The organism is Sphaerothrix gracilis Ecp01 (assembly GCF_030405905.1).
Lineage (GTDB): Bacteria > Cyanobacteriota > Cyanobacteriia > Phormidesmidales > Phormidesmidaceae > Sphaerothrix > Sphaerothrix gracilis.
The window spans coordinates 114,400-170,128 of sequence record NZ_JASATW010000007.1; the positions used below are offsets into that span (position 1 = coordinate 114,400).

Annotated in this window: 58 protein-coding genes (2 of these 58 running past the window's edge); 30 read left to right on the forward strand and 28 right to left on the reverse strand. The window is 51.1% G+C overall.

What is annotated here, in order from left to right:
• Together QJQ48_RS09635 and QJQ48_RS09640 are read right to left on the reverse strand one after the other, a co-directional pair.
• A protein-coding gene (locus QJQ48_RS09635) for an FAD-dependent oxidoreductase (RefSeq protein WP_346291008.1) crosses the window boundary here: on the reverse strand, positions 1–1,153 show its 5' portion. 803 nt of this gene lie to the left of the window's left edge; 1,153 of the gene's 1,956 nt are visible here — the first part of the coding sequence; the start codon lies at positions 1,151–1,153; its stop codon lies beyond the left edge, outside the window.
• Positions 1,154–1,455: 302 nt separating this feature from the next.
• Positions 1,456–1,716 (reverse strand): hypothetical protein, encoded by a 261-nt coding sequence (locus tag QJQ48_RS09640; RefSeq protein WP_346291009.1) that lies wholly within the window; start codon positions 1,714–1,716, stop codon positions 1,456–1,458.
• A gap of 581 nt (positions 1,717–2,297) precedes the next feature.
• Here QJQ48_RS09640 and QJQ48_RS09645 point away from each other — a divergent pair.
• The 3 genes from QJQ48_RS09645 to QJQ48_RS09655 all read left to right on the forward strand — a co-directional run bounded on the left by QJQ48_RS09645 (position 2,298) and on the right by QJQ48_RS09655 (position 4,185).
• Positions 2,298–2,558: a DUF2281 domain-containing protein gene (locus QJQ48_RS09645; RefSeq protein WP_346291010.1), complete on the forward strand. Its 261-nt coding sequence runs from the start codon at positions 2,298–2,300 to the stop codon at positions 2,556–2,558.
• Positions 2,555–2,971, forward strand: a complete 417-nt coding sequence (locus QJQ48_RS09650; RefSeq protein WP_346291011.1) for a type II toxin-antitoxin system VapC family toxin — start codon at positions 2,555–2,557, stop codon at positions 2,969–2,971. Before QJQ48_RS09645 ends, QJQ48_RS09650 begins: the two co-directional genes overlap by 4 nt.
• A 143-nt stretch (positions 2,972–3,114) precedes the next feature.
• The gene (locus QJQ48_RS09655; protein ID WP_346291012.1) at positions 3,115–4,185 is read left to right on the forward strand and encodes a TerB family tellurite resistance protein; all 1,071 of its coding nucleotides are present in this window, start codon (positions 3,115–3,117) and stop codon (positions 4,183–4,185) included.
• 118 nt (positions 4,186–4,303) lie between these two features.
• On the opposite strand, the gene QJQ48_RS09660 is transcribed toward QJQ48_RS09655, so the two are convergent.
• The 9 genes from QJQ48_RS09660 to QJQ48_RS09700 form a co-directional block, all read right to left on the reverse strand.
• Positions 4,304–4,642 (reverse strand): HepT-like ribonuclease domain-containing protein, encoded by a 339-nt coding sequence (locus QJQ48_RS09660; protein ID WP_346291013.1) that lies wholly within the window; start codon positions 4,640–4,642, stop codon positions 4,304–4,306.
• Positions 4,629–4,934: a nucleotidyltransferase family protein gene (locus QJQ48_RS09665; protein WP_346291014.1), complete on the reverse strand. Its 306-nt coding sequence runs from the start codon at positions 4,932–4,934 to the stop codon at positions 4,629–4,631. The genes QJQ48_RS09660 and QJQ48_RS09665 overlap by 14 nt, the downstream gene beginning before the upstream one ends.
• A gap of 188 nt (positions 4,935–5,122) precedes the next feature.
• Entirely contained in the window at positions 5,123–5,284 is a 162-nt protein-coding gene (locus QJQ48_RS09670) for a hypothetical protein (protein WP_346291015.1), read from the reverse strand.
• Positions 5,285–5,398: 114 nt separating this feature from the next.
• On the reverse strand, positions 5,399–5,629 hold the full coding sequence (locus QJQ48_RS09675; protein ID WP_346291016.1) for a hypothetical protein: 231 nt from the start codon (positions 5,627–5,629) through the stop codon (positions 5,399–5,401).
• 4 nt (positions 5,630–5,633) lie between these two features.
• Complete coding sequence (locus QJQ48_RS09680) at positions 5,634–6,425, reverse strand: YdcF family protein (RefSeq protein WP_346291017.1); 792 nt, start codon at positions 6,423–6,425, stop codon at positions 5,634–5,636.
• On the reverse strand, positions 6,425–6,727 hold the full coding sequence (locus tag QJQ48_RS09685) for a hypothetical protein (RefSeq protein ID WP_346291018.1): 303 nt from the start codon (positions 6,725–6,727) through the stop codon (positions 6,425–6,427). Before QJQ48_RS09685 ends, QJQ48_RS09680 begins: the two co-directional genes overlap by 1 nt.
• Before the next feature lie 66 nt (positions 6,728–6,793).
• Positions 6,794–8,329: a bifunctional aminoglycoside phosphotransferase/ATP-binding protein gene (locus tag QJQ48_RS09690; protein ID WP_346291019.1), complete on the reverse strand. Its 1,536-nt coding sequence runs from the start codon at positions 8,327–8,329 to the stop codon at positions 6,794–6,796.
• A 142-nt stretch (positions 8,330–8,471) separates the two neighbouring features.
• Entirely contained in the window at positions 8,472–9,146 is a 675-nt protein-coding gene (locus QJQ48_RS09695; protein WP_346291020.1) for a 50S ribosomal protein L25/general stress protein Ctc, read from the reverse strand.
• Between the two features lie 70 nt (positions 9,147–9,216).
• Complete coding sequence (locus QJQ48_RS09700) at positions 9,217–10,551, reverse strand: adenylosuccinate synthase (RefSeq protein ID WP_346291021.1); 1,335 nt, start codon at positions 10,549–10,551, stop codon at positions 9,217–9,219.
• Positions 10,552–10,770: 219 nt separating this feature from the next.
• Here QJQ48_RS09700 and QJQ48_RS09705 point away from each other — a divergent pair, with 219 nt between their 5' ends.
• Positions 10,771–11,850 carry an adenosine deaminase gene (locus QJQ48_RS09705; protein WP_346291022.1) on the forward strand — a complete coding sequence of 360 codons (1,080 nt, stop codon included), beginning with the start codon at positions 10,771–10,773 and terminating at the stop codon, positions 11,848–11,850.
• Here QJQ48_RS09705 and QJQ48_RS09710 read toward each other — a convergent pair.
• Entirely contained in the window at positions 11,828–11,950 is a 123-nt protein-coding gene (locus QJQ48_RS09710) for a hypothetical protein (protein WP_346291023.1), read from the reverse strand. The two genes, QJQ48_RS09705 and QJQ48_RS09710, sit on opposite strands and share 23 nt — an antisense overlap.
• Positions 11,951–12,040: 90 nt before the next feature.
• On the opposite strand from QJQ48_RS09710, the gene aspS reads away from it, so the two are divergent.
• The 4 genes from aspS (at position 12,041) to QJQ48_RS09730 (ending at position 16,906) form a co-directional block, all read left to right on the forward strand.
• Positions 12,041–13,834 carry an aspartate--tRNA ligase gene (gene aspS / locus QJQ48_RS09715; RefSeq protein ID WP_346291024.1) on the forward strand — a complete coding sequence of 598 codons (1,794 nt, stop codon included), beginning with the start codon at positions 12,041–12,043 and terminating at the stop codon, positions 13,832–13,834.
• Positions 13,835–14,033: 199 nt separating this feature from the next.
• A complete protein-coding gene (locus QJQ48_RS09720) occupies positions 14,034–14,882 on the forward strand; it encodes a response regulator (protein WP_346291025.1) in 849 nt (282 codons plus the stop codon).
• Positions 14,883–14,948: 66 nt separating this feature from the next.
• A complete protein-coding gene (gene ubiE, locus QJQ48_RS09725; RefSeq protein WP_346291026.1) occupies positions 14,949–15,671 on the forward strand; it encodes a bifunctional demethylmenaquinone methyltransferase/2-methoxy-6-polyprenyl-1,4-benzoquinol methylase UbiE in 723 nt (240 codons plus the stop codon).
• Positions 15,668–16,906, forward strand: a complete 1,239-nt coding sequence (locus QJQ48_RS09730) for a DUF445 domain-containing protein (RefSeq protein ID WP_346291027.1) — start codon at positions 15,668–15,670, stop codon at positions 16,904–16,906. The genes ubiE and QJQ48_RS09730 overlap by 4 nt, the downstream gene beginning before the upstream one ends.
• A 122-nt stretch (positions 16,907–17,028) precedes the next feature.
• Here QJQ48_RS09730 and pstB read toward each other — a convergent pair whose 3' ends face one another.
• The 4 genes from pstB to QJQ48_RS09750 form a co-directional block, all read right to left on the reverse strand.
• A complete protein-coding gene (gene pstB / locus QJQ48_RS09735; protein ID WP_346291028.1) occupies positions 17,029–17,844 on the reverse strand; it encodes a phosphate ABC transporter ATP-binding protein PstB in 816 nt (271 codons plus the stop codon).
• Between the two features lie 63 nt (positions 17,845–17,907).
• Positions 17,908–18,843, reverse strand: coding sequence for a phosphate ABC transporter permease PstA (gene pstA / locus QJQ48_RS09740; protein ID WP_346291029.1), 936 nt, complete (start codon positions 18,841–18,843; stop codon positions 17,908–17,910).
• Entirely contained in the window at positions 18,843–19,793 is a 951-nt protein-coding gene (gene pstC / locus QJQ48_RS09745; RefSeq protein ID WP_346291030.1) for a phosphate ABC transporter permease subunit PstC, read from the reverse strand. The genes pstA and pstC overlap by 1 nt, the downstream gene beginning before the upstream one ends.
• A 139-nt stretch (positions 19,794–19,932) precedes the next feature.
• A complete protein-coding gene (locus QJQ48_RS09750; RefSeq protein WP_346291031.1) occupies positions 19,933–20,925 on the reverse strand; it encodes a PstS family phosphate ABC transporter substrate-binding protein in 993 nt (330 codons plus the stop codon).
• A 220-nt stretch (positions 20,926–21,145) separates the two neighbouring features.
• On the opposite strand from QJQ48_RS09750, the gene QJQ48_RS09755 reads away from it, so the two are divergent.
• Positions 21,146–21,571, forward strand: coding sequence for a thiol-disulfide oxidoreductase DCC family protein (locus QJQ48_RS09755; RefSeq protein WP_346291032.1), 426 nt, complete (start codon positions 21,146–21,148; stop codon positions 21,569–21,571).
• A gap of 164 nt (positions 21,572–21,735) precedes the next feature.
• Here the strand turns inward: QJQ48_RS09755 and QJQ48_RS09760 are convergent, their stop codons facing one another.
• Both QJQ48_RS09760 and QJQ48_RS09765 read right to left on the reverse strand, forming a co-directional pair.
• Complete coding sequence (locus QJQ48_RS09760; protein ID WP_346291033.1) at positions 21,736–22,260, reverse strand: peroxiredoxin-like family protein; 525 nt, start codon at positions 22,258–22,260, stop codon at positions 21,736–21,738.
• Between the two features lie 206 nt (positions 22,261–22,466).
• A complete protein-coding gene (locus QJQ48_RS09765; protein WP_346291034.1) occupies positions 22,467–23,084 on the reverse strand; it encodes a hypothetical protein in 618 nt (205 codons plus the stop codon).
• A gap of 68 nt (positions 23,085–23,152) precedes the next feature.
• Between QJQ48_RS09765 and QJQ48_RS09770 the strand changes: the two genes are divergently transcribed.
• Complete coding sequence (locus QJQ48_RS09770; RefSeq protein WP_346291035.1) at positions 23,153–23,842, forward strand: glutathione S-transferase N-terminal domain-containing protein; 690 nt, start codon at positions 23,153–23,155, stop codon at positions 23,840–23,842.
• The gene (gene glsA / locus QJQ48_RS09775; RefSeq protein WP_346291036.1) at positions 23,842–24,804 is read left to right on the forward strand and encodes a glutaminase A; all 963 of its coding nucleotides are present in this window, start codon (positions 23,842–23,844) and stop codon (positions 24,802–24,804) included. The genes QJQ48_RS09770 and glsA overlap by 1 nt, the downstream gene beginning before the upstream one ends.
• Positions 24,805–24,947: 143 nt before the next feature.
• Here the strand turns inward: glsA and QJQ48_RS09780 are convergent, their stop codons facing one another.
• The 6 genes from QJQ48_RS09780 to QJQ48_RS09805 form a co-directional block, all read right to left on the reverse strand.
• Complete coding sequence (locus QJQ48_RS09780; RefSeq protein WP_346291037.1) at positions 24,948–25,142, reverse strand: NblA/ycf18 family protein; 195 nt, start codon at positions 25,140–25,142, stop codon at positions 24,948–24,950.
• An 881-nt stretch (positions 25,143–26,023) separates the two neighbouring features.
• Complete coding sequence (locus tag QJQ48_RS09785) at positions 26,024–26,521, reverse strand: GNAT family N-acetyltransferase (RefSeq protein WP_346291038.1); 498 nt, start codon at positions 26,519–26,521, stop codon at positions 26,024–26,026.
• Positions 26,522–26,548: 27 nt separating this feature from the next.
• On the reverse strand, positions 26,549–27,229 hold the full coding sequence (locus QJQ48_RS09790) for an NADPH-dependent F420 reductase (RefSeq protein WP_346291039.1): 681 nt from the start codon (positions 27,227–27,229) through the stop codon (positions 26,549–26,551).
• 199 nt (positions 27,230–27,428) lie between these two features.
• Entirely contained in the window at positions 27,429–27,896 is a 468-nt protein-coding gene (locus tag QJQ48_RS09795) for a hypothetical protein (RefSeq protein WP_346291040.1), read from the reverse strand.
• Positions 27,896–29,203, reverse strand: a complete 1,308-nt coding sequence (locus QJQ48_RS09800) for an AAA family ATPase (protein ID WP_346291041.1) — start codon at positions 29,201–29,203, stop codon at positions 27,896–27,898. Before QJQ48_RS09800 ends, QJQ48_RS09795 begins: the two co-directional genes overlap by 1 nt.
• Complete coding sequence (locus QJQ48_RS09805) at positions 29,203–29,712, reverse strand: hypothetical protein (RefSeq protein ID WP_346291042.1); 510 nt, start codon at positions 29,710–29,712, stop codon at positions 29,203–29,205. The genes QJQ48_RS09800 and QJQ48_RS09805 overlap by 1 nt, the downstream gene beginning before the upstream one ends.
• Positions 29,713–29,954: 242 nt before the next feature.
• Between QJQ48_RS09805 and QJQ48_RS09810 the strand changes: the two genes are divergently transcribed.
• The 3 genes from QJQ48_RS09810 to QJQ48_RS09820 all read left to right on the forward strand — a co-directional run bounded on the left by QJQ48_RS09810 (position 29,955) and on the right by QJQ48_RS09820 (position 32,046).
• Positions 29,955–30,530: a hemerythrin HHE cation-binding protein gene (locus QJQ48_RS09810; RefSeq protein ID WP_346291043.1), complete on the forward strand. Its 576-nt coding sequence runs from the start codon at positions 29,955–29,957 to the stop codon at positions 30,528–30,530.
• A 256-nt stretch (positions 30,531–30,786) separates the two neighbouring features.
• Positions 30,787–31,107 carry a cupin domain-containing protein gene (locus QJQ48_RS09815; RefSeq protein ID WP_346291044.1) on the forward strand — a complete coding sequence of 107 codons (321 nt, stop codon included), beginning with the start codon at positions 30,787–30,789 and terminating at the stop codon, positions 31,105–31,107.
• A 117-nt stretch (positions 31,108–31,224) separates the two neighbouring features.
• The gene (locus QJQ48_RS09820; RefSeq protein ID WP_428843038.1) at positions 31,225–32,046 is read left to right on the forward strand and encodes a PhzF family phenazine biosynthesis protein; all 822 of its coding nucleotides are present in this window, start codon (positions 31,225–31,227) and stop codon (positions 32,044–32,046) included.
• A 130-nt stretch (positions 32,047–32,176) separates the two neighbouring features.
• Here the strand turns inward: QJQ48_RS09820 and QJQ48_RS09825 are convergent, their stop codons facing one another.
• Positions 32,177–32,380 (reverse strand): hypothetical protein, encoded by a 204-nt coding sequence (locus QJQ48_RS09825; RefSeq protein ID WP_346291046.1) that lies wholly within the window; start codon positions 32,378–32,380, stop codon positions 32,177–32,179.
• A 337-nt stretch (positions 32,381–32,717) separates the two neighbouring features.
• On the opposite strand from QJQ48_RS09825, the gene bchL reads away from it, so the two are divergent.
• The 5 genes from bchL (at position 32,718) to QJQ48_RS09850 (ending at position 38,645) form a co-directional block, all read left to right on the forward strand.
• A complete protein-coding gene (bchL, locus tag QJQ48_RS09830) occupies positions 32,718–33,581 on the forward strand; it encodes a ferredoxin:protochlorophyllide reductase (ATP-dependent) iron-sulfur ATP-binding protein (RefSeq protein WP_346291047.1) in 864 nt (287 codons plus the stop codon).
• A 123-nt stretch (positions 33,582–33,704) separates the two neighbouring features.
• A complete protein-coding gene (locus QJQ48_RS09835) occupies positions 33,705–34,064 on the forward strand; it encodes a DUF5331 domain-containing protein (protein WP_346291048.1) in 360 nt (119 codons plus the stop codon).
• A gap of 70 nt (positions 34,065–34,134) precedes the next feature.
• A complete protein-coding gene (locus tag QJQ48_RS09840) occupies positions 34,135–34,542 on the forward strand; it encodes a DUF5331 domain-containing protein (protein WP_346291049.1) in 408 nt (135 codons plus the stop codon).
• 51 nt (positions 34,543–34,593) lie between these two features.
• Positions 34,594–36,006: a ferredoxin:protochlorophyllide reductase (ATP-dependent) subunit N gene (locus tag QJQ48_RS09845; protein WP_346291050.1), complete on the forward strand. Its 1,413-nt coding sequence runs from the start codon at positions 34,594–34,596 to the stop codon at positions 36,004–36,006.
• Positions 36,007–36,200: 194 nt separating this feature from the next.
• A complete protein-coding gene (locus tag QJQ48_RS09850) occupies positions 36,201–38,645 on the forward strand; it encodes a PAS domain S-box protein (RefSeq protein ID WP_346291051.1) in 2,445 nt (814 codons plus the stop codon).
• Between the two features lie 3 nt (positions 38,646–38,648).
• Here QJQ48_RS09850 and QJQ48_RS09855 read toward each other — a convergent pair whose 3' ends face one another.
• The gene (locus QJQ48_RS09855; protein ID WP_346291052.1) at positions 38,649–39,602 is read right to left on the reverse strand and encodes a phosphoribulokinase; all 954 of its coding nucleotides are present in this window, start codon (positions 39,600–39,602) and stop codon (positions 38,649–38,651) included.
• Between the two features lie 347 nt (positions 39,603–39,949).
• Here QJQ48_RS09855 and QJQ48_RS09860 point away from each other — a divergent pair, with 347 nt between their 5' ends.
• Positions 39,950–41,008: a ParM/StbA family protein gene (locus tag QJQ48_RS09860; protein WP_346291053.1), complete on the forward strand. Its 1,059-nt coding sequence runs from the start codon at positions 39,950–39,952 to the stop codon at positions 41,006–41,008.
• Complete coding sequence (locus tag QJQ48_RS09865; RefSeq protein ID WP_346291054.1) at positions 40,990–41,244, forward strand: hypothetical protein; 255 nt, start codon at positions 40,990–40,992, stop codon at positions 41,242–41,244. The genes QJQ48_RS09860 and QJQ48_RS09865 overlap by 19 nt, the downstream gene beginning before the upstream one ends.
• On the opposite strand, the gene QJQ48_RS09870 is transcribed toward QJQ48_RS09865, so the two are convergent.
• Positions 41,241–41,366 (reverse strand): hypothetical protein, encoded by a 126-nt coding sequence (locus tag QJQ48_RS09870; protein ID WP_346291055.1) that lies wholly within the window; start codon positions 41,364–41,366, stop codon positions 41,241–41,243. The genes QJQ48_RS09865 and QJQ48_RS09870 overlap by 4 nt on opposite strands.
• A 60-nt stretch (positions 41,367–41,426) precedes the next feature.
• Entirely contained in the window at positions 41,427–46,106 is a 4,680-nt protein-coding gene (gene gltB / locus QJQ48_RS09875) for a glutamate synthase large subunit (protein ID WP_346291056.1), read from the reverse strand.
• Between the two features lie 622 nt (positions 46,107–46,728).
• Here gltB and QJQ48_RS09880 point away from each other — a divergent pair.
• The 9 genes from QJQ48_RS09880 to QJQ48_RS09920 all read left to right on the forward strand — a co-directional run.
• The gene (locus QJQ48_RS09880) at positions 46,729–48,582 is read left to right on the forward strand and encodes a phosphodiester glycosidase family protein (protein WP_346291057.1); all 1,854 of its coding nucleotides are present in this window, start codon (positions 46,729–46,731) and stop codon (positions 48,580–48,582) included.
• A 333-nt stretch (positions 48,583–48,915) separates the two neighbouring features.
• On the forward strand, positions 48,916–49,341 hold the full coding sequence (locus QJQ48_RS09885; RefSeq protein ID WP_346291058.1) for a cupin domain-containing protein: 426 nt from the start codon (positions 48,916–48,918) through the stop codon (positions 49,339–49,341).
• A gap of 233 nt (positions 49,342–49,574) precedes the next feature.
• Entirely contained in the window at positions 49,575–49,907 is a 333-nt protein-coding gene (locus tag QJQ48_RS09890; protein WP_346291059.1) for a HesB/IscA family protein, read from the forward strand.
• 125 nt (positions 49,908–50,032) lie between these two features.
• On the forward strand, positions 50,033–50,404 hold the full coding sequence (gene rpsL, locus QJQ48_RS09895) for a 30S ribosomal protein S12 (protein ID WP_346291060.1): 372 nt from the start codon (positions 50,033–50,035) through the stop codon (positions 50,402–50,404).
• Positions 50,405–50,640: 236 nt separating this feature from the next.
• The gene (gene rpsG, locus QJQ48_RS09900) at positions 50,641–51,111 is read left to right on the forward strand and encodes a 30S ribosomal protein S7 (RefSeq protein WP_346291061.1); all 471 of its coding nucleotides are present in this window, start codon (positions 50,641–50,643) and stop codon (positions 51,109–51,111) included.
• A gap of 95 nt (positions 51,112–51,206) precedes the next feature.
• Entirely contained in the window at positions 51,207–53,282 is a 2,076-nt protein-coding gene (fusA, locus tag QJQ48_RS09905; protein ID WP_346291062.1) for an elongation factor G, read from the forward strand.
• A 22-nt stretch (positions 53,283–53,304) separates the two neighbouring features.
• On the forward strand, positions 53,305–54,534 hold the full coding sequence (gene tuf / locus QJQ48_RS09910) for an elongation factor Tu (RefSeq protein ID WP_346291063.1): 1,230 nt from the start codon (positions 53,305–53,307) through the stop codon (positions 54,532–54,534).
• A gap of 146 nt (positions 54,535–54,680) precedes the next feature.
• A complete protein-coding gene (gene rpsJ / locus QJQ48_RS09915; protein WP_346291064.1) occupies positions 54,681–54,998 on the forward strand; it encodes a 30S ribosomal protein S10 in 318 nt (105 codons plus the stop codon).
• Positions 54,999–55,269: 271 nt separating this feature from the next.
• Positions 55,270–55,729: the 5' portion of an LON peptidase substrate-binding domain-containing protein gene (locus tag QJQ48_RS09920; protein WP_346291065.1), read on the forward strand. Its footprint extends 182 nt past the window's final position; the window shows 460 of its 642 coding nt (coding positions 1–460); it begins with the start codon at positions 55,270–55,272; its stop codon lies beyond the right edge, outside the window.

Here is a 55,729-nt window from a genome sequence, read left to right on the forward strand (position 1 = left end):
AGGGGCAGTAGAACCCGGTGTCTGTTTCTGCAACCTCCTGATGCACGCTACAGCCCTGATGCGTGCAGGTGAGAGACAGGGCGCGATCGCTGCCGGGTTTGCGCGCAAATAGGCGATCGCCCGCGCCGTAGTATTCCATCTGCTCACTGCTGAGCAGCGGATTGCGCTCGACCCAAAACGGTACACTGCTGCTGTTGCGATCGCCCTGCTGAAAGGTCAACCCCGTCAGCGCTCCGTCCTGCCAGCTCAGCCGACTGACAGTTGCCTCTGTGACAATACGCCCACCGTTGGCCTGAATTGATGCAGCGATTGGCTCTACTAGGCTGCGGCCCATGTCCTGGCAGGTGCCGTTAAAAGCCAGCCCTTCCGGATTGCCAAAAAAGTAAAAGTGGAAGAACTGCATTAGCTCACCCGCACTCATGGCGTCTGGCGCATTCAGGCTAGATTTGGCGAAGGGCAGGAAATACAGATCGTACAGCCCGCGCGGAAAATCCTTGTCTACCCATTCGGCTACGGAAATATCGTCAAGACGATTGAAGCTCTGCGGTACCCGAAACCCGGTAATTTCTCGAAAAACCTCTAAGTGTTTGATTTTGGCCAGATTAATGCCCCATTTGAGTCGGTTGGGCGAAGAGACGGCCAAATCGACAATATTCCAAGGAAAAGCGGAATGGCTGGGGCGGAAAACTTCTGGCTGATAGCGTTCTTTATAGACGACTGAATAGAAATTGAGGGACTTAAAATTCTGCGGAATGCTCAGCTCATCTACGAGACTAAACAGGTTGTAATACTGGGGAAAAAAGCCGTGAAAGCCGTGCTCCATCATCAGCGGCTCACCGTCTACTTCGATGGCCCAACTAGCAATCTTGCCGCCCAACTGGGGCGATCGCTCTAGCAGCGTCACCGCCACGCCGCGCTGGCTCAGCTCGTAAGCCGCCGCCAGTCCGGCCAGTCCGCCGCCGACCACCACCGCTTTTACGGGCCGATCCACCTGATGCGGCAGGGAGAGGGCATCTTTTTGATGAACGGTCGGTTGGGGCTTGGCTAGGCGGGTGTATCCTAATGCACTTCCAGCAGCCCCGACACCAAAGAGCTTGAGCACCGTTCGACGAGATAGGGGCTGAAGCAAGTTTGAATCGAACAACCGACCCATATAGAAAAACGCCTATCGTTGACAACTTGGGAAAGGATGAATTGTTTGTAATATAGACCAGCTTTAGAGTTGCCACAATCTAAACTGCGCAAATCCACCGGAATATTCAGACAATTCTTTGCCTTACGGCGGCGATTTACCGAAATTAGCGCTTTGCTTGAGAATTGACTAGAAATTGGAGATGAAGTTCTAGAGAAAACCGTTCTAACCTGAGTTTGCAGGTGTTTATCTGGGCGATCGCCTGGGGCATGTCCCCATCGGGGTTCCCCAATGAGCGCTTGGGGAACCTGAGTTGGCGACGGCTATTCCAGGCGCACTAGCTTGACGAGCAGGCTCATCACTTCGTCGGGTTCAGTGGTGAGGATAGCGCGGTTGTCGGGAATATCAATTGGGTGCGTCCAGCGGAAGGTTTCAGCGTAGCGGGCCTGGTGGAGCTGATGGATGGTGCGCTTGACTAGGGGCGGCGGGCCGATGAGGATATGGCGAATGGGCCGGGGTTTGGCGCTGGCGGCCAGCGTTGACTCAGTAAGAGCGGTCTGAATGCTAGCAGACTGTTGCAGCATGAGTTTTCCTATTTTTTGGGTGGGCAGAAATTGCCCGCTGCGATCGCCCCAACGAGAAAAAATCTGTCTAGAGCGCCGCAGCGAGCTAACAAACCCAAAAACAAGCCGCCCCAAACCAGCGCAAAGCGAGTCAGGGCGGCTAAGGAAACTGCTAAAATGCCTCTCAGCCTGCCGACTGGTCTGTTCAGTCTGGTGGGTTAGCGGTTCGGAGTTGTGTCACCAACTTCGGGCCGCGCAGCTAGTTTTTGGACAAGTCATGCAGAAGCTACGAAAGATGCGCATTTCTGCATTAGCTAGAGACATTACCGTATTTGGGCGATCGCGTCAACACAGTGGCAATCAGATTTTGAATTAAGAGAGAAAGCAATCATTTCAAGTTTCAAGACTTATGCAAACGACGCGATCGTGGACTTGGCATAACAACTTGACTTCAATCAAATCACCAACTTTGACAGAAATGGCTGAGAAAAACTGCAGTTTGATATCTGTTAAAATTCAGATCTGAACTGTTAAAAAAAATAAGATTTCGCAACCAGGTGTAAAAGATAAGAAGTAGTCTTTATTGTAGGCACTACAGAATTATGACAATTCGAGAAACGGCGATCGCTAAATTGCAGCGGCTACCTGAGTCACTATTACAACAGGTCAGTGACTTTATTGATTTTTTAGTCTCTCGACAGCAACCTAATACTGTTATTGATGAGCCAACAGATGACTTGACTGGCACATGGACGAGATGGTTTGAGTCGGTTGATTGCATAGAGGCTGCGTCAACTAGCTCGACCACTAACTATCAGCAGCATTTATTAGTCAAGTATCAACAGCAGGGTCTTGAGCTGTGATTCTTTGCGATGCTGGCGTCCTGCTTTGCTTAGTGGATCGTACTCAGCCTCAACATAAAGTATACCGAGGTAAAGTGATTCAGCTTTCCTCTCCTTTGTTAACAACCTGGTCTTGTTTCACAGAAGCAATGTATTTAGCTCTTCATCGCGGCGGATGGATGATGCAAAAGCAGCTAGGGCAGCTACTTTTAGACAAGCTGCTATTTATTTATGAGATTCAGCAGCAGGATTATCGTCGTTTGTTGGCGCTGATGGAGCAGTATAAAGATCGACCAATGGACTTGGCTGATGCTTCATTGGTTTTAGTGGCTGAAAGAACAAATTTTCGTAAAATCCTTACGCTTGACTCAGATTTTCTGTTCTACCGCATTGGGAATCGTGATTCATTTGATATTGTTCAGGTGCAGAAGTAGTACAAACTTGCTGATTTCATACAATTAGCAAGTATAAGTAGCAGCTACTTCATACAGTCTTTATACTCTAGCTTAGAGAAAATGCTGATTAAGCTTCCGTACTGGGAAATATAGGTGAAATTTATAGATCTGTTGAGGCTAGCATGAGCATTTTTTCCCGCCAAAGCAATAAAGAGAGTTCAATCAATGCAAAGACTGAAGCTATTCAAGAGCAGCTAGCAGAAAAGATGATGGGATTCTTCGATTCAGTGATTGAGGATCGAAGCAAGTATTATGCAGAACATCAAGATAAAATTCCTAATCAAGATAGTATTAAAGCAATCATTCAAACTTACGCTAGTAAAAATGCTCTAATTTCAGGAGGAGCAGGCTTAGTACCAGGTCCGTTAGGTATGCTGGCTGCTGTTCCTGAAATTGGCTTCGTGATTCGCAATCAGATTGAAATGATTTACGATATCGGCACAGCATATGGAAAAAAGCAAGTTTTAACTAAAGAACTACTCGCAGGTGTATTCAGCACAGCTATTGGCTCAGGTGCTTTAGGCTTGCTCACGGTTCAAGGTAGCAAAGTCCTTGTAAAAAGAGCATCTCTTAGATTTTTGCAGAAAGCTGTTCAGCTTTTAGCTGGAAAAGTGACGCAGCGTATGCTCCGGTCAATGGTGAGTAAATATGTGCCAGTCGCGGGTGCTGCTGCAATGGCGGCTTGGTCAAACTTATCTACACGAACTATTGGCAAACAAGCCACAATCATTTTTGAAAAAGAAATCACGATATCCTCGGAAGATCCTGAGGAGTTTTTGGAAACTGAAGCTTCAAAGCTACAAGATACATCCCAAATAATTGAAGATGCCGAGCAAAGTCTTGAAGAAAAACTAGATATTCTAAAAATTCAGTCTCTAATTAATCTGATGATGATTGATGGTCAGATTGAATCAGAAGAGCAAGAATACATCGGCTTAATTGTCGAAGGTGCTGAAATCAATGATCACATCAAAATGGACTTGATTGAGGCTATCACAGGTAAAACCAAATTCAAAATTGATTATTCTGAATTTACAAATTCGCCAGATGAGAAAATAAGTCTTTTGGTTGATATGGTAGCCCTCGCTAAACGAGACGGAGAATTTCACATTGCTGAAAAGCTTCTTATCAAGCAAGTTGGCAAAATTTTTGATTTTTCAACAGATGAGATTGAAGAAGTAATGGCGAGCTAAAAAAATAGCGCGATCGCTAATTTTGCAGCACAATCGCCTATTTTATAAGAGCCATCATGATGCATCGTTTTTTCTGTTGAGAATAGCAATTGCTTTGGTTGACTTGCAGCCCGCGATTCTAATTAGTTAGATATTTTTTAAGAATAGGGATAAGTTCGTGTAAATCATAGGTTATCGTATCCCACAAAATGTCTAAATCGATTTCAAAATAAGCATGAACAATGCGATTGCGCATACCTATCATTTTCCTCCAAGGTATCTCTGGAATTTGCTTTTGCCGTTCTTGAGAGACTTTGGAAGCCGCTTCGCCTATAATCTCTAACAATCTAACCAATGCTAAAGACAATATTCGATCTGAATCCAAATCTTGTCTAGTTTTGCCCTGGGAAAATTCGTTGGCTTCTTGTGCAGCCTCCAGCATGTGGCGTAGCCAAGTTGTATCATCAACTTTGGACATACTGAACCATAGCGATATCTAAAACATCTTGCCGGAAATATCGACTCAGCTCTGCTGGCGTTCTCAAGTCAACTGTACGTCCCACGATCGCTGCCAACTCCTCTTCCATTCCAGCTATATCCAAATAGCTAACCTTTGTCTGAGGCTGAAACTCTACCAGGAAATCAATATCACTCTCTGGACTAAAGTCTTCACGTAGGACTGAGCCAAAAATAGATAGCTTAGCAATTCGGTGCCGCTGGCAAAAATTAGCTATTTCCGTTTTTGAAATCTCGACTGGTAAAAGGCTCATAAGGCTCTTAATTAGAACGATTGTTAGGCGAATTTAGCGCAATCGCCGATCTTGTAAGGTGGTCACGACGCATTATTGCTTCAACATTTTTTTTGCAACAACAATTTTGGGAGCATTAGCTTCGAAATTCTAAATCAATTTCAAAATAAGCATGAACAATGCGATTGCGCATACCTGAATAGGCCCAATCACCAAATCTTCGCCAGCAGCAAACTAAAGCCAGATAGTTCCGGTTCACCGCTGACCTGCTCAGGATTTTCCAGCGCTTGAGGCGGTTGACCCGGTCGATAAATATGTACAGTCCGAATTAGAGGGGTTGTTTCGGTTTGGATGCGTAGCGTGGTGGTCATTTCTGACTTGCCTCATAGCCAAGGAGGTCGATCTGGCAACGGATAGCGATCGCCGCTCAGGACTCTTCCATTTCGTTCAATGGCATAAAGTCATTCTATCGCTAGGCCCAACTATCACTTGCTACCCCGGCGCCGCCAAAAGAGGCCAAAAAAGTCAACATCTCGCTGCATGGACGCCAGCTCGCGCTGATGTGCAGCCGCCGTTTCGTAATACCACTGGCAGTAAGCTTCTAGAGCTTCCCGGTGGGCCACCTCATAGCGAAACTCCTGCGCCACTTGCTGTAGCTCAAAGGTCTTATCAAATCGGACTTCTGCTGAATTGGGCGTAGAAACAGGATCGAGCATGAGATTAGAGCCAACCTTTAAGCCAATAGACGCCAATACCGATATATTCTTTCAAAGCGCGGGTGAAATGTTCAAGCTGCCCAGCATCAGGAATAAGGCCGAGAACTTTGCCCTGGGGCGTGGCGTTGGCTTCCTGCAGGGTTCGCTCTGTCACCCGAAAATCCACCGGCGCTGGAATTACCGCAATCCCCTGCTTTTGAAAAATCAGCAGCGATCGCGGCATATGAATTGCCGACGTCACCAGCAGAATCTGCTTAATCTGCTGGGCCTGCAAAATCCGTTTCACATTCACCGCATTTTCATAGGTGTTGAGCGAAGTAGGGTCTTCAAAAATGGCCTCATTCGGGACCCCTAGCGCTCTAGCCAACTGCGCCATATCCGCTGACTCTGGTGGGCCGCCGTCTTTCCAGTCAATCCGCCCACCGCTGAGAATTAGCACCGGCGCTTTGCCCGCTAAAAAAAGTCTAGCGCCATAGATCACCCGGTCGCCCGCCTCTGACACCTCCACCCAGGGGCGCGGCGGCGTGGCCGGATAGACGCTGCCCCCCAGCACCACAATTGCCTGAGCTACCGGCAGCTCTGCCACTGGCAAATAGCGCCACTCCAGCGATCGCACCAAGCTATCTGTCACCCAGCGATTGCCGCCTAGCAGCAGCAAGAGCAGAGCAACAGCGATCGCCCCTGCCGCCCAGCGGGGACGCCGCCAAATGACAACCAAAGCCGCTAACAGCAGCAGACAGGCCAGTCCCAGCGGATAGACAAACAGCGGCAGCAGCTTGGAGAGAAAGATAAACATTAGCGAGTGCGGCGGGCCCGGCGACGAGGACGCTGGCTGCGCTGCAGGTCTTGCTGCCCAAAGGGTAGACGTAAGCGACTAGATCGCTCCTTGAGCCGTCGCTGCACTCGTCGCAGCGGATTCTCGCTATCGGGAGCGGGGACGCCGCCAGGGGTTTGCCACCAGGCAGACAGAATGCCGCCCGCCACGCCACCGACCGCCCCAAACAAAATACTGGGGATGACGTCATACCCCACGACCAGCAGCGCCAGCAGAAAAGCTAGCCAGATTTTCAGTCCCGCTGGAATGGCCTTATCAACCATGGCACGCTCCGAAACCTAAGACCTCGACAGGCATGATTAAACATCAGTGCCGCTCTTTTGCCTAGTCTAGGCGATCGCTCGGAGCTGAGGCGTCAGATCCTGAGTGGTGTCAATAGTCTTCACATAGGGCTGCTCGGCGGGGCCAAAAGGCTCCATTGACTGCTGAGCCAAAATATCAGAGGTAGCATCGGCAATGTCATTTGTGCGCTGCTGTAGGCGCTGCTGCATTATGGCTTTGGGAGTATCGCAGTACAGAATTTGCAGCGGTATCTGCTTGGCCTCAGCCTGAGCAATCACGCTTTGTCGCCGCTCTTGCCGGTCGTATTTAGCATCCAAAATGACCGGGTAGCCCCGCTGGGCTAAGCGTATTCCCAGATCTAGCAGGCGATTGTAGGTTTTCTGGCTCATTTCGGCAGTGTATATTTCGTCACCGCCTCGCTCTGTCAGGGGAACACCCGCTAAGTGCTTGCGCACCGCGTCTGAGCGCAGATGCACCGCTCCGGTTTGCTGGGCTAGCTGTCGCGCCGCTGTGGTTTTGCCGGAGCCAGAGAGTCCTGACATCACGAAGATCCGCCCCTGCTGGGGCTGGGCATACTGCCAGGCTAAGCGATAGTAAGGAGCCGCTTTTTGACTGGCTTTGGTTTTCTCAGCCGCTGAGACGGAAGGATCGTTCAGCAAAAACGACGTGACTTTAGCCCGCACATAAGACTGACGGCTGACGTAGAGTGGCAAAATCTCCAGCCCTGCCCAGTCTCCCGTCTGCTCGGCGTAGTGATTAAGGAAAGCAGTGCGCAAATCTGGGCGATCGCCCGCTTCTAAGTCCATGACGATGTAGGCAATGTCGAACATGACATCGACAAAGCGAAATGGCTCATTGAACTCAATGCAGTCAAACAGATAGAGCTGGTCTTGCCAGAGACAAATATTGTTCAAATGCAAATCGCCGTGGCAGGCGCGGATACGATCCTGCTCAATTCGCTGCTGAAATAGGGCCTGCTCTTGCGCAAAAAAGCGATCGGTGTAGGCTTTAGTTTGTTCAAACTGGGTCTGCGTCTGCGGCCCGCCGATGAAGCCTTGGGTCTGCGCGTAGTTCTCGTCGATGGAGGCGCGAATCTGAGCAATTTCACCAAAGCTGCGGATATGCGCATCGGTTTTGGCCTCAGCGTGAAATTCAGCGATTGTCTCTGCTAGCCGCTGCAGCAGCTCTACCGTCAGCTCCCCCTGCTCAAACAGATGGCTGAGCAGCGCCGATTGAGGAAACTGCCGCATCTTGACGGCGTATTCAACCGCCGCGTCTTCCCCCTCAGCCAAGTAAAAGCGATCGCCCGCCTGCGCAATTGCCATCACTTCTAAATAAATAGGCGCAGCCGCCCGTCGATTCAGCCGCAGTTCTTCGTGACAAAAATGCTGACGTTTTTCCAGGGTTGAATAGTCTAAAAAGCCAAAGTCAACGGGCTTTTTCAGCTTGTAGGCAAACTCCCCCGTCAGCAGCACGTAGGAAACATGGGTCTGAATCAGCTCAATCGTCTCTGACACCGGATGAGAATAGAACTCCGGCTGCATCATTTGCTGAATCAGCGGCGGCAAGGCAGCATCAACCATAAAAATTTAGGGGCGCGTGTCTAAGCGTCTAATACAAACTCAATCGTCCTCCTTGGAGGACAGAAACTCGAATAGGAAGCTAAACAAAAAGCCAGGGATACGTCCCTGGCCTAGCTCGTTAGCCTAGCAGAGAAGCTAGCGCCTACGCTTCGGGGCTGGCAGCTTCATCCTCGGCTTCACTCTCAGCATCGGCTGTAGCAGCCTCAGGGTTGAGAGCCAAATCAACCAAATCAGGTTCTTCGGCGGGTTCTTCGCTCACGGTCGGCGCTAGCACCGTGACGACTGATTTTTCTGGATCAGCGACCGCCGTTACGCCCTTGGGCAGAACCAGATCGCCCACCCGGAGAATATCGCCCACATTTAGACCAGAAACGTCAATCTCAATGGTTTCAGGAATTGAGTCAGGCGGGCACTTGATGGCCAGATCGTTGATTAGGGTATCTAGGGTACCGCCATCTTGGATCACACCTGCGGCTTCACCCGTGTAGCTGAGGGGCACCACAACTTCTACTTCATCCTGGGCCGCGATCGAGAAGAAGCTGATGTGATTAACGATATTTTTCCAAGGATGAGTCTGCACCTCGCGCAGCAGGGCTTTGCCACTCCAGGAAATATCGGGTACCTTGACCGTTACCAACGTGTTATTGACAGCGGCGTAGCGCAGCAGCGTCTCTGCTTCTTTAGCATCTACGGTGAGGGCTACAGATTCAGCCCCCTTGTGACCATAGAGGACGGCAGGTAAACGGCCTTCCCGCCGAATCGCCTTAGGCTTTTGCGAAAAGTCGCGCTGTTGGCATTGAATTGACAGATCATCCATGAGAATTACTCGCGTTTTTTAGAGAAGTGGTAAACAAAGTTGAATCGGTTGGCGAATCAAAGGCGATCGCCTAAGCCACCTGGGGCGTACCATTTTCAAACAGCAGCGCTCGTTTGGGGCCGTGAATCGGATCTTCCACAATAATGGTCTGATCGCGGCTAGCTCCCAAAGACACAATGGCAATAGGCACTTCCATAAGCTCTGCCAAAAACTTGAGATAGGCCAGTGCCTGCTGGGGCAAATCCTCTAAAGAGCGGCAGTTGGCTGTTGACTGCTTCCATCCCGGTAGGGTTTTGTAAACGGGCTGGGACTGGGCGAGCTGACGGGCACTGACCGGAAAATCGCGGCGCTGCTGTCCGTCAATCTCATAGGCGACGCAGACCTGAATTTCGTCTAGCTCATCTAGCACATCAAGCTTGGTAATCGCCAGACAGTCTAGGCCATTAATCCGCACTGCGTAGCGACCAATTACGGCATCAAACCAACCGCAGCGCCGCTTGCGCCCGGTGGTGGTGCCAAACTCCGCGCCGCGATCGCAGAGGATCTGTCCCATCTCGCCGTGCAGCTCCGTAGGAAAAGGCCCTTCTCCCACCCGTGTTGTGTAGGCTTTAGCGACGCCAATAACGCGATCGATCATGGTTGGCCCCACGCCGGAACCAATGCAGGCTCCACCCGCCACCGGATTAGAGGAAGTCACGTAGGGATAAGTGCCGTGATCGAGATCCAGCAGCGTTCCCTGCGCCCCTTCAAACAAGATGTTCTTGCGCTTTTGAATGGCGTTGTAAATCAGCAGAGAGCTATCAACCACATGAGGTCGCAGCCGCTCAGCATACTGGACATATTCGTCAAAAACGGCCTGTGGATCTAAAGGCGGCAAATTGTAGAGCTTTTCTAAAACAATGTTTTTATAGTTGATCGTCCACTCTAGCTGCTCCCGAAAAGAAGCAGCATCCATCAGATCAATCACGCGCAGGCCCGTGCGCTCAGACTTGTCGGCATAGGTAGGGCCGATGCCCCGCTTAGTAGTGCCAATTTTCTGATTTCCCCGGCTCTCTTCCGCCGCCTGATCTAACAGCCGATGGTACGGCATCGTGACGTGGGCAGTTTCAGAAATAAATAGGTTTTTCGTCGAGATGCCAAGCTGCTCTAGCTTGTCCAGCTCGGCAATCAGCGCCTTAGGATCAATGACGGTGCCACTGCCAATCACGCACTGAGTTTCTGGATACAGAATGCCAGAGGGCGTCAGGTGTAGCTTAAAGGTCTGATCTTTAACTACAACGGTATGGCCGGCGTTGACGCCGCCCTGGTAGCGCACCACGACATCCGCCGAATTGCTGAGTAGGTCAGTAATTTTGCCTTTGCCCTCATCGCCCCACTGGGCGCCGATCACGATAACGTTTGCCAAGAGATTTTAAGGAGCTAGCGTTCACACAAATCACCATTATCGGTAGTGGAAGTGATCTTCGTCAACTTATTTTTTTGACGTTGCCAGGCGATCGCAGCTGAAGTCTGAGGCTTAAGAAATTAGGCCAGATCTGCCGCCAAGCAGCCAGATTTACGCTACAACAGATAAATTACTCTTTATATTTTTTAACTTTATTCTGACTTTTACCGAGGTGATCTTATGACACTTTATGCTGAGCTACACCGTCACCTGGGCGGTTCGGTGGTACCCCGCATTCTCTGGCGCTATTTCCAGCGCAATCGGCCTGATATTTCGGGGCGCTTTGGCGGGTACGACGAGTTTGAGCACTTTTACACCCGTCCCCGTAAGACCTTAGAAGAATATTTGGAGCTGCACACGCTGGTGGAAAGCGTTCAGACTCAAGAGGCGCTGCCCTACTTTATTTATCGGCTGATTCGCGGGGCCTATATTTTTGAGAATTTAGCCTATTTGGAGCTGCGCTATACGCCCTATCTGCGGACGCCGGAGCATCTACCTCAGTCTCAGCGGATTGAAAAGATGGCGGAGATTGTGGAAACCGTGGGCCGCGCTAGCCAGCAGACGGAGTATCCGGTGGTGACGCGGCAGATTCTCTGTATGCACTCCAAGCTGCCCTATGAGGTGAACCGCGCCATTGTCGATTTGGCAGCCCAATATCCTGACTACATTTGTGCCGTTGACCTAGCCGGCGGAGACGCTCAATACCGCGATCGCCTAGAGGAAATCATCGGTCTTTATGCCCATGCGCAGTCTTTAGGCATTAAGACGACCGGCCATCTCTATGAAACCGCCGATGGCTGCTACCCGGAGCTGCTGCCCTACCTGATGCGGATTGGCCACGGCATTCAGATTCCGCTACGGCACCCGGAGCTACTGCCGGAAGTAGCGGCACGGGGACAATGTTTGGAAATTTGCCCCACGACTTATTTAAAGACAGGCACCCTGCAAGAGATTCGCCAGCTCAAGCCCGTATTTGATCGCTGCTTTGATGCCGGGGTAGACATTGCCATCTGCACAGACAACGCCGGTTTACACAACGTGCGGCTGCCTTTTGAGTACGAAACCCTTTTAACCCAGGACGTGATTGGCTTTGACGGCCTGCAGGCTTGTCAAGAAGCCGCCTTCCGCCATGCCTTCGCTTGGCCCCACAACCGCCAGCCCGCCTCTATGCTCTCAGAACTGCTAGAGCGTCCCTGCCTGCCCCATCCCCAAGACGAAACTGCTGAGCCGGGACTGCTTAGCCAAACTTGGTTTCAGTAGCGATCGCGGGTTCTAGCAGGGCTTTGCCTGTTGTTATGTCGCAGGCAAATAGCTCCGTCGCGGCTGAATCTAGGCAATAAATTGCTAAGGGTGTTGCCACCTGGCAGACACCCTAAAAAACATTTTGAACGGTTAAGCAATGCTGCCATAATGAAAAAGTTTTGATATTTTAGCGAAGCCAGTCAGCGCCATGCGAACCCACTATTGCGGTCATCTGCGAGCAGAACACATAGGAGAAACCGTCACTCTGTTCGGTTGGGTCGATCGTCGCCGCGATCATGGGGGCGTCATTTTTCTAGACCTGCGCGATCGCAGCGGCATTGTGCAGATTGTCAGCGATCCGGAGCGTACGCCTGACTCCTATTCCTTAGCCGATCAGCTTCGCAATGAGTATGTAGTCAAGGTGGTGGGCCGGGTAAGCCAGCGACCGCCAGAGTCCCTCAACCCCAAGCTCCCCACCGGACAGGTTGAGATCTACGCCGATCAAATTGAGCTGCTGAACGAAGTGCGCAAGCAGATGCCCTTCCAGGTTTCCACCACCGATCAGGAGCCTGTGCGGGAAGAACTGCGGCTGCGCTATCGCTATCTCGATTTGCGGCGAGAGCGCATGAGCCAAAACCTACAGCTGCGCCATCAGGTGAACCAGGCAATTCGCCGCTTTTTGGAAGATCAGGAAGGCTTCATTGAAGTTGAGACGCCGATTCTGACGCGATCGACGCCGGAGGGAGCACGGGATTACCTAGTTCCCTCACGGGTCAACCCTAGCGAGTGGTACGCCCTGCCCCAGTCACCTCAGCTCTTTAAGCAACTGCTGATGGTTTCAGGGGTCGATCGCTACTATCAAATTGCCCGCTGCTTCCGAGACGAAGACCTGCGGGCCGATCGCCAGCCGGAGTTCACCCAGCTTGACATGGAGATGAGCTTCATGAGTCAGGCAGAAATTCTAGAGCTGAATGAGCGGTTAGTCTGCCACATTCTCAAAACGGTCAAAGGCATTGAAGTGTCTCAGCCTTTTCCGCGCCTCGCCTACGCCGAGGCGATGGATCGCTATGGGACGGATAAGCCCGATACCCGCTACGGGTTAGAGCTGGTTGACGTCTCTGATTTGGTGGCTGATTCCGGGTTTAAAGTCTTCTCTGGCGCAGTGAAAAACGGCGGCTTGGTGAAAGTGCTGCCCATTCCCAACGGCAATGACACGATTTCCAACGTGCGGATCAAGCCGGGGGGCGACCTGTTTAAGATTGCGGCTGAGGCTGGGGCTAAGGGATTGGCCTACATTCGCGTGCGCGGTGGCGATATTGACACCATTGGCGCAATCAAAGACAATCTCACGGCTGAGCGCAAGCAGCAGATTCTAGAGCGCACCGGCGCTCAGGACGGACACCTGCTGCTGTTCTGTGCTGATGCGGTAGAGGTGGTAAATCCAACGCTGGACCGGCTGCGACAGGCGATCGCGCAGGAAATGCAGCTTATCCCCGCTGACCAGATTAATCTGCTGTGGGTGACGGAGTTTCCCATGTTTGAGTGGAACGCCGATGAAAAGCGCTTAGAGGCGCTGCACCACCCCTTCACTGCTCCCTACCCGGAAGATGCAGCCGATTTAAAAACGGCGCGGGCACAGGCTTACGATTTGGTCTACAACGGCTATGAGGTGGGCGGCGGTAGCCTGCGAATCTACCAGCCGGATCTGCAGCAGCAGGTGTTTGAGGCAATTGGCCTGTCGGAAGCGGAAACATACGATAAGTTTGGCTTCCTGCTAGAGGCGTTTGAGTACGGTACACCGCCCCACGGCGGCATTGCCTACGGTCTCGATCGCCTCGTGATGCTGCTGGCTGGAGAAGACTCGATTCGCGACGCGATCGCCTTTCCTAAGACCCAGCAGGCCCGCTGCCTACTCACAGATGCTCCGTCCAAGGTGGATAACCAGCAGCTCAAAGAGTTGCAGGTCGCCTCGACCTATAAGCCAAAACCGAAAGAGTCATAGCAGCCAGCAAAAATGGGGGCATTGTCGCCGCGATCTTGGCTTAGTGCTGCTGGTGGCAGCGCTTTGTTTGGACGTAATCCCAGAGCAAGGTGGTGGAGCTGAGTCAGGTTTAAATCTTTTACCAAAAACTGTTGTTCGCTGGGCGCAGATTGGGAAAACTGAAGGACAAATGCTTCTTGGCTTACCCCAAGGTCAAAAAATGATGATTGCAGAGACTTCCGCAACCCAGCCACGCTCAGCGTCAAAGCCCCGAATGCTGGTAGTTGATGACGAGCCTGACAACCTAGATCTGCTTTATCGCACCTTTCGTCGCAGCTTTCAGGTGCTGAGGGCAGAAAGCGGCCAGGAGGCCCTCGGATTGCTCTCAGACTGTGGTGAAGTTGCTGTGATCATTTCCGATCAGCGGATGCCGGAGATGAAGGGAACCGAGTTTCTCAGCAAAACCGTCTCTAACTTTCCCGATACGATGCGCATCATCCTCACCGGGTTTACCGATGTGGAGGATTTGGTGGAAGCCATCAACGCCGGACAGGTTTATCGCTACATCACGAAGCCTTGGGATCCCGAAGAGCTGAAAGATGTCGTGTACCGGGCGGCTGAAACCTATGAGCTAATGCGGCAGCGCAATCAAGAGCTGCTAGAGTCTCGCCAGCAAACTCAGCTCATGCTGAATATTTTGGAACTGGTGAATAAAATTGAAACCTCGGCGGCAATCCTCAAGCCCCTGGCTCAGTCCCTACGGCAGGCTCTAGAGGCAAATGGCTGTCAGGTAATGCTGCTAGCAGCCCAGTCTATCGGTCAGCAGGAGAGCGACGGGGCAATCAACCTCTCTGAAACGCTGATCCAAACGGCGATCGCCGAAAAGGCGCTACAGCAGCAGACCTCAGAAACTCAGACTCAGGTGGTGCTGCCTGCCCTCTACCAGAAAGAACTCGTTGCTCTGATTGGCTTAGAGTGGTCGCCTTCGCAGATTTCTTCAATCGAGGCGATCGCCTGGCTGGAGGCGGTAGCCCGTCAGGTAGGACTGGCGCTGAAAAGTTTAGCCTAGTCGAGTTATTTCCTTCGGTCAGGGAGTATGTCAGGATGATCTTCACAGCCCCGCCTACCTCGCCCTATGGATCATCCTGCTGCCTCTGACTATCTTGGCAATGCTGCTCAGATTCGCGACTTGTTCAATCGCATTGCTCCTGTTTATGACGCTTTCAACCAGCAGCTCAGTCTAGGGCTGCACCGGGTTTGGAAACAGATGGCAGTAGACTGGAGCCGTGTCCAGCCGGGAGACACCTGTTTAGACCTGTGCTGCGGCAGTGGCGACTTGGCCCTGCTTTTAGGACGGCGGACTGGCCCCAGCGGACAGGTTTATGGGGTTGACTTTGCTGCCGCTCAGTTGGCAGTGGCTCAACAGCGATCGCAAAAAGCTTGGCCGCTGCTGTCGATTGAATGGGTCGAAGCAGATGCACTAGCGCTACCGTTTGCCGACGCCTATTTTGATGGGGCTACAATGGGCTACGGGCTACGCAATGTCGTCGATATCCCAGCGAGCCTAGCGGAGCTAAAGCGTGTCCTCAAACCGGGGGCCACAGCGGCTATTTTAGACTTTCATCAACCCAGCAGCGGCTGGATGCAGCAGTTTCAGCAATGGTATCTCAGCACGATTGTTGTTCCCACTGCTGAGGAATATGGCTTAGCATCAGAGTATGCTTACATTAGTCCTAGCCTTGATCGCTTCTTGAGCGGTGCTGAGCAAGTCGAAGCGGCACTGCAGGCGGAATTTAGCCATGCTGTCCACTATCCCATTGTTGGCGGCATGATGGGAGTTTTAGTCGCAGATCGATGACGCTCACCTGGTCAGATTTATTTTTACTTATTGGACCGCCCTTAGTCGGGGGGATCATTGGTTACTTTACCAATGACATCGCTATCAAGATGCTGTTTCGGCCCTATCGACCGCTTTACCTGTTTGGTCGCCAGCTCCCTTTCACCCCTGGCTTAATTCCCAGCAATCAGGAACGTCTCGCCAAGCGCATTGCCGATACCATTATGGGATCGCTGCTAACTCCGGACGCGCTGCAAACCCTAGCCAAGCGACTGCTGCAGACAGAGCGGATTCAAAGCGCTATCGACTGGCTCTTGCGCATGGCCCTCGACCAGGTACAGGCCGAAACTCAGGATAAAACAGCGCGGATTCTAGGCAATATTCTCAAAGACCTCTTCGGCCAGTCTCTACCCCGTTTACTCAAAGTTTGGGCTAGACAGGAAAATTTTTTAGAAGCCCAGCTTAACCAAATTTTTGATCAGGTACTGCTAGAATTTCAGCTCACTGACGAGCAGGCTAATCAGCTTTCCCAGTGGGGTCTGCAGGGCGTTTTGCCGCCCGATGCGATTCGGCAACTGATTGTGGATTTTCTCACCGATCGCAATATTCAAGTCATTGACGAAACTTTCCGCGAGAAAACCAGCGGTACCTACTGGGTCGTTGCCAACCTGTTTGGCCTGCGGAACTCGCTGGTACGGCTGCGCACGTTTTGTCTAGATGAGCGGGAGTCAAGTAATAAGCGAATTGCTGAATTGACTGAATCCCTAGGAGTCCAGGGACGCCTCAAGGAATGGCTGCAAAATTTCTCGCTGCAAAACCTGCCCGTTTCTACCGTACGGCAGCTACGCGACACTCTAAGAGAAACGGTGCGCGACTACGCCCAGACCCACGGGGCGGAGCTATTACAGGGCCTGAGCGAGTCGATTAACTGGCAGGAACTGGCGATTCAGCTGCTGGGCCGTCTGCAAAAGTCACCCATTGTCGGCAACTCTCTGGGGCTGGTTAGCGAAGAACTCACCATCATTTTGGAGCGATACCTGGAGCGCGATTTAGAAAAAATCGTCACCCAGGCAATTCCCATTCTAGATATAGACCAGGTAATTATTGAACGGGTGATGGCCACTTCACCGCGAGAATTAGAAGCCAATATTCAGGGCATTGTCCGCAACGAGCTGCAGGCGATTGTCAATCTAGGCGGCATTTTAGGCTTTACAATCGGCTGCTTCCAAGGTGTTTTCCTCTTTTTGCAGCGATAAGGCAGGCAATGTCCCTAAGCCTCATACAGCCTATGCCGTCGTTGCTTGAGAACAGAAGTGCCCCGTTAGGGTAGGGCGGGCATTGCCCGCCTCTATAGGTTGTTACACGCCTTTGAGTAAATCTAGCCGAAGCGACCGGATACGTAATCGCGGGTCTGCTCCTGCTGGGGATTGCTGAAGATTTTCTGGGTATCGTCAAACTCAACTAGGTAGCCCACTTTGCCGCCTTGATCAGTCGCTTCAGCGTTGAAGAAGGCTGTCTTATCAGAGACGCGAGACGCCTGCTGCATGTTGTGGGTGACGATGATGATGGTGTAGTTTTCCTTCAGCTCATGCATCAGCTCCTCTATTTTGAGCGTGGAGATGGGGTCTAAAGCTGAACAAGGTTCGTCCATCAAAATGACTTCTGGCTCAATGGCGATCGCCCGGGCAATACAGAGCCGCTGTTGCTGCCCGCCGGAAAGCGATAGGCCGCTATCCTGCAGCTTATCTTTCACTTCCTCCCACAGGGCGGCTCCTTTGAGCGATCGCTCAATCAGCTCATCCATGTCGCCCTGGTAGCCATTGATCCGGGCACCAAAGGCAATGTTGTCATAGATAGATTTGGGGAAAGGATTGGGCTTTTGAAATACCATGCCGATGCGACGGCGCAGCTCAATCGGATCGATACGCTTATCGTAAATATCCACGCCGCGATAGGTGATGCGGCCTTTAATATGGGCGCTAGGAATCAGATCGTTTAAGCGATTGAAGCAGCGTAGCACCGTACTCTTACCACAGCCAGACGGGCCGATAAACGCCGTAATTTTTTTGCCCGGAACCTCTAGATTGACGCCGCGAACCGCCAGGTTAGAGCCGTAGTAGTAGCCCGTATCTTGCACGTGGAAGATACGTTCTGTTTCCACAGCGGTAGAAGATGGAGATTGCTGAGATTGCATAAGGGAACAGCCTCTTACTGAACAAATGAATGGCAGGATTTTGGAAGATGCGATCGCACTGAACTAAAGGGATCTTTGAAACTTGTTGCGCAGCCAGATAGCCGTTCCATTCATGACGAACAGCAAAAGCATCAGCACGATAATGGCTGAGGCCGCAATGGCATGAAACCCATCTTGAGGCCGTCCAACCCAGCTAAAAATTTGAATGGGCATAGCGGTAAAGCTAGATCTCAGTCCGTCCAGGGAGAACTCCGGGGCAAAGGGCACAAAGGTAGCGGCACCCACTACGATTAGGGGCGCGGTTTCGCCAATGGCGCGGGATAGAGCCAAAATAGTGCCGGTCATAATGCCGGGGATAGCCTGGGGCAGCACATGACTGCGTACAGTCTGCCACCGCGTCGATCCCAAAGCCATCCCGGCCAAGCGCAAACTGTCTGGAACGGCCCTTAGTGCCTCTCGCGTAGCCACGATGATCACAGGCAAAATCAAAAGGGCCAGCGTCAGCGCGCCTGAGATGATGCTGCGGCCTCCGGTAAGCGGTTCAAAGATACGAGCAAAGACGAACAATCCCAGCATCCCGTAGATGATTGAGGGAACAGCGGCTAAGTTGCTGATATTAATTTCAACAATCTTGGTAAATAGATTGTCACTGGCAAATTCTTCCAAGAAAATGCCTGAACCTACACCAATCGGAAAACAAACGAGCGCTGTAATAATGAGCAAATAAACTGTACCGATAAGGGCAGGCCAAATGCCTGCTTCTTCTGGTCTGCGAGAAGGCGGACTGGTGATGAACTCAAAATCCAAACTGGATAAGCCACTGACTAAAATACCAATCAATAGCACCGCTAGCACCACAATGCCTGAAAAAGTAGCAACCCAGCTCACCACCTTGAAAAACTTGTCAACACGGTAGCGACTCTGAAGATCGGGATTAAAATTCGTTTCCCTAGGCTCATGCAGTATCTCTCTGGGATCTTGCTCAGAAGCAGCAGACATTATTCGTATTTCTCCTGGAACCGACGAACGAACCAAAAGCTGAAAACATTCAGCAGTAGCGTAATCACAAAGAGGGTCATGCCGACCGCAAAGAGAGTCTTAAACTCAATTGAGCCGTAGGGCGCATCTCCCTTAGTAACCTGGACAATAAAGGCCGTCATTGTCTGGACGGCGCTGCGAGGATCAAGGGTTAGAGTCGGACTCTGACCCGCCGCGAGAGTCACAATCATTGTCTCACCCACGGCTCTAGAAACACCTAGGACGATAGACGCCACAATTCCCGACAGGGCGGCTGGCAACACTACACCTGTGACTGTTTCCCGCTTAGTAGCTCCCAAGGCGTAAGATCCTTGCCTCAGGCTAGCAGGAACCGCAAAAATGGCATCTTCGCTCAGAGAAGCGACGGTCGGCAGAATTGCAAACCCTAGGACAATGCCTGCACTCAGGGAATTGAAGGTCGATAACCCTGGCACAAATGTTTTTAGAAAGGGGGTCACCATCAGTAGGGCAAAATAGCCGAAAACAACCGTAGGTACTCCAGCTAGAATTTCTAGAGCTGGCTTCAACCAGGCCCGCAGCGACCTAGGGGCATACTCGCTCAAACAAACTGCCGAAAGTAATCCCAGCGGTACAGCTACCAGCAGGCCAATCACTGAGGTTAAAAAAGTCCCGCACAGCAGCACGATGATGCCAAACCTAGGATTAGCAAATGTCGGCGACCAGCGGGTTGCGGTGAAAAACTCCCAAGGAGAAACTTCTAGAAAGAATTCAATCGTTTCAAAAATAAGCGTTAAGACAATGCCAATCGTCGTCGCGACTGAGACAAAGGCAAAAGCGCCAAAAAGAATAACAATAAATTTCTGCGTTAGCTTACTGGCTGACCGGTTTGGCTGCCAGCGATCGCCGCGAACACTCTCTCCTAATGGTTTCGGTAAAACACTATCTGTCATTTTGACCTTCCGCTTTCTATCGGCAGGCTGATAACTCTATCAGCAAGCGTCTGCTTAAAATGTCCCCAAAGGCTATCAGAGCCAAGATTCCCAGAAAAAACCTCAGCTCTGACAGCAAACTCAGCGTCAGTTAAACCAACTACTCAACAGTCTTGACTTCGCCCGACTCAAACTTCCCTTGAGCCTCGGAGTACTTTTCATCCGCCATCGGCACATAACCTGTGTCGGCTACGTACTCTTTATTAGCCGGATCGAGGTAGAAGTCAACAAATGCCTGTACGGCTTCGTTTTCCTCAGCCGCCTGCTTGCTGACGTAGATACGCAGCGGACGGGACAGCGGCGTGTAGTTACCCTCTAGAACATTCTCTTCGCTCGGCTCGACGCAGCCTTCGCCAGAGTCGATGGCTACTGCCTTCATGCTGTCCTGATTCTCGAAGTAGTAGGCATAGCCAAAGTAGCCCAGCGCATTGGTATCGCCTGCAACACCTTGAACCAGAACGTTGTCATCTTCGCTGGCGGTATAGTCACTGCGGCTTGCTCCCTCCTCACCGTTAATCTCCTCAGTGAAGTAGTCAAAGGTACCTGAGTCAGTGCCCGGCCCGTAAAGAACCAAGGGAGCATCGGGAAAGCTAGGATCAACCTGATTCCAGTTTTCAACAGTGCCTTCAGCTTCAGGGGACCAGATGGTATTGAGCTGATCGATAGTGAGGCACTGAACCCAGTCGTTATCAGGATTAACCACAACGGTTAGAGCGTCAGTAGCCACCGGCAGTTCGATCATCTCGATGCCGTTAGCTTCGCAGTTTTCAATCTCTTCTGGCTTAACTTCGCGAGAAGCATCAGAAATTTGGGTTTCGCCATTGCAAAACTTCTCAAAACCACCGCCAGTTCCAGAAGCCCCTACCGTAATCTGCACGCCAGGATTGGCTTTCTGAAACTCTTCGGCCATTGCCTCAGAGATCGGGAAAACTGTGCTAGAACCATCAATAGCAATGCTGCCAGAGAGTTCAGAACCGCCTTCAGCACTAGCTGTTTCAGATGCACCTTCTTCAGAAGTGGTGGTTTCACCACCGCCACAGGCTGCTAAGCCAGCTAGCAAAGCTACCAGAGAAACCGAATAAGCAAAACGCATAGTCCGCAAATTAAAAAACATCAAGTACCTCACTCCCTCACAAAAATTGATTCTGAACCGTTCAGAATTACTCACATACTCGTGACGAAATCTACACCCTGAACGTAAAGATCAGGTTAAGAGCGGCCAAAAATCTGTCTTCGGTATCATAGGCAGGCAGCCAAAAAAGTTCATCTGGCTACGAATATTCTCACTGTAATATTTTTATGCACTACTTTTTATGCACTACGTAATCTACGACGGTAACTGCAATCTCTGCACAACTTTAGTGCAGCTACTGGAGCGACTCGATCAGGGACAGCGATTTCGTTACGTGCCCATGCAAGACGCAGCCACCTTAAACGAGTATCAGATTACGCCAGATGACTGTGAGATGGGCATGATTTTGCTAGATGCTGCGAATCCGCAGCGTCGCTGGCAAGGCAGTGACGCTGCGGAGGAAATTGGTCATTTACTACCGGCAGGCAACATCTTCATCAGCGCCTATCAGGCTTTACCCGGTGTGAAATGGGCGGGCGATCGCGCCTATGAGCAAGTTCGGGACAACCGCTATGCGCTTTTCGGCAAACGGGACAGCACTTATACGTCAGCCTATCCGGTCTGCGCCGACGATAGCTGCGGTCAGTCCTTTGCCGAGAAACACTAAAACAGGCTGCCCGCGTCTCCCTCAGCATCTGGTGCTCAGCTAAAAGATGTGTTTGGCTTTCGATCGCTCTATGCAGCTTCCTTTGAATCTAATAAACCCAAAAACTAGCGATCGCGCTTATGGCAAAATCCCAAACGCGATCGCTAGCTCTGACTTTCAAATTCTTAGGCGGCTCCTCGAGTGGGATAGTCGTTTTGCAGAATGAAGTCTAGCCCGTCTAAAAGATCGTCGAAGGTAGGACGGGCGAACGGGGCGTTATTGAGGCCGACATAGTACAGCTCGCCTGTGGGACGAATCAGATACAGAGCCGGTTCACCAAACAGATCAGGTTCTTTGTCAGCAGCACCCGCTGAAATATAAAGTCCCCAGCGGCGCATATCATCAATGCTGAAGTCGTAGCCAACTGTAAGGGCATTGACGTCCCAGTCTGAGTGAGTCTCTTTGGCTCGCTCAGCACTGTCACCGCTGATGGCAATTGGCTCAACCCCGATCTGGGCAAAGCGATCGAGCTTTTGTTCCAGTTCCTCTAAATAGGTCTTACAGATAGGACAGTGGAGTCCTCGGTAAAAAACGACCATCGTGAAGTTTTCAGGGGACTGGTTAGCCAGGTTCCACGGCTTGCCCGCAACCGTCTTGACGGTCAGCTCAGGGGCGGGAGTGCCCGGCATCAGTTTTGTCGATGTTGTCATAAGGTTTAAACATGTCCTGCTGGCTCAGATTACCGAAGGCCAGCGGCAGCTCGCCTCTACAAAGCGGCAGACAGCCGACTAGATGCGGTTAATCTCTTTCTAAAGCGGTAGACAGCGTTCGGGGACAGCTGTTGTCCTCTCGGTTACGCACATTTGCCGTAAGCTTAGTAATTTCAATCCTAGGCACAACGCCGCTACGGCAGACACTAAAGCTGAGCTAACCAATGAGGATAGGCATAGGAAGCGGATAGTTCCAACTGAGGTAGATTTTGGGTTGATGCTGACAGCCAGGATAGGGTTAGCTGCAAAGCCGCTAGGGACTGCTGCGAACTGCCGGAAGCTTCTAAGCCAACTGTCCACCAGGCTTGATGGGCGGCTTCTAGCTGAGTGAGTTCTAGGCTACAGGCTTGGCTGACTCGCTTTTGCGGCTCAGTTGGCGTAACCTGATTGTTTTCAACCTGGTAGATGCGCTGCGATCGCGCTTTTGTGACTTCGATCCAGCTTTCACTCTGCAAGTACGCCTGCAACTGAGGATGGTCACGACTGGCTGCATCCGTATGACTCCACTTAATCCAGCGCTCTAGCTGACCTGCCCAGCGATCGCCTGCCTGCGCCTGCCCCAGCGCCGCCTGTCGCCACTTCACCTCTAGACTGCCTTGACGAAACTTCACCCCTAGAAACGTGTCGTGGGGGAGTAACAGATAGCAGTCTGTTCGCCTTTCTTGGGCAATCGGCACAGCCCCTAGCTCTGAGGCAAACCAGTCAGTCAGCGATCGCGGCAGCTTCCCGGTCTGGAACCAGCGCACTTCCGTTGTTAGCAGCATGGGCGATGCAGATGAATTTCAGCTTTGCCCTTTATCATTAACGTGAATTGCCAACGGTCTTCAAACTCATGCCACAACCCATCGATCTTTATTACTGGCCTACCCCTAACGGCTGGAAAATCAGCATTTGCCTGGAGGAAATGGGCCTGCCCTACAACACCATTCCGGTCAACATTATGGCAGGGGATCAGTTCAAGCCAGAGTTTCTTCAAGTCAGCCCCAACAATAAAATGCCTGCCATTGTAGATCCAGAGGGGCCAGAACAGGAACCCATCTCCCTGTTTGAGTCCGGCGCAATTTTGCTCTATCTAGCCGACAAGACCGGGCAGTTTATGGCGGAAAGTTCGGGCGATCGCTACGTTACGCTGCAATGGCTGATGTTTCAGATGGGCAGCATTGGCCCCATGTTGGGACAAGCCCATCACTTTCGCCAGTACGCACCGGAGAAAATTCCCTATGCGATCGATCGCTACACCAATGAAGCTGCCCGTCTGTATGGCGTTTTAGATAAGCGATTAGAGGAAGTTGAGTATGTCGCCGGGGACTATTCAATTGCCGATATGGCCATCTTTCCCTGGCTGATTTCCTATGAAAATCAGGGCCAAAATTTGGCTGACTACCCCCAGGTGAAGCGCTGGTTTGAGGCCATTAATCAGCGGCCTGCGGTACAGGCAGGCTTGGCCCTGCTGCGCGACGAACGCAGCCGGGTCAAGATGGACGATACCGCGCGGCAAAATCTTTTTGGTAAGCGCAGTTGATGTCTCAGTTCCAGCAGTTTCTTAAAGCGCTTCATGAAAAATATCAGCCGTTGACGGACGGGCATGCTGCTAGCTACATCCCAGAGCTGACTAAGGCTGATCCAAACTGGTTTGCCATCAGCGTGGTGACGGTAAACGGCCAGACCTACGAGGTGGGTGACTTTGAGCAGACCTTCACGATTCAGTCCATTTCTAAGGTCTGCACCTACGGCATGGCCCTGGAAGACCACGGTCGGGAAGCCCTATTGCATAAGGTGGGGGTTGAACCAACGGGAGATCCGTTTAATTCTCTCATCCGCCTAGACGAAGACTCCAAGCGCCCAGACAACCCCATGATCAACGCCGGAGCGATCGCCACCACAAGCCTGATCAAAGGTACTGACCCCACTGAGCGACTGAATCGGCTGATGGCGATGTTTCGCCGCTATGTCGGCCATGAAGTGTTCATCGACATTTCCACCTTCATGTCCGAGCGCTCCACTGGGCACCGCAATCGGGCAATGGCTCATCTAATGCTGAATTTTGGCATGATTACTGGCGCAATTGAGGAGGCGCTAGACCTTTATTTTCAGCAGTGTGCGCTTTTAGTCAACTGCCACGACCTAGCGCTGATGGCAGCTACGCTAGCGAATCGTGGTATTAACCCGGTGACTCAGGAACAAGCAATCAATCCAGACTATGTACGCGATATTCTCAGCGTTATGTACACCTGCGGCATGTACAACTTTGCCGGGGAATGGGCCTACCGGGTGGGCATTCCGGCGAAAAGCGGTGTTTCCGGTGGGATTTTAGCTGTAGTGCCCAATCAGGCGGGGATTGCGGTGTTTTCGCCGCTGTTAGACAAAAATGGCAATAGCGTACGGGGACTGCGGGTATTTGAGGAACTGTCGCAAAAATATGGGTTTCACCTGTTCGATCTCTCGATGGGCAAATGTAGCTTTCTAGACTCTTTAGCGGAGTAGCTTCTATGTCGGCTACATATTTTATCCGGGGTATTTGGGGTATTTAGATTTTTGACTCCAGACGGTAGCCGCCTGGAGTCGATGGGTAATCGCATAAGCTTTGTCTTCTCATGCTGCTCCGGTTATCTCAGTCTTTGCCCCGGCTACCCACTTGAAACAAACTCTGGCAGATAGCACTCTTTAAATATCTGCTTTACCCAATTGTCTTTGATCATCAACTGCTTTAGGGCTTCAAACAGGTATTCTTGAGCTTCTTCTAGGGTTAGGCTGTCAACTTGCTGTCTGAGAACCTGTAGCCTAAACTGTTGCTCTATCGTCAATACATCTGGCTTATTCATAGTTTCCCCCTGGGTTTAATAAAACCTGCAACCAGCCTTGAAACACCGATTCACGGGGAATCTAATCCTCAGCCATTAGGGCAAAAATGCTCTAGCCGGAGCGATCGCTAATGGTCTGAAGGTAACTGTGTCGTAGTCCTATAGTCTTGAAGCTGTTGCAGCGTGGTTTGAACTTAAAGAACACGTTTATCTCTAGACTCTTCTATTTGCATTATAGCTATTCCGATATTCTGTTGACAGTTATTGCTCAATGTTTAGCAACAACTTGTCCACTATAAAAAGCATTCCCTGGAGATTACAAAACTAAAAGCGGAAAGCGATCGTTGCTCAGCTTATCGCCAGTTTGTAGGCAATAAATTCTAAAAATGTTTCTATGTTCTGCAAATAAAGCATTTGAGGGCTGATTACTCTTGAAGTGTCAAAAAATTGTTTTGCTATTTCTTCCGGTAATCGTTTAGCCAGAGAATACGTCAGGGATCATTGTCGAAGCATCTCAAAAGCCTTTATTTCGTTGTTTTTATGCTCAGGTCAGCATCTACATTCAGTCCAAAATATTTCTTGAAGCTTAAGAAATCTAAGCAATCGCCGCTTTTTATAACTTCAGATAGATGCTTCTATAAATAGTTAAACTATCTTGATGAAATCAGTTTGATTTGCCAGCATTCTAAAAATTCCGGAAATTTTCACATCTTTTTACCCAAGCTGAATTGTATATTTCAGTCTATAAGCAGAGGATGTCATAGCCCCATCTGCTCAGAATTTGCAAGCTTACTGCTTCGTAAACGATGCTTTCGCGCAGCACTCGCTCCCCTAGGAAAGTAATAGTCTCCTGAGTCAGGCTGCAAGGATATTGTCTTGAGCGTAGATCTAAAAATAGCTCTCTAAAGCGCCTTTTCAAACCACTCGACATCCCAGTAGCGATCAAACTTGCGCCCCACTTCTTGATAAGTTCCTACACTCATGAAGCCAAACTTTTTATGCAGTGCGATCGAGGCGGTATTGGGCAAAGTGATTCCGGCATAGGCCCGATGTACGTCTTCCTTCGCTAACGCCTCAAACAGGGTTTGATAGAGCTGACTGCCAAGCCCCTTACCATGAGCTTTTGGATTGAGATAGACGCTAGTTTCAACGGAGGTGTCATAGGCAGCTTTGGTGCGGAGCTGGCTACTGCTGGCATAACCAACCACTTCACCTGACAGTTCTGCCACGAAAAGCTGATGCCGCCCGGTTTCGGCGTAGTGATGAAACCACCGCGATCGCTGCTCTACCGTAAAAGGCTCAACGTCAAAGGTGATGGCAGTGGTGCGAATATAGTGGTTGTAAAGATCAGTGAGAGAGGGGACGTCAGAAACGCAAGGCCGACGAATGAGGATAGACATAAAATAGTGTCGCAGCGTGCGACATGGCTAGGACAGGTTGGAAGTTTGACGTCCGCCTAGCCTTTGCCCCGAAGCCGCAGGTAAGACATTCACAGAAATTGTGGCATAGGGAGTTTTCATTTGACCGATCAGCATGAGTCGAATAAAGTCCCCTAGCCCCTCTACCAGGCGAGCGTGACGTAGCTCCCCACAGTCAACCGGAACAAAGCCAATCTCTTCTGCTAGCTGCATAACTGTTTGACGAGCTTCACCATCATCAGCACAGACGAAAACGGAAACTCCATAGTCCCTGAGCGGATCAGGCGCTAGCTCAAATACTTCTTGAGCCATCGTATTGAAAGCTTTAACCACTTTTGCCTTGGGCGCTTCCATAGCCAATTTTTCAGCCAGAGACTGCTCAATCGGAGGATAGGCAAATCCCTCTGGAATTTCAGAGTTATTGCAGTCGATCAGAATCTTGTCGTCCAGGATGTCAAGGGAGGTAAAGACCTCTGCCGGATTAATCCCGCGCGCCGTGTAGAGCAGCACATCGCCGAAGCTAGCTGCTTCGTCGTTAGTACCTCCCTGGGTTCCGTCTTCGGCCAGTGCAGCGACTGACTGCCCCTTCTCTTGAGTCCGCGAACCAAAGAAAACTTCATGCCCTTGCTCAGCCCACAGCAATCCTAAAGAACGCCCCATGTTGCCACTGCCGATAATCCCAATTTTCATAGCTGCTTTAGCCTTTCATTGAACATGAACACATCAGGCAATGATGACTCTACTATTCTTCTAGGATTTCAACTAAGTCATCCACTATTACATCAAACGCCAGGGCCAACCGTCGGATTGCGGTGTAGTCCGTCATACTTTATGGAGTCTCATTGAGCGATAAAACAAAGAGCGATCGCTAAAGTCTTAGATTATATCGCTAGGGGCAGTAATCATATCCTTGAAGATCTTTATCCAAAGACCAGATAAAAATGCGACGGTTAGGTATCTTGTTTTTGAGTTTTTCCCATTCTTTAATGATAGATAGATCACCGACTCCAGCCCCTCGCATAGCTGAGTCAGGAAAAGCGTTTAGCCATCCTTCAATCTCTTGTAGCGTGGGTACCTGAATTACTTGCCAGGGTGCTTCGCCTACGATAGCTTTTTTGACCTGCCCAATAAACTGCTCTGCGTGATGTCGGCGGTTGCTACCGCTTCTATTTTGTGTTTTGATTTGCGCTATGTGATTACCCGTCTCATACACTGCGGCCATCGGTAACAGTAAGTTGGTATCTGATTCCAAATACTGTTTTAGTTCTTGCATTACCTGAGCGCGATCGCTATTCATTTTAGGAATATCCAAGACATTGCAGAAGACTGAGGTATCTACAATAGCCACCGCGCGCATTAGGCAGATTCTCCAATTTCACTAAGAGATTCTAGCCATCTCATCGCATTTTGTCTCTTTTGCTCCGCTCCTGGATAGTGTTTAACGAATCGCTCTAAAAGCCCTTGCGTCATAAGCTGCCCAATAGAGCCTTGAGCAATTAGTTCAGGATAATCTGGAATGTCTTGCAAGCGTATCAACTGGCTCGAACCATTTTCTAGACTGCGGTAACAAAAAACAGTTTCTGGAACGGCGCTATCAGGTAAGGCATCCAGGAGCGCCGGATTATGGCTACTGATTAAAACACGTAGATTGCGCCGCTGAGCAATCCTAGAAATACGTTCCAACAAGTCAGCGGCTCTACTTGGATGTACGCCATTATCAATTTCTTCAATCACAACTAGGCTTTCCTCTGGTGCTGAAAGCAGGGCTGCCGCAATTGCAAGAACTCTCAAGGTACCGTCGGAGAGAATGGCCGCATCACAAAGGGTTGCAGTGCCTCCAAATGTTTCGGTCAGTCTCAGCATCACCTCATCACGAGGCGTTTCAATAAAGCTAATGTCCTGAATATCTTGTTCGGGAAGACTTTGAATAAAATCCAAAACCTCGGTTTTGAGTCCCAACTCACGGCATAGTCTGTAGATTACACCTGAGAGATTCTGACCATGCTCTTCCAGAATCTTATCTGTTTTATGGCCATAAGCACGCATGGTACTTGGTGCAGGCTCCAGAAAAACAATACTGCTTAGCCAGCGCACATATCTTTCAGCTACTTTTGGAATAATCTCACGACTTTTAGTGTTTTCTGGGCGAAAACGAATATCACTGAGAAGCTGCGTAAAGATAGCCATATGGCTGCTACAGACAATGCTTGGCTTTTTCCCACCACGAGCAAAGTTATTGTAAGTAACAAAGACATCACCGCCAGCACCTTGAGGTTCGCTGGTAATTTCGTATAGAGGAACCTTCGAGTTCGAGCTAGTCACCTTCTCCTGGGTAACGTGCAGTTCACCTGTTTCACTGAGACTCAGCTCAATTTCAAGGTTTTGCCAGTCTGTTTCAGTTGTAGTGCAGGCCAGCTCAAAGGATTTAACCCCCCTGTAGCCCAAATTTTCTACCTCACCTCTGAAAATACGATCTTCTGACTGATGAGCGCCACCAATAAAGGCAAATCGCTCTCCTTTGGCTAATCTAGACAAAATGCGTAAAGCTTCAATAGCATTGCTCTTACCAGACGCATTTGCTCCAATCAAAACCGTCAGTCTTGCTAGTGGCAAAGTACTGGATTCATAGCTCTTGAAGTTTTTAAGCTGAATTTGAGTGAGCATTACTCTCCCTCGCGATAGCCCTGGATATTCTCTGGCTCAAACTGCCGCAAAACTCTCGTCGCGCGGTTGATCTGGGCATCCGTACCCTTCACGGCAACCAGATACTTACCCGCATCAAGGCGATTGCGATAGGAGAGAGCATCGCCGCTGCCAAAAGCCACCCCTGCGCCGCCACCGACCATAAAGCTGCCCAGCGCCCCGGAAGCTGCCCCCAGCAGACCGCCAATCGCCTGATTGCCAAAGCGTCCAGCCCAGCTAAAGGTGTCGAGTCCAGTGATCAAATTAAACGAAAAGCCTGCGATGAAGCCAAAGGGCACCAGCCACAGCGCCATCAGCTTGATTTGGTTCCAAGCTTTATCTTTGGGGTCGATTAGGCCATATTCATCGGCGCTTTTGTAGCCTCTGCCTAAAATATCAACCTTCTCCATCGGAAAGTCTGCTTTTTCTAGAGCCGAGTAAGCCGCTTCCGCCTGAATCCGATCGCCCAAAACAGCGATTAAATAATTCATATCTCTATATTGCCGCCTAATCTTTTTTCTCTATTATTGCGAAGTGAGCGATCGCGCCCCCATTGATTATCTCAGCCAGCGCTGTTTCCTGTGAGCAAACCAGACCTCAGCCTTGAGGCAGATAGCGGCTGCGGGCCAAGTCGTCCTTTGGATAAAGTCGAGTTCTCCCCTGGGAGTGATCGCGCCAACTGGCTTTGACGAAATCATAGAAGTATCCGATTTATCACTTTTTAGGAATTTTTATGGTTGCGACTACTAGCCAATCTCAACTCGCAGCGATCGCTACCAAGCTAGCTGACATGCGGACGTTGCAAGATCTCATGCTAGAAAACGAGCGGACGCTGATGGGTGCCTGCAGCGGCGATAAGAAAATTGTCGAGCGGCTGGAAAATATGATGGCAGACGATCAGAAGAACGTCACCGCGATCGCAGAAGCTCAGACCAAGCTAGGCATTCAGGCCCAAGCCGATAGCAAAACCACCGAAATGGTCCAGAAGCTGCGGCAGATGATGGGGGGCAATGAGCTGACACTGTACGAAAAAGCCGTCCAGCACGAAGCTCTGAAGCACGAGCTAGTGATGACCGGGCTAACTGTCCACAAGGCAGCTCAGACCACAGGCGGCGATTTAGAAGAAACCATTGACCCGATTAATAAAGTCAACTTTAGAAACCGGGCACACCAAGAGCAGCTTAAAGGCATTTTGTTGACTTTGGGCACCCGTGAACTGGTCGGTCAAGATCCTGACGACAGCATTTGGGCCCAGGCAGAAGACGCGATCGCTGCCCTTAAAGGCGCTTTTGGCGGTATTGCCGACTAGACTTCAACACTCACTCCTTCACTCAGGTAGCATTAGGCATTCTGCGGAATGCCTTTTTTTATAGACTGCTTGCACCTCATTTCTGATCACGCTCCCTTCAGCGATCGCCCTTCGCCTCAGCCTGATAGATCAGCTTGTGACGCGATCGCAGGGAAAATCGTTTTTATGAACCTGCTCTATCGATCGCATCGATACCGAGCTTGAATAATTTAGATACCTGACTCAAATCGGCCTGAGCCATGATTGAGAACAAATTATGCTGTTGAGCACTATGTTTCCCGATCGCATTTGTCAGCTACCCAAGTACGATGGCCCCTTTGAAGCCTTCCATCTCGCTGCCCAAAACTGTCAGGTTTATTTCGCGAGTTATCCGGCGGGCACGGTCATTGAGCCTCACGATCACGAAACGGATAACTATGGTCTGATTACTCAGGGAGAGCTGATTTTGATAGTAGGCGATCAGGAGCAGCGCTTTGGCGTCGGGCAGTGGTACCACGTTGCCGCCAAGCAAAAACATGCGGCCCGATTTGATCAGTCAACGGCAGAAGTCGAATTTTGGTTTGATGCGCCGCTTTAATGAATAGTTACGGCTGGCTGAGCGTAGTCGCAGCCAGCAATCCCCCTGCAAGTAACCGCAAGAGTGTCCCTGAACAAAGCCAAAAGGGACAGATGCCACCTACAACCAATGAGCACCATGCCCCAAACAACTTTTACTATCAGCCAGGTTGATGCCTTCAGCGATCGCCCTTTTGCCGGTAATCCTGCTGCCGTCTGCGTACTGGCTGAAGCTGCAGACGAGCGCTGGATGCAGGCCGTTGCGGCTGAAATGAACCTCTCCGAAACCGCGTTTCTCGTCCCGCAGGCAGACGGCTACGATTTGCGCTGGTTTACTCCCGCCGTAGAAGTGGATCTATGCGGCCACGCCACCCTTGCCAGCGCCCATGTGCTGTGGGATGAAGGACATCTCTCAACCGAGGAGACTGCTCGTTTTCACACCCGCAGCGGTTTACTCACAGCTACCTATGAGGCAGGCTGGATTACCCTCAACTTCCCAACTCAGCCCGTCAATGCCGTAACCCCTGACTCAGAGCTGCTTAGATCGCTACGGGGCGCTGAGCCTCAGTTTGTGGGCAAGAATCGCACAAACTATTTTGTCGAGCTGGCCTCTGAGCAGCATGTGCGTCTGCTACAGCCCGACTTTACCCTAATGCAACACCTGCCGGTTCAGGGCGTTATTGTGACCAGTCGCGCTGAAGATCCCAGCGTCGATTTTGTGTCTCGCTACTTTGCGCCTGCTGCCGGGATCAACGAAGACCCGGTGACAGGCTCGGCTCACTGTTCGCTCACTCCTTACTGGCATCAGGTTCTAGGAAAAAATGAGCTACTGGCTCACCAGATTTCGGCGAGGGGAGGGGTTTTGAAGGTTAAAAGTTCAGGCGATCGCGTCGAAATTAGCGGTCAGGCAGTGACGGTTATGCAGGGCGAACTGATAGCAGCGCCGCTTTACGATAGTTAATCAAGTTAACAACTTGATGATTCGTAATAAATCAGGCGATCGCACTCACCTCAGCCTTTTTCTGGCGTTCAGTTCAGCCTCTACTCAGCCATTGCCTAAGTCGATTGCCTAAGCAGTCCAATCGGCATTACTAACCTCGTGCTTCAGCCAACCGGGCGCAGCGATCGCCGGACTTATGGCGGTTAGGTTGCTCTTGGTTGCCCCCAATCTCTGGGAAAGCCGCTAGCTGGGCGGATGAGCCTGTCTGACGATGCGCCGTAGGTAGCAGGCTGTTTGTAGCGGGTATCTGGTTTATAGAGCCGGAAAAATAGGCTTTTGGGCGATCGCTTGCCAAAGTTCGAGCCGGTGACTGGATCTAGTGAGCCTGGTAGTCCCAGCTAACTAGATCCAAAGCCTTCTTTTTTTCTTTTGTTCTCTTTTTAGGAAATTAAAATCCAAAAACTGAAAAATTATTTTTTTGAAATCTCAAATTGACTTTTCCCGCGATTTTTGACGTCGATGTCTTTAATCAAAGACCTAGCTGCTCCTAAGAGGGTTAATTGTTTTGAAGCTCCCCTTCCCTATTACCCGGTGGGTTTCCCATAATGCAGTCAGCGAGTCGAAACCCGCGTGTTGGATTTGGCATCGACACGAGGCAGTTTCAAACAGACGTAATATTGGAGACGACTAGCGTGAAACTCTCTGTTTATGGCAAAGGCGGTATTGGTAAATCCACCACGAGTTGCAATATCTCGGTCGCTCTAGCTAAGCGCGGTAAGAAAGTGCTGCAAATCGGCTGCGATCCCAAGCACGACAGCACCTTTACCCTCACCGGCTTTTTAATCCCCACCATCATCGATACGCTGCAGGAAAAGGATTATCACTACGAAGACATCTGGCCGGAAGATGTTATCTACAAAGGCTATGGCGGCGTGGACTGCGTAGAAGCAGGTGGTCCTCCGGCAGGTGCAGGCTGCGGCGGCTATGTGGTCGGTGAGACCGTCAAGCTGCTGAAAGAGCTTAATGCCTTTGATGAATACGACGTGATTTTGTTTGACGTTCTAGGTGACGTAGTCTGCGGCGGCTTTGCCGCGCCGCTGAACTACTCGGACTACTGCATGATTGTGACGGACAATGGCTTTGATGCCCTGTTTGCCGCCAATCGTATTGCCGCTTCGGTACGAGAAAAGGCCCGGACGCACCCCCTGCGCCTAGCCGGACTCATCGGCAACCGCACCTCTAAGCGCGACCTGATCGATAAATATATTGAATCAGTGCCAATGCCGGTCTTGGAAATTCTGCCACTCATTGAGGACATTCGGGTTTCTCGCGTCAAGGGCAAGACTATCTTCGAGATGGCCGAAACCGATCCTTCTCTAAAGCCTGTCTGCCAGTATTACCTCAATATTGCCGATCAGGTGTTGGCCGCTCCCGAAGGTGTGGTGCCTAAGGATGCTGCCGATCGCGAACTGTTTGCCCTGCTGTCTGACTTCTACCTCAACCCGCCGGTAGAAACTCAGACCCAGGAAGATGAGCTAGACCTGATGATGGTCTAAAAATATAAACTCATTTGCGATCGCGCCGGACGGTGATAGATTGCTGCAGTATCATCCTGTGTACGACTTTTTGTCGCCAACTGAATGATGTAACTGAACCGCAATCTAGAGTGAGGCAAACCTATGGCATTCTTTGAAAACTTTACCTCGGTCATTCGGCAAAAGTGGCTGGACTATGTTCAGGCCAATCGGCCCTGGTTAGAGCTACAGATGCGCCAAACATCCGTCCGCACGCCCGATGGCGGTCGCCGTCCTTCCTCATTCTTGGTGCTGGGCGTGGTCAACGCTATTGAGCCGAAGCTATCCAACTTGATGGTGCCGTTTTATCAGCTCAATGCCGATGAAGATGCCTTAGTTGAGGTTTTAGGACTCAACTTTGATCCGGAAATGGCCTTAGACAACGGTGGCACGCCCCAAACGATTGAAGCTGAAGACGCTGGAGTCACCCCCATGCTGCCGGATGCTCAAGATGCCTTTGAGTAAGCCCCAAAAATTAAGCTTTTTAGCTTATTCTCAACAGCATTACATGAGTTGAATCCAGACTGAGGCTGATGTGAATACAGAACAACTGCGCCAAGCTCTGCGCCAAAAGTGGCTAGATTACTATCGCGAAAATCGTTCTTGGCTGGTGCGTTTGGGGGTGTGGGTAACCTGTCAGGGACAACGGCGCCCGTCTTCTAGCTTCATCCTGGCAACCCTGGCTATTTTGGAACCACAGCTAGGCCAACTGCTGCCGTTAGTCGTCGATCTCAGCAGCAATCCGGATCGGATCGTGGCGGCATTGGGCCTGAACTTCAATCCCGATGAGGCGCTAGAACATTTGCCAGAGCAGCCCAGAATGCTGCCAGAGGGGGCACCCCCGCCATCAGATTTTGACCTGAATTCTTCGCGCCAGCCCCTACCGCGAGAATTAGATGAATCTTATGCTCACGTTCGGCCCCGGCCCAAAGTCCCTTCCTAGCGATCGCCTAATTAATACCAACTCGTTTTTGTTGAGAGAAACTTATTTATCATGACGCTTGCTAACACCCAACCCCAAGCCCTGGAATTTGAATGCGAAACCGGGAATTATCATACTTTTTGTCCGATTAGCTGCGTAGCCTGGCTCTACCAGAAAATCGAAGACAGCTTTTTCTTGGTTATCGGCACTAAGACCTGCGGCTACTTCCTCCAGAACGCTATGGGCGTAATGATCTTTGCTGAGCCTCGCTATGCGATGGCTGAGCTAGAAGAGGGCGATATCTCAGCTAAGCTCAACGACTACGATGAGCTCAAGCGGCTGTGTCTGCAGATTAAGCGCGATCGCAACCCTAGCGTTATTGTCTGGATTGGCACCTGCACCACTGAAATTATCAAGATGGATCTCGAAGGCTTAGCCCCTCGCCTCGAATCCGAAATTGGCATTCCCATTGTGGTAGCCAGAGCTAATGGCTTAGACTACGCCTTCACCCAGGGAGAAGATACTGTCTTAGCGGCAATGGCCCACCGCTGCCCTACTCAAGCCCCGGAGGCGGAAGCTGAGAAGGAGGAACGCGGCGGTATCACCAAGCTGCTGAATTTTGGCCGTAAGAAAGAAGAGGTAGCGGCCTCAGAGTCTGAATATGTGGATCATCCCCCCTTAGTCCTGTTTGGCTCCGTGCCCGATCCAGTCGTGACTCAGATGACCCTGGAGCTGAAAAAGCAAGGCGTCAAAGTGTCCGGCTGGCTACCTTCCAAGCGCTATACCGAGCTGCCTGTTCTAGAAGAGGGCTATTATGTCGCGGGCATCAATCCCTTTCTCTCTCGCACCGCTTCCACGCTGATGCGCCGCCGTAAGTGCAAGCTGATTGGCGCGCCGTTCCCGATTGGCCCCGACGGAACCCGCGCCTGGATTGAGAAAATCTGCTCTGTGTTGGGCATTGAACCTCAAGGCATGAAGGAGCGAGAAGCCAAAATTTGGGAATCGCTGGAAGACTACCTCAAGCTAATTCGCGGTAAGTCAGTCTACTTCATGGGGGACAACCTGCTAGAAGTCTCGATGGCCCGTTTCCTCACCCGCTGCGGCATGACCGTCCACGAAGTTGGCATTCCCTACATGGATAAGCGCTATCAGGGAGCTGAACTGAAGCTGCTGGAGCAAACCTGTCATGAAATGGGTGTGCCTACCCCCAAGATTGTGGAAAAGCCCGACAACTATAATCAGATTCAGCGGATCTATCAGCTAGAGCCTGATCTGGTCATCACGGGTATGGCCCACGCCAATCCGTTAGAAGCACGCGGCATCAATACTAAGTGGTCAGTCGAGTTTACCTTTGCTCAAATTCACGGCTTTAGCAATGCCCGCGATATCCTAGAGCTGGTCACCCGTCCCCTACGCCGCAACAACAACCTCAAGGATCTCGGCTGGGACAAGCTGGTCAGAGAAGAGGCAACTGCTGAAAGCTAACGAGTCTGAGCCAGTAGCCAAACTAAATTTGTAGAAGCTAAGAAACCGTTCTGTTGTCGAAACATTGGCAACAGAACGGTTTTTAAGCATCTTATTGGCTGAAGAGCTGACTGCAGCCGCAGTTGGTTAGAGAATTTTGTGGGCAGAATAGCTAATAATTCTGCGATCGCGTTCTCTTGAGTTAGCTTTTTAATATGAACTGCCTAGCGTTTGCTGAACAGTTACTCAGTCAAGTACCAGACCCAGCTTTTGTCCAAACCTTTCAGCAGCAGCGAATTTTTGTGAACGAAGCCCTGTGTCAACAGGTAGATGGAAAACAGGCTTGGTTAGATCTAGATAAAGATCCCTTACACGACACAGAGGGGGACGCTGTCGCCGGTATTTCAGACACCTACGAAGAGATTACAGCGCTCAAACAGGCAGAAGCAGATCTGCGCGATCGCGAGCAGTTTTTGCGCAGTGTTTACGAAGGCTCTGAAACTTCCATCTTCGTGGTTGATGTGCTGGAAAATGGAAAATTCCGCTTTGCCGATATCAACCCTGCTGCAGAACGAGCCTTACAGATTAGTCGGGAAGAGATGAGGCGGCGATCGCCCAGCATCGAGATACAGCAGAACTATCGGCGCTGCACCTCTTTGGGGCAAGCTATTAGCTATGAAGAGCGGTTAGTGCTAGAGGGGCAAGAAACCTGGTGGTTGACAACGCTTAATCCAGTAAAAGATGGAGCTGAGCGGATTTATCGGATTGTAGGCACAGCGATTGATATCACAGAGCGCCGAAAAATTGAAAGAGCTTTGCGGCAAAGCGAACAGCGCTTCCGTGACGTCAGTGAAGCCGCAGGTGAGTATCTGTGGGAAATTAACTTAGAGGGTGTCTATACCTTTGTGACCGAAAAATCTAAGTCTGTTAAAGGTTATGCGCCGCCTGACCTGTTAGGTCACTCCCCCTTTGAATTCATGCCAGCTGAGGATGCTACTGCCGTCAAAGTTATTCTACAGCAGGCAGCTGTGGCTAAAACCAGCTTTATTTTGGAAAACCGGAATGTGCTGCCCACTGGCGAGATAGTCTGGGAGCGGGTGAGCGGTCTACCGCTGCTAGATTCACAAGGTCAGATTATTGGGTTTCGCGGCACTGGGCTTAGTATTACCCAGAGTAAACAAACCGAACAGATGCTGCGAGAACAGGCTCAGCTCTCTGAGTTTAGGGCCAGCATCGACTCAATTCTGGCCCGCGAAAATGACCTCAGCCCGATACTACAGCACTGCTGTGAAGCAATTGTGCAACAGTTGGGAGCTGCTTTTGCCCGCATTTGGACGCTCAATCCTCAGGAGAACATGCTGGAACTCCAGGCCAGCGCTGGCATGTACACCCATATTGACGGTGCTCACAGCCGTGTTCCGGTAGGGCAGTTCAAAATTGGGCTAATTGCGGCTGAGCGACAGCCTCATTTAACTAACGATGTCCCCAACGATCCACGGGTCGGTGATAAAGCTTGGGCGCGGCGAGAAGGCATGGTGGCATTCGCCGGCCATCCCCTGATTGTGGGCGATGAGCTGTTAGGGGTTGTAGCGCTCTTTGCCCAGCATCCCCTGAGCAACTTGGTTTTAGAAACATTGGCTTTTATTGCAACCGAGCTAGCCTTGGGTATTAAGCGCAAACAAGCAGAGCTTTCCTTGGTTCAATCAGAAGCTCGATTTAAGCATCAAGCTCATGAATTAAAGCGGGCAATCGTAGAGCTGCAGCAAGCTCAAATCCAGCTTATTCAAAGTGAAAAAATGTCGAGCTTGGGCCAGCTTGTAGCAGGTGTTGCCCATGAGATTAATAATCCTGTGAACTTTATTTTTGGGAATTTATCTCATGCCAAAGACTATACCCAGGATCTACTTGAACTTATACAGCTTTATCAAATTCATCATGCAGAACCCGCACCGGCTGTTCAGCGTAAGATAGCAGACATCGACTTAGATTTCACAACTGAAGACCTACCTAAACTGCTTCATTCTATGGAAGTAGGTGCCGAACGAATTCAGCAAATTGTGCGATCGCTGCGAATTTTTTCGCGCATGGATGAAGCTGAGGTCAAAGCGGTTGATTTGCACGAAGGCATCGACAGCACGTTGATGATTTTGCAAAACCGTCTCAAAGAACAGCCTGATCGCTGTGCCATTGAGGTTATTAAGCAGTATGAGCCAATACCTGATGTGGAATGCTATCCAGGGCAGCTAAATCAGGTTTTTATGAACCTCTTGAGTAATGCAGTTGATGCGATAGAAGAATCTCTCAAACAGCCTGCGACTCATTGCAGTCATATGACTCTTACTCATCAGCCCAAAATTACGATTGGTACCTGCCTCGCGGACAGTCAGCATGTGATGATTGAGATAGCTGACAACGGTGTGGGCATCGCTCAGGAAATTCAGCAGCGAATTTTTAATCCCTTTTTCACGACCAAGTCAATTGGCAAAGGCACAGGTATGGGCCTTTCTATCAGCTATCAAATTATCACTGAAAAACATAGAGGTCAGTTGACCTGCACATCCGCTGTCGGTCAGGGAACCACTTTCTCAGTAATCATTCCGCTCTGCCAGATGGCTGCTAGCCCAGGTCAAGCGGTAGGGGATGCAAGGCTTGTGCGATAGCAGCTAGGCATCTACTAGCTGGCGCTGTACTTTATCAGCTTTAAGCATGTGGTAAGTAATCATGAGCTGGGTCAAGGCGAGGGGATAGCTTTGCAGCGTCTCTCCGGTTGTGCCAGTAACCTTACCAATGCTCTGGTTCTCTTCTAGGCTGCAGAACTGGCTGAGATAGGGCACCTCGTTGCAGAGGACTCGTTCTAGTTCTTGCACCTGCTCCGATGTAGCATGACCATCAATTTCTAAAACATCAACCGGCTTACCCATGTCGCGATCTAATCCCAAGCGAATCGCATCGCCTAGATGATTGCCCTTGTCATTCAAAATATGAGTGAAATCTGGATGGGGAATTGTTGGCCGCAGGATAAGCTGCACGTTTAAAAGCAGATCATCCTGTTCTTGATTTTCATCGGGCGGATAAAAGCTGACGATGACGTCCGACCATTTGCGCTGCGGCCTAATAAAAGCTTCTGAGTCGGGTTCTCGCTGGTCTAGCTGTGTTCGGACCTGCTCTTCACTGTAGCCGCGTTTTCGGGTATCGCGCTTAATTTTCCAGCTATAGCGTAGGGATTCTGGGGGGGCTAGATAGACCTTAACGTCATAGTACTCACGGGCGATCGCGGTGGAGTAGCCTAGCAGCCCTTCTACAATCACAAACTTCTTGGGCTTGATATATTCCGGCGGATCAAACTTGCCCGTACTGTGGTTATAAATAGGCTTAAGGATGGCCTCCCCTTCTTGCAACAGGCGGAGATGCTGCTGAATGATATCGACATAGTTGCAGTCTGGATGCAGCGCTGAAATTCCCATCTCTTTGCGCTGCTGGCGATCGTAGCGATGATAGTCATCCGTGCAGATGGCGGTAACTTGATCTTCTCCCAGAATCTGGGCAATGCCTCGCGTTAGCGTTGTTTTACCGGCAGCGCTATCTCCTACGATACCCAAAATAATGGGACGACTCATGGTTCCTCCGAGGCAAGTGAATGAAGATTAAGCGGACTGGTCTAATTGTAGGGAGGAACGGGACGAGGCTCAATGTTTTCTTAATCTTCGTCGGCTGGTAGCGGCCCGAAAACGATAACTGCTGGTACTCCAAAAACTATAGAAGAGGTTCTATGGCTAGGTTGCGAAAACGTATCAGGGCAAAGCGGCTGTGTGCGCAGACGCGATCGCTTGCCTACAGCAAAATGATCAAATTCAAAAAAATATTGAGACGTTTGCTTACTCACCTTGGCATTTTAAAAAGAAGTGATATAGTACAGAGGTACTGCTGGGGACAAACTTACCCAAAGCATCCTAGGGGAAGACCTATGACGACAGCCACTCAGTCTAAATCGACAACTAAGCGCCGCGCCGCGACCAAATCTGCAGAGGCCACTCCTGAGGCAGTCAGCGCTGGGGTGACGCGGACGCTAGCTTTAGATGCAGGCAACTACGATCTTAAGTTTTTTGACGGTGTCAGTCACCCCAAAGCAATTCGCTCTGTGCGCTATCAGCTACCACAGGGACGCGATCCTGTCCGCTATTCAGAAGCTTCACCCTTAATTGAACTGCCTGATGGCAGTCGCCATCACTTTGGGGCACAGGCTTATAAATATCGGCGACAGCAGCAGACCGTTATTGAGAACAAAGTGGAGCTAGCGCGGCTGCATCTCTACGCCTGCCTAGAGCCGATAAACGCTTCTCTATCAGAATTCCCGCTGCATCTCTACCTCTCAACCCCCGAACCCGCTAAGCACGCGGCGGCGCTTCAAGAACAGCTCCTAGGTCTGCACCAGTTCAATCGCAACGGTTTGGATTTCCGCATTGAGGTGGAGTCAGTAGCGGTTGAGCGCGAGGGTATGGGCGCTTACTATGCGGCTAAGCATCAGGGGCTGATACCTGACAGTGGCTACACCATTGTGATTGACATTGGCGGCGGTACCTGGCTGACGCGGCTAGTCGATGCCGAAGGCGAAGTCATTGACGAGAACGTGATGAACCGTGGCGGTACCTATGAGTTGGCAACGGCTATTAGCTTCGATCGCCGTTTGACTAATGACCTCGGCACCACCGCCGATCCTAGCGTCGTCATGGACGGCTTTCGCGGCAACCATGTCTATGCCGACACCGAGTTGAGCTGGGCTGACTGGCTAGATGAATATTTAGACCCCTGGTTCAAGGGGATCTTTCAGACGGTTAAGGCACAGTACACCCCCTATATGCCGCGTGTCACTCGTTTCTTAGTCACCGGGGGCGGCTCTCACCTAATTGCCCACCGCTTAGAAGGACGCAAATTATTTGCGGTTCTGGGCGAACCGCAGTTTGCCAATGTGCGCGGCTTGTTTTCACTTTCTACGGATACGCAGCTATGCATGACAACAAAGTAAGACTCAGTCCCGATATTCTCGATAAGGCCCAGCAGATTGCTAATGAGTGGGGCTTGAAAAACGCTAGAGCCGCAGTTGAGGCAGTCTTCCGCAAGTATTCAGACGAATATCTGTACGGTAGAGCGCGATCGCCCGAAGGGTTTGTTGCCATTACGCCGGCACCTCCTAATCAAGCGGCTAATGCAGAACCAAACTGCGAAGCCTTAGATGCCCTTGATGACCTTTTGGCCCTCTAGCTGCTGATCGAATTTACAAATTGATGGGCTAATAGGGCGATCGCCAGCAGGTAAGAGTGCGACAGGTTTTGCCCTCCCTTACCTGCTATTTCAGCAAAACGTTTCAAGACCGCTTCCTTCATATCAGATTCAGAATCGCTCAGCGCTATACAGCTAAATGCGGATAGCGCTGAGATTAATCCCTAAACCGAACTCAGCACCTTATCTTCTTCAGATAGCTCCGGGTTCGCCTCTGGCGTTTCCGCTTCAGACGGCGGCACCACCTGCCAGAACTTGGGCAAATAGTCAGACCAGTTCGCCAAAATCTGCGCCGCTTTCTGGCTGCCTGTACGCTCAGCGTGGGCCTCAATCATTGACTTGAGCTGCTGTTCACCCGCCGTTGTTAGCACCCGCTGTACCTTGACGATTTCGGGATTTACCTTTGTAGGAAAGCCGCCTTCTTCATCCAAGAAATAGGCTAAGCCCCCAGTCATCCCGGCCCCGACATTGCGACCTACTCGGCCCAGTACCACAACCGTTCCGCCAGTCATGTATTCACAGCAGTGATCGCCTGCGCCCTCAATCACTGCCTGACCTTTAGAGTTACGCACCGCAAAGCGCTCACCCGCTTGACCCAAAGCAAATAGGATACCGCCTGTAGAACCATAGAGGCAGGTATTGCCGACAATCACGTTTTGCGACGGATCGTAGCCTGTGTTGCTATGCGGTTTGATAATAATCTCGCCACCGTGCATTCCTTTGCCGACATAGTCATTCGCCTCACCCTGGAGCGTCAGCGTCATCCCCGGCAGGTTAAAGGCTCCAAAGCTCTGTCCGGCACTGCCCTCAAAGTTGAGATTGAGCTGGCCTTCAAAGCCGCTATTGCCGTACTTTTTAGCGATCGCACCTGCGATTCGGGCACCCACCGTGCGATCGGTGTTAATCACAGAAACCGTTTTGGTAACGCTGCCCTGGTTCTGAATGGCCTGCTGAATAGCTTCATCAGCTAGCAGTTCATCGTCTAGAACCGGACCATTGCCGTGAATTTCACCATGCTGCAGCCAAGCGCGATCGCTGCGGGTATCCGGCAGACTGGTGAGACAGGTGAGATCGAGCTTTTCAGTTTTGGTCAGATTGACATCACTGCGGGGGATTAGCAGATCGGCCCGTCCGGTAATGTCGCTGAGCTGGCGGTAGCCTAGCTTCGCCAACAGAGATCGCACTTCTTCGGCCACAAAGTAGAAGAAGTTAACTACGTGCTCAGGAATGCCGGTAAAGCGCTTGCGCAGTTCTTCCTTCTGAGAAGCGACGCCCACTGGGCAGTTATTGGTGTGGCAAACCCGCGCCATGATACAGCCTTCAGCGATCATAGCAATGGAGCCAAAGCCAAACTCTTCTGCTCCCATCAGCGCTCCCATAATTACATCCCAGCCGGTTTTGAGGCCGCCGTCTACGCGCAGCGTGACGCGATCGCGGAGCTGGTTAATCATCAGCATCCGGTGAACTTCGGTGAGGCCCAGTTCCCAGGGTGCACCTGCGTGCTTGATCGAGCTGAGGGGAGAAGCGCCCGTACCGCCATCATGGCCCGAAATTTGAATCACGTCAGCATTGGCTTTAGCCACGCCTGCAGCCACCGTGCCGATACCAATCTCAGCTACCAGCTTGACGGAAACGCCTGCCTTGGGGTTGATTTGGTGTAGATCAAAAATGAGCTGGGCCAAATCCTCAATGGAGTAGATATCGTGGTGCGGCGGCGGCGAAATGAGGGGTACTCCTGGCTTAGAACGACGCAGCATAGCAATGTAGGAGCTGACCTTCTTGCCGGGAAGCTGACCGCCTTCACCGGGCTTGGCACCTTGAGCAATCTTGATCTCGATTTGCTTGGCCTGCATGAGGTATTCCGGCGTCACCCCGAAGCGACCTGAAGCCACCTGCTTGATAGCAGAACTAGCCGTATCGCCGTTGCGCAGCCCCTTCAAATGCGGGAACGTCGGCGAGTTACCGGACTCATCTACATCCCCTAGCACCTCAAATCGCACCGGGTCTTCACCTCCCTCACCGGAGTTAGACTTACCGTTAATGCGGTTCATGGCGATCGCCAGTACCTCATGGGCCTCCCGCGATAGCGCTCCCAGAGACATTCCCCCCGTGCAGAAACGCTCCATAATTTTCTCGGCACTTTCTACCTCTTCTAGGGGAATCGAAGGGCGATCGCTGTGAAAGTCCAGGAGATCTCGTAGCGCCGTCGGTGGGCGATTGGCTAGCTGGGCTTTGTAGACCTCATAATGGTCATGCTGCTTGCTTTCTAGGGCTTTGTGCAGCAGCTTAGTCATGGCCGGGTTATTCATGTGGTACTCGCCCTTGGGCCGAGCCTGAATAAAGCCCATATTCTCTAAACGCTTGCTGGTCAGCTCTGGGAAGGCCCGCTGATGGAAGGCAATGGTTTCTTGGGCTAGGTCGGCCACGTTCAGCCCGCCCAGGCGCGAGGTCGTACCCCGAAAAGCCAGCTCAATTAGATCAGCTCCTAAGCCAATGGCCTCAAAAATCTGAGCGCCCTGATAGCTAGTCAGCAGGGAGATGCCCATTTTAGAGAGAATCTTCAGCAGTCCGGCTTCGATTGACTTGCGGTAGTTGGCCTGAGCACCATTGAGCGTAGTCACCGGCAGCTTTTCAGTTGCCATTAGCTTTTGGGTGCGGTTATCAGCCCACCAGTGCCGTACCGTCTCAAAGGCTAGATAGGGGCAAACCGCGCTGGCTCCATAGCCCAGTAGGCAGGCAAAGTGGTGTGTACTCCAGCACTGTGCTGTATCAACCACTAGGGAGGTCTTCATCCGCAGTCCTTGGCGGATTAGATGGTGGTGGACGGCGCCAACGGCTAGCAGCGGAGGGATGTAGGTCTGCTGAGCGGTGATCTGAGCAGAATTCCCGGCTTCGTCAACGCGATCGCTGAGGATCAGAATTTCCTGACCGGCCTTGACGGCGGCTTCCGCCTGCTGACAAAGGTCAGCGATCGCCTGCTTCAGCCCTGCTGGCCCCTGTTCCAAACTGTAGAGCGTTGAAAGTGTGGCATTCTCAAAGCCAGACTGACGAACAATGTCCAACTCATTTTCATTGAGTACCGGCGACTCTAGCTTCAGCAGCCGAGCATGTTCAGCCGACGATTCTAGTAGGTTGCGACGCTCGCCTAGCTGAGTTGCTAGAGACATCACCAGACGTTCTCGCAGCGGATCAATGGGCGGATTGGTCACCTGGGCAAAGCGCTGCTTGAAATAGTCATAGAGCAAGTGGGGCTTCTCAGACAGCACTGACAGAGGAATGTCATCTCCCATGCAGAAGGTCGGCTCTTTGCCCTGAGCCGCCATGTCCTGAATGATCATCTCTAGATCTTCAGCGGTGTAGCCAAACGCGGTCTGCTGGGTTAGGATCTGCGAGTTTTCTAATAAATTGGTTTCGCTGAAAAGCTGCGGCTCGATATCTTGCCGGTGCTGCCGAATCCACTCGCCATAGGGCTGCTGCTCCGCCACTCGCTGCTTGATGGCCCAGTTATGCAAAATTTCATGGGTCTTCAGATCCACAGCAATCATCTGTCCCGGCCCCAAACGTCCCTTTTCCAAAATCTCTTCGGTGGGAATATCGACTACGCCTGCTTCTGAAGAAACGACGATATAGCCGCTCTTGGTAACGATGTAGCGGGCCGGACGCAGGCCGTTGCGATCCAGGGCAGCGCCAATCTGCTGACCATCGCTAAAAACAATGAGTGCGGGGCCATCCCAAGGCTCCTGAATGCCGCTGTAGTACTCATAAAAATTAGTAATTTCAGGATGACTCACCAGATCAGGCTGATTCATGTAAGCTTCTGGCACCATCATCATCAGGGCCTCTAACGGACTGCGCCCTGAATGCACCAGCAGCTCCATCACGTTGTCTAAGTTGGCTGAGTCGCTGTTGTCGGCATTCACGGTGGGCTTGAGATCTGGCAGGCGATCGCCCCAGACTGGATGGGCCAAGTCTGCTTCCCGCGCCTTCATCCAGTTGAGGTTGCCAATTAGGGTATTAATCTCGCCGTTATGTCCGACTAGGCGCATGGGGTGGGCCAGCGGCCATTTCGGCATAGTGTTGGTGCTAAAGCGACGGTGGTAAACCGCAAACGGACTGACATAGTCGTCATTCTGTAAGTCTGTGTAAAACAGTCCTAAGACAGCCGAGCGCACCATGCCTTTGTAAACAATGGTCTGATTGGAAAGGGAGCAGACATAGACCTCCTGTAGCGCCTGAGCTACTTCCGGCGATCGCTCGCCAGCCTGTTTGCCAAGCTGTTTGCCTACTCGCCGCCGCAGCAAATAAAGCTGACGCTCTAGCTCTGGGCCAGCAGTTTGCTCAGTCGATAGCAAAATCTGCTCAATGTGAGGCTGGTGTTTACGAGCTTCCGGGCCAAGCACCTCCGGCTTCACGGGCACTATCCGCCAGCCCAACACCTCCATCTGCAGCTCCTTTGCCACTTGGGCAAAGGTGTCGCGTACAAGCTGTGAAGCTTCCTCATGCTGAGGCAAAAACACCATGCCCACGCCCACTCGCTCGGGTTGAAAGCGATCGGCGCAGCCCTGTTCTATAGCCCACTGCTGCAGCATCTGCCAGGGAATCGCCGTCATCACCCCGGCCCCATCACCAGAATCCTGGTCAGCACAACAGCCGCCGCGATGCTCCATACAGTCCAAAGCACCGAGCGCCTGCTGAATCAGTCCGTGGCTGGCCCGCCCGTACTGATCGGCAACAAAGCCAACCCCGCAAGCGTCTCGTTCTTCAACCAGCCATTTAGGCCCCCAAGCTCTCACCAGCGCTCTTTGGTCAGCGAATCGATTTTCGTTTGCGTGCGTGTTATTCATAGGGCGGTTATGTCTTGGATGATCTATCTACAAATGGGTGGCCAGCGGCAGTGGTCATTGACCGATGCCGCCAAGTTTTAGAAAGAGCGAAGTGGCCAAACAACGAAGTGAGCCTGGGGATAATGCTGAATATGACTTAGATGAATTTCGTAATCATAATTTAATGATCAATATTCTAAGGATGTAAAGCTGAGCAGACAACTCACAATTGCTATAGCTTTGTAGCCTGCTCAGTCGCTAGCTTGAGTTCTGTTTAGAGACAATAAAAGGTTGTTACAGTAGCCCAGTCGAAATCTCCCTCAACTGTTATTAGCCACTGCCTCGAAATCGTTAATAGTCGAGGACATCAATTGTAACAGTTGAGTTTGCTAAATTTTTGTATTGCTTTTAGCAGACTCAGTCACAGACTTTGGGTTCAGACAGCCTCAGCCCCAAAAATTATCAGCTTATCTGTGCTCGCTGCCAGCTATTTTCCAGCCGCGTCAGCAAGGCCGAGCAGCCAGTTAAATATCTGGGAAGGGCACTAGATAGTCCGGATATCTAGCGCAAAGTGTTCGTAAACTGAGTATAGCGTTTCCCCCTTTTTTTCAGCCCTTTATTTAAGGAAGCAGGCAGCGAATTGATGAAGATAGGCCCTGTTACTCGCAACGTCTCAGCGATCGCGCAAATAGTCTTTATCAGCTCAGTTGCCGTTCCCTTGCTGGCTCGCTCGGCCCTAGCCGGTAAAGGCTTCTACTCGATGTCAGCTCATTTGAACCAGCCTGTCACCGCTACGGCTCTATTTCTGCAAGCGATCGCCTCAGTCCCAGTGGCAGTTCCGCCTGCACCTCAGCTGGCAGTGACGACCTCGTCAGGCAGCCAAATTTCTCTTAATGGTCAGCTCATGTCCCTACCCTGGCAGATACGCCAGCAGCAGATTGGGCTAGCTGATATGGATCTAGCGCGGCAGTTGGGGATTCATCTATTTGACACACCAGATCCCACCCGGCAGCCGATTCAGTGGTTTTCTGATGAATCAGATCGGCCCGTTCTCGGTGCCTGGCACGATCGCCAGTTTCGCTACCTTGATATTGCTTCTCTAGCGGCCACTCACAACTGGCAAATATGGCCTGCGGGTAATGTTCTCCAGATTCAAATGCCGCCCGCTCGTATCTTAGGCATTCGTCACGGTCAGCAGCCCCAGAGCGATCGCATTGTTTTAGATCTAGCTCAGCCTGCCATCACCCGGCTGAGGCAAAGTCCCGGCGAATTTAGCTTGACTATAGAAGCGCAAGCAGAAGCGGCGGTCATAGCGGCTTTCAACCGCAATCCTCAGCTTGAATCTCTGCAGATGACCGCCAGCGGTCAGCAAACTGTGCTGCAGGGCAGTATTGAGCGCGATCGCCAAGTACGGGTCTGGTCGATGACCAACCCCAACCGTCTAATTATTGATATTCGCACCGCTGCTCTAGTCGCTCAAAATGTTCAGTGGGCACCGGGGCTGAGCTGGCACCAGCAGTATCTCGCGGTTGCCGATCAGCCTTTTCCGGTCTACTGGCTAGCCATCGACCCTAAGCATCCCCAGATTAAGCTGCGGCCTATCTGGAGCGATCCAGTCACCGTAGTCGGCACCACGCCTTTAACCACAATGGCTCAGCGCTGGCAGGCCACAGCCGCTATCAACGCTGGCTTTTTCAACCGCAATAATCGTCTGCCCTTAGGCGCCATTCGCAACGAGGGTCGCTGGATATCAGGGCCGATTCTAGGGCGCGGGGCCGTCGGTTGGACAGATACAGGCGAAGTCCTGATCGATCGCTTAGCCCTACGCCAGCAGCTAATCACCTCAACCGGAGAAACCATTCCGCTACAGGGAATCAACACCGGCTATGTGCAGGCAGGGGTAGGACTTTATACCCCCGACTGGGGTGCGACCTATACTCCCATCACGGGTCAGGAAACTTTGGTGCTGAGCGAGTCTAATCAGGTAACTCAGCAGATCCTGGGGCGGCAGGATACGGTGACGGCAATTCCGCTATCTGGCAGTCTCTTAGCCGTCAGAACTCATCTAGCCCCTGCTAGTCTGCTGCAGCCGGGTATCCAACTCGCCTTAGAAAGCGAGGTCATTCCCAGCGCCTTTACAGATAAACCTTTCATTGCCAGCGGCGGGCCACTTTTGCTGAGCAACGGTACAACCGTCCTCAATGCTCCGGCTGAAAGCTTCAGCCCAGCCTTTGCCAACCAGGCAGCAGCCCGGAGTGCCATCGGGCTGACAGCATCGGGGCAAATCCTCACTGTGGCTGTTCACATCGGCCCTAATGGTCGCGGCCCTACTCTAGCTGAACTAAGTGAAATCATGCGGCAGTTAGGTTGCGTAGAGGCTCTCAATTTGGATGGCGGTAGCTCGTCTAGCCTGTATTTAGCCGGAACGCTGATCAACCGTCCTCCTCAAACTGCTGCCCGAATTCACAATGCCATCGGCATCTTTTTTGAACCCTAACCGTCATTATTCCTAAGCTCAGGTAGTTTAGGAGAGGAAATTATTTTTTTGAAGACAGACAGCGATCGCCCCTTCATAAAAATTTGGTTCAGGCTCAAGGGACCTGAATAAAGAATTAGTGTAGATACCTGTTTTTACAAGCGCTGCGCTGCCGCCAGCAATTGAGGACTGTTATATTTGCCTGCAGTGGGCTTTCCAAGTTTACGTGTTTGCGACTGATTAGGTAAGCGGCGTAGTAAAGTTGCAGTCCGCTAGGGGAAAAATAGTCTTGTTGGTCATGCGGTTTCAGTTTCAGTTTTGTCTTTAAGCAGTATTGGTTCAAGGAGAAGTTCAGTGGTTCAGACTAAAGAGCTTGCACAATCTAGCGCACTACCCGCAAATGCTCCTAATGCGAGTAAAGGAATTGCCGCAACAGAACTCAGACCTTGGGGGTCATTTACCATCCTCGAAGAAGCCAGAGGCTACAAGATTAAGCGAATTGAAGTTAAGCCCGGCCATCGGCTTAGCCTGCAAATGCACCATCACCGTAGTGAGCACTGGATTGTAGTTTCCGGGACGGCAAAAGTAACCTGTGGCGAAGCCGAGATTTTGTTGTGCAGCAACCAGTCCACCTATGTTCCCCCCTGCACCTTGCACCGCCTAGAGAATTCTGGCGTCATTCCTCTGATTTTGATCGAGGTTCAGAATGGCGAGTACCTGGGTGAAGACGACATCGTGCGTTTTCAGGACGACTATGCTCGCGCTGAGTCTGCCAAATAGGGTACGCGTCTAGCTGCAAGAGTTTGGTAAGTGAGTATTTCCCCATATAGCAGTAGACTGGCGAAGAGAAAGCTCTCTTCGCCTTGTTTTTTGGGCTTAGCCTGATGGCTTATCTGAATCAGGAGTTCCGCAGTTCAAAATTTAAGACACTAGCAGTAGTACCAGTCTATGGTTTGAGGGACTCTTGTTTTGAGAGACTATGGTGAAAGATCACGACGAACTTTGTTGAGCTAATGATTCATCTAAGTCCTGCCGCCGCTAGGGAGATCAGCCGTCTTCAGTCCCAGTCAACTGAGGCCCGTTGCCGCATTGGCTTTGAACCGGGTGGCTGCTTGCAGTGGTACTATACGCTCTCTTTTGATCAGTCTTCTGCAGCCAGTGACGATATTGTGTATCACTCAAACGGGGTTCAAATCGTAGTGGGTTCTCAACATGTGCCCCATTTAGAAGGGCTGACAATTGACTACTCTGAAGACCTTATGGGCAGCAGCTTTCGATTTCATAATCCCAACGCCTCCGAGCACTGTGGCTGCGGCAGTTCTTTTTCAGTGGGTCTAGCAAGCTGATACAGCGACTTACAGCGGCCTGCACTGCCTTGCGATTTTCAGGAAATTGACAATTTGCTCTTCAAAAAGATACTATTAGAGCTTGTGAAAACTTAAGCCGAAAGAGCACTTCATTCTCGCAATCTATGCCCACGATTCAACAGCTAATTCGCAGCGAACGCCAAAACGCTAAGAAGAAGACTAAGTCACCAGCGCTCAAGAGCTGCCCGCAGCGTCGGGGAGTTTGTACTAGGGTCTATACAACGACTCCGAAAAAGCCCAATTCAGCCCTTCGTAAAGTGGCTAGGGTACGTTTGACATCGGGATTTGAGGTCACTGCCTATATCCCAGGTATCGGCCACAACCTGCAAGAGCACTCTGTAGTAATGATTCGGGGCGGACGGGTTAAAGATTTGCCGGGTGTGCGCTATCACATCATTCGCGGCACGCTTGATACGGCTGGCGTCAAGGACAGAAAACAGGGGCGCTCGAAGTACGGGGCGAAGAAGCCTAAGTAACTGCGATCGCAAATAGCCGTTTTCTTCAGCTGGCAGTCCAGCCCCCTAACCTTATGGTTGGCGAGCAGCGACGAAGGCTAATTTGTCAGCGATAACATCACCGGCTAGCGATCGCGATAGGGCCTTTCGGTTTTTGGTCGATTGAGTTTGCTTATTTTTCAGGTTAGAGCAGCCAGATAGCTTTGCTCTTGCCATATTGTCTAAAAAGAGTTTGTTGCTTTCTTAAAAGGTTTCTTATGTCTCGTCGTTCTACGGCTCAAAAACGCCCAGTTCCTCCCGATCCGGTATACAACAGCCGTCTAGTCAGCATGATGGCGCGTCGAATCATGCGCAGCGGCAAGAAATCCATTGCTAATGGTCTAATCTACGACGCCTTCAAGGTGATTGAAAGTAGAACCAACGGTGATCCCCTGGAGGTCTTTGAAACAGCCGTTAGAAACACGACGCCGCTGGTAGAAGTTAAAGCCCGCCGGGTAGGGGGAGCGACCTATCAGGTGCCGATGGAAGTGCGGCCTGAGCGTGGTACAGCACTGGCATTGCGGTGGCTGACTCAGTTTTCCCGGCAGCGGGCAGGGCGCAGCATGGCCAGTAAGCTGGCTAACGAACTAATGGACGCGGCCAACGAAACGGGCAGCGCCGTGCGTAAGCGAGAAGAAACACACCGCATGGCTGAAGCCAACAAAGCTTTTGCGCACTACCGCTACTAGGCTGGAACGTTGTTGCAACTAAATGCCAGCATATAGAATCTAAGCAGGGTCACGGATCCAGTCAGGGTTTGTGATGAGGTATCAAGGAGGTAGCTGTGGCACGAAAGATTCCGCTTGAGCGAGTCAGAAATATTGGAATCGCTGCGCACATTGATGCGGGCAAAACCACTACAACAGAGCGGATTCTGTTCTACTCTGGCATCATTCATAAAATTGGTGAGGTACACGAAGGTAGTGCCGTCACCGACTGGATGGATCAAGAGCGCGAGCGCGGAATCACAATTACGGCTGCTGCCATTACGACTAGCTGGCAAGACCACCAGATCAACATCATTGACACCCCCGGCCACGTAGACTTCACCATTGAGGTGGAGCGCTCTATGCGCGTTTTGGACGGTGTGATCACGGTGCTCTGCTCGGTAGGTGGAGTACAGCCGCAAACTGAGACGGTTTGGCGTCAAGCCGATCGCTATAAGGTACCTCGTATCATCTTTGTCAATAAGATGGATCGCACCGGCGCTAACTTTCTCAAGGTCTATGAGCAAGTGCGCGATCGCCTGAGAGCCAATGCCGTTCCGATTCAGCTCCCTATCGGCAGCGAAGATAATTTTCGGGGAGTTGTTGATCTAGTCCGAATGCGGGCCCGTCTCTACAACGACGACTTGGGCGTCGATATGGAAGACACTGAAATCCCAGAAGAGATTCAATCTCAGGTCAGCGAGTTTCGCAAAATTCTCATCGAAGCTGTCTCTGAAACAGATGACGAGCTGATGCTGAAGTATCTTGAAGAAGAGGAACTGACTGAAGCGGAAATCATCTCAGCGCTACGGAAAGGCACCCTCAAGGGCACAATTATTCCCATGCTCTGCGGCTCTGCCTTTAAAAACAAAGGCGTCCAGCTACTGTTGGATGCGGTTGTTGACTATTTACCGGCTCCGACCGAAGTACCCCCGATCCAAGGAATTTTGTCTGATGGCGAAACCTCGGTTCGGCACGCTGACGATGAGGAACCCCTGTCAGCCCTAGCCTTCAAGGTCATGTCCGATCCTTACGGACGACTGACCTTTGTCAGAGTTTACTCTGGCATTCTGACCAAAGGGAGCTACGTCTTCAACTCTACAAAGGGGCAGAAAGAGCGCATTTCTCGTCTAATTGTCCTCAAAGCCGACGAACGGATTGAGGTGGAAGAGCTGCGAGCGGGTGATTTAGGCGCAGCCCTGGGTCTGAAGGTAACTTCTACGGGAGACACTATCTCTGACGACAAAAGCCCTATTGTGCTGGAGTCGCTTTATATTCCTGAGCCTGTGATCTCAGTGGCAATTGAGCCTAAGACCAAGCAGGACATGGAAAAGCTCTCTAAGGCGCTGCAGGCTTTGTCCGACGAAGATCCAACTTTTCGGGTCAGCATCGATCCAGAAACCAACCAGACGGTTATTGCCGGTATGGGTGAGCTACACCTAGAAATTCTAGTAGACCGGATGCTGCGAGAGTTCAAGGTTGAGGCAAACATTGGTGCACCTCAGGTTGCCTACCGAGAAACTATCCGCAAATCGGTTAAAACAGAAGGTAAGTTTATTCGTCAAAGTGGAGGTAAGGGACAATATGGTCATGTCGTGATTGAGCTGGAGCCTGGAGAACCCGGCAGCGGGTTTGAATTTGTCTCTAAAATAGTCGGTGGTGCAATTCCAAAAGAATACATCGCTCCTGCCGAGCAGGGCATGAAAGAATCTTGTGAATCTGGTATCCTAGCTGGGTATCCAGTGATTGATTTAAAAGCGACCCTTGTCGATGGTTCCTACCATGAAGTAGATTCATCCGAGATGGCTTTTAAGATCGCTGGCTCTATGGCTATCAAGGATGCCGTCATCAAGGCCAATCCTGTTCTTCTTGAGCCTAAGATGAAGGTTGAGGTCGAAGTTCCCGAAGAATTTTTGGGAGACGTTATGGGCGACCTCAATTCCCGTCGAGGCCAAATTGAAGGTATGGGGTCTGAAGAAGGTCTCGCCAAGGTCACCGCCAAGGTTCCTCTGGCTGAGATGTTTGGTTATGCTACCGACATCCGCTCTAAGACGCAGGGTCGCGGCATATTTTCAATGGAGTTCAGCAGTTACGACGAAGTACCGCGTAACGTGGCTGAAGTGATTATCGCTAAAAGTAAAGGGAACGCATAGATAGGTAGGGATACGTACACTCATGGCACGCGCAAAGTTTGAAAGAACCAAACCTCACGTCAATATCGGTACCATTGGTCACGTTGACCACGGTAAGACAACTCTGACGGCTGCTATCACAATGGCTTTGGCGGCTGCGGGTGGTGCTAAAGCTCGTAAGTATGACGAAATTGATGCAGCACCTGAAGAGAAGGCACGAGGAATTACGATTAACACGGCTCACGTTGAGTATGAGACTGGCAATCGCCACTATGCTCACGTAGACTGCCCTGGACACGCCGATTATGTGAAGAACATGATCACGGGTGCAGCTCAGATGGATGGTGCCATTTTGGTGGTTTCCGCAGCCGATGGCCCTATGCCTCAGACTCGGGAGCATATTCTCCTAGCTAAGCAGGTAGGCGTACCTAGCATTGTTGTTTTCCTCAATAAGCAAGATCAGGTTGACGACGAAGAACTGCTAGAACTCGTAGAGCTAGAAGTTCGTGAACTACTCAGCTCCTATGACTTTCCGGGAGATGATATCCCCATCACGGCTGGCTCTGCTTTGATGGCGGTTGAGGCACTCGCTGGTAATCCCAAAATCAGTCGGGGTGATAACGAGTGGGTTGACAAAGTGCTCTCACTGATGGATCAGGTAGACGAGTACATTCCCACTCCTGAGCGGGATGTGGATAAGCCCTTCCTAATGGCGGTTGAGGACGTATTCTCAATCACAGGCCGGGGTACCGTAGCCACTGGCCGAATTGAGCGGGGGAAGGTCAAGGTCGGTGAAACAGTTGAGCTTGTCGGTATTCGAGATACTCGCAGTACCACGGTGACAGGCGTTGAGATGTTCCAAAAGGTTCTTGACGAAGGCCAAGCTGGCGATAACGTCGGTGTGCTGCTGCGAGGCTTGCAAAAAGCCGACATTGAGCGCGGTATGGTGCTGGCTAAGCCCGGTAGCATTACCCCTCACACCAAGTTCGAGTCTGAGGTCTATATTCTTAAAAAAGAAGAAGGGGGGCGTCATACGCCTTTCTTCCCGGGCTACAAGCCTCAGTTTTATGTCCGGACAACTGACGTAACTGGCAAAATTGAGAGCTTTACGGCTGACGATGGCAGCACTGCTGAGATGGTCATGCCTGGCGATCGCATCAAAATGAACGTAGAGCTAATCAACCCGGTTGCGATTGAGCAGGGAATGCGCTTTGCGATTCGTGAAGGTGGCCGTACGGTAGGGGCTGGAGTAGTCTCTAAAATCGTTCAGTAATCTCATCTGAGATATCTCATAAGGAAGTAGCACCCCCAAGTGTGTTACTTCCTTTCTTTTCTAAAGCTTTTTCAAACCAGAGCCTGCGGCTGCGATGGCCCACTGGTTTTCTCTGAACCTTGATAATTGAACAACGGTAGCTTCTAATGGCAACAATTCAACAGCAAAAAATTCGTATTCGCCTCAAGGCATTCGACCAGCGGCTGCTCGACACCTCTTGTGAAAAAATTGTCGATACCGCTAATCGCACCAATGCCACTGCGATTGGTCCCATTCCTCTACCGACTAAGCGGCGCATCTACTGTGTTTTGCGATCGCCTCACGTCGATAAAGATTCTCGTGAGCACTTTGAGACTCGCACGCATCGCCGCATTATTGATATTTATCAGCCTTCTTCCAAGACGATTGACGCGCTGATGAAGCTAGACTTACCCGCTGGGGTAGACATCGAAGTGAAGCTTTAGGATCACGGTCAGAACCCCTCTAAGATTTAGTCAAACTAACCTGGTATCTGGGTATTGCGCATAGTACCCAGATATTTTGCCGTATTTAGAATGCCGTTAGAGAAATTCATGGCTGAGTCTTACGGGCAGGCTGATTTAGCTGTAGCCCCGGAACTCTAAAATAGATGCGATAAGATAGAGTTATAGCCTGCTAAGGCTTGTAGAGACGCTGACTTAAGCAGACCTTATTTAAATCTTTTTTAGAGTACCGCCTTCCAATCTAAAGCCAATAATGACATCTTCATCCTCGATTGCCGTTCGAGAACTTCCTCTGTTTCCCCTGCCTGATTTAGTTCTGTTTCCGGGTCGTCGTCTTCCTCTCCATGTCTTTGAATTTCGCTATCGTATCATGATGAATACGATTTTGCAGGGCGATCGCCGCTTTGGCGTGCTGATGATTGATCCGGCTACCGGGCAGCCTGCCAAGGTGGGCTGCTGTGCTGAGATTGTTCACTATCAGCGCCTGCCTGATGACCGCATGAAAATTTTAACTATTGGCCAGCAGCGATTTAGAGTTTTAGACTACGTGCGTGAAAAGCCCTATCGGGTTGGACTGGTTGAGTGGATGGAAGATCAGCCCACTCAAACCGATCTTTATCCCCTGGCTTCTGAGGTTGATCAGCTGCTGCGAGACGTGGTTCATCTTTCTGCTAAGCTGACCAGTCAGGAAATTGAGCTACCCGACAGCATTC

Bases quoted from the DNA above. Each gene is read 5' to 3' on its own strand.
- QJQ48_RS09815 (WP_346291044.1), top strand. From the start codon at position 30,787: ATGCTGTTGAGCACTATGTTTCCCGATCGCATTTGTCAGCTACCCAAG.
- rpsG (WP_346291061.1), top strand. From the start codon at position 50,641: ATGTCTCGTCGTTCTACGGCTCAAAAACGCCCAGTTCCTCCCGATCCG.
- QJQ48_RS09680 (WP_346291017.1), bottom strand. From the start codon at position 6,425: ATGTTTATCTTTCTCTCCAAGCTGCTGCCGCTGTTTGTCTATCCGCTG.
- QJQ48_RS09660 (WP_346291013.1), bottom strand. From the start codon at position 4,642: ATGTCCAAAGTTGATGATACAACTTGGCTACGCCACATGCTGGAGGCT.
- pstB (WP_346291028.1), bottom strand. From the start codon at position 17,844: ATGCAATCTCAGCAATCTCCATCTTCTACCGCTGTGGAAACAGAACGT.
- glsA (WP_346291036.1), top strand. From the start codon at position 23,842: ATGTCTCAGTTCCAGCAGTTTCTTAAAGCGCTTCATGAAAAATATCAG.
- QJQ48_RS09890 (WP_346291059.1), top strand. From the start codon at position 49,575: ATGATTCATCTAAGTCCTGCCGCCGCTAGGGAGATCAGCCGTCTTCAG.
- QJQ48_RS09645 (WP_346291010.1), top strand. From the start codon at position 2,298: ATGACAATTCGAGAAACGGCGATCGCTAAATTGCAGCGGCTACCTGAG.
- QJQ48_RS09850 (WP_346291051.1), top strand. From the start codon at position 36,201: ATGAACTGCCTAGCGTTTGCTGAACAGTTACTCAGTCAAGTACCAGAC.
- aspS (WP_346291024.1), top strand. From the start codon at position 12,041: ATGCGAACCCACTATTGCGGTCATCTGCGAGCAGAACACATAGGAGAA.
- QJQ48_RS09870 (WP_346291055.1), bottom strand. From the start codon at position 41,366: ATGAAGGAAGCGGTCTTGAAACGTTTTGCTGAAATAGCAGGTAAGGGA.
- gltB (WP_346291056.1), bottom strand. From the start codon at position 46,106: ATGAATAACACGCACGCAAACGAAAATCGATTCGCTGACCAAAGAGCG.
- QJQ48_RS09810 (WP_346291043.1), top strand. From the start codon at position 29,955: ATGGTTGCGACTACTAGCCAATCTCAACTCGCAGCGATCGCTACCAAG.
- QJQ48_RS09690 (WP_346291019.1), bottom strand. From the start codon at position 8,329: ATGGTTGATGCTGCCTTGCCGCCGCTGATTCAGCAAATGATGCAGCCG.
- QJQ48_RS09835 (WP_346291048.1), top strand. From the start codon at position 33,705: ATGGCATTCTTTGAAAACTTTACCTCGGTCATTCGGCAAAAGTGGCTG.
- QJQ48_RS09755 (WP_346291032.1), top strand. From the start codon at position 21,146: ATGCACTACGTAATCTACGACGGTAACTGCAATCTCTGCACAACTTTA.
- QJQ48_RS09855 (WP_346291052.1), bottom strand. From the start codon at position 39,602: ATGAGTCGTCCCATTATTTTGGGTATCGTAGGAGATAGCGCTGCCGGT.
- QJQ48_RS09785 (WP_346291038.1), bottom strand. From the start codon at position 26,521: ATGTCTATCCTCATTCGTCGGCCTTGCGTTTCTGACGTCCCCTCTCTC.
- QJQ48_RS09845 (WP_346291050.1), top strand. From the start codon at position 34,594: ATGACGCTTGCTAACACCCAACCCCAAGCCCTGGAATTTGAATGCGAA.
- tuf (WP_346291063.1), top strand. From the start codon at position 53,305: ATGGCACGCGCAAAGTTTGAAAGAACCAAACCTCACGTCAATATCGGT.
- rpsJ (WP_346291064.1), top strand. From the start codon at position 54,681: ATGGCAACAATTCAACAGCAAAAAATTCGTATTCGCCTCAAGGCATTC.
- rpsL (WP_346291060.1), top strand. From the start codon at position 50,033: ATGCCCACGATTCAACAGCTAATTCGCAGCGAACGCCAAAACGCTAAG.
- pstC (WP_346291030.1), bottom strand. From the start codon at position 19,793: ATGACAGATAGTGTTTTACCGAAACCATTAGGAGAGAGTGTTCGCGGC.
- QJQ48_RS09805 (WP_346291042.1), bottom strand. From the start codon at position 29,712: ATGAATTATTTAATCGCTGTTTTGGGCGATCGGATTCAGGCGGAAGCG.
- QJQ48_RS09790 (WP_346291039.1), bottom strand. From the start codon at position 27,229: ATGAAAATTGGGATTATCGGCAGTGGCAACATGGGGCGTTCTTTAGGA.
- QJQ48_RS09800 (WP_346291041.1), bottom strand. From the start codon at position 29,203: ATGCTCACTCAAATTCAGCTTAAAAACTTCAAGAGCTATGAATCCAGT.
- QJQ48_RS09655 (WP_346291012.1), top strand. From the start codon at position 3,115: ATGAGCATTTTTTCCCGCCAAAGCAATAAAGAGAGTTCAATCAATGCA.
- QJQ48_RS09720 (WP_346291025.1), top strand. From the start codon at position 14,034: ATGATGATTGCAGAGACTTCCGCAACCCAGCCACGCTCAGCGTCAAAG.
- QJQ48_RS09860 (WP_346291053.1), top strand. From the start codon at position 39,950: ATGACGACAGCCACTCAGTCTAAATCGACAACTAAGCGCCGCGCCGCG.
- QJQ48_RS09780 (WP_346291037.1), bottom strand. From the start codon at position 25,142: ATGAATAAGCCAGATGTATTGACGATAGAGCAACAGTTTAGGCTACAG.
- QJQ48_RS09675 (WP_346291016.1), bottom strand. From the start codon at position 5,629: ATGCTCGATCCTGTTTCTACGCCCAATTCAGCAGAAGTCCGATTTGAT.
- QJQ48_RS09750 (WP_346291031.1), bottom strand. From the start codon at position 20,925: ATGCGTTTTGCTTATTCGGTTTCTCTGGTAGCTTTGCTAGCTGGCTTA.
- QJQ48_RS09665 (WP_346291014.1), bottom strand. From the start codon at position 4,934: ATGAGCCTTTTACCAGTCGAGATTTCAAAAACGGAAATAGCTAATTTT.
- QJQ48_RS09730 (WP_346291027.1), top strand. From the start codon at position 15,668: ATGACGCTCACCTGGTCAGATTTATTTTTACTTATTGGACCGCCCTTA.
- QJQ48_RS09705 (WP_346291022.1), top strand. From the start codon at position 10,771: ATGACACTTTATGCTGAGCTACACCGTCACCTGGGCGGTTCGGTGGTA.
- ubiE (WP_346291026.1), top strand. From the start codon at position 14,949: ATGGATCATCCTGCTGCCTCTGACTATCTTGGCAATGCTGCTCAGATT.
- QJQ48_RS09795 (WP_346291040.1), bottom strand. From the start codon at position 27,896: ATGCGCGCGGTGGCTATTGTAGATACCTCAGTCTTCTGCAATGTCTTG.
- QJQ48_RS09865 (WP_346291054.1), top strand. From the start codon at position 40,990: ATGCATGACAACAAAGTAAGACTCAGTCCCGATATTCTCGATAAGGCC.
- QJQ48_RS09760 (WP_346291033.1), bottom strand. From the start codon at position 22,260: ATGACAACATCGACAAAACTGATGCCGGGCACTCCCGCCCCTGAGCTG.
- QJQ48_RS09820 (WP_428843038.1), top strand. From the start codon at position 31,225: ATGCCCCAAACAACTTTTACTATCAGCCAGGTTGATGCCTTCAGCGAT.
- QJQ48_RS09770 (WP_346291035.1), top strand. From the start codon at position 23,153: ATGCCACAACCCATCGATCTTTATTACTGGCCTACCCCTAACGGCTGG.
- QJQ48_RS09670 (WP_346291015.1), bottom strand. From the start codon at position 5,284: ATGACCACCACGCTACGCATCCAAACCGAAACAACCCCTCTAATTCGG.
- QJQ48_RS09765 (WP_346291034.1), bottom strand. From the start codon at position 23,084: ATGCTGCTAACAACGGAAGTGCGCTGGTTCCAGACCGGGAAGCTGCCG.
- QJQ48_RS09880 (WP_346291057.1), top strand. From the start codon at position 46,729: ATGAAGATAGGCCCTGTTACTCGCAACGTCTCAGCGATCGCGCAAATA.
- QJQ48_RS09640 (WP_346291009.1), bottom strand. From the start codon at position 1,716: ATGCTGCAACAGTCTGCTAGCATTCAGACCGCTCTTACTGAGTCAACG.
- QJQ48_RS09695 (WP_346291020.1), bottom strand. From the start codon at position 9,146: ATGGATGATCTGTCAATTCAATGCCAACAGCGCGACTTTTCGCAAAAG.
- QJQ48_RS09685 (WP_346291018.1), bottom strand. From the start codon at position 6,727: ATGGTTGATAAGGCCATTCCAGCGGGACTGAAAATCTGGCTAGCTTTT.
- pstA (WP_346291029.1), bottom strand. From the start codon at position 18,843: ATGTCTGCTGCTTCTGAGCAAGATCCCAGAGAGATACTGCATGAGCCT.